This is a genomic window from Gemmobacter caeruleus (assembly GCF_008271655.1).
In the GTDB taxonomy this organism is placed as follows: Bacteria; Pseudomonadota; Alphaproteobacteria; order Rhodobacterales; family Rhodobacteraceae; genus Gemmobacter; species Gemmobacter caeruleus.
This window is the reverse complement of record NZ_VKKX01000005.1, coordinates 1-49709: the sequence shown is the minus strand read 5'-3', so window position 1 is coordinate 49709 and position 49709 is coordinate 1. Positions and strand designations below refer to the sequence as shown.

The 49709-nt window shown below is 60.1% G+C and carries 53 protein-coding genes and 1 pseudogene; 27 read left to right on the top strand and 27 right to left on the bottom strand.

What is annotated here, in order from left to right; genetic code table 11:
* The first annotated feature begins 120 nt into the window (after positions 1-120).
* The 7 genes from FOA17_RS01520 (at position 121) to FOA17_RS01490 (ending at position 5228) form a co-directional block, all read left to right on the top strand.
* Positions 121-570 carry an N-6 DNA methylase gene (locus FOA17_RS01520; RefSeq protein WP_149139743.1) on the top strand — a complete coding sequence of 150 codons (450 nt, stop codon included), beginning with the start codon at positions 121-123 and terminating at the stop codon, positions 568-570.
* A 40-nt stretch (positions 571-610) separates the two neighbouring features.
* Positions 611-1630 (top strand): hypothetical protein, encoded by a 1020-nt coding sequence (locus FOA17_RS01515; protein WP_149139742.1) that lies wholly within the window; start codon positions 611-613, stop codon positions 1628-1630.
* Between the two features lie 147 nt (positions 1631-1777).
* Positions 1778-2257, top strand: a complete 480-nt coding sequence (locus FOA17_RS01510) for a helix-turn-helix domain-containing protein (RefSeq protein WP_230426606.1) — start codon at positions 1778-1780, stop codon at positions 2255-2257.
* An 8-nt stretch (positions 2258-2265) separates the two neighbouring features.
* Positions 2266-2829 carry a PIN domain-containing protein gene (locus tag FOA17_RS01505; RefSeq protein ID WP_174213681.1) on the top strand — a complete coding sequence of 188 codons (564 nt, stop codon included), beginning with the start codon at positions 2266-2268 and terminating at the stop codon, positions 2827-2829.
* 94 nt (positions 2830-2923) lie between these two features.
* Complete coding sequence (locus FOA17_RS01500; RefSeq protein WP_149139741.1) at positions 2924-3655, top strand: hypothetical protein; 732 nt, start codon at positions 2924-2926, stop codon at positions 3653-3655.
* Between the two features lie 82 nt (positions 3656-3737).
* Entirely contained in the window at positions 3738-3998 is a 261-nt protein-coding gene (locus FOA17_RS01495) for a WGR domain-containing protein (RefSeq protein WP_108437599.1), read from the top strand.
* A gap of 825 nt (positions 3999-4823) precedes the next feature.
* Positions 4824-5228, top strand: coding sequence for a single-stranded DNA-binding protein (locus tag FOA17_RS01490; protein WP_149139740.1), 405 nt, complete (start codon positions 4824-4826; stop codon positions 5226-5228).
* Between the two features lie 118 nt (positions 5229-5346).
* On the opposite strand, the gene FOA17_RS01485 is transcribed toward FOA17_RS01490, so the two are convergent.
* The 3 genes from FOA17_RS01485 to FOA17_RS01475 are packed head-to-tail and all read right to left on the bottom strand — an operon-like array spanning position 5347 to position 7006.
* A complete protein-coding gene (locus FOA17_RS01485; RefSeq protein WP_108437598.1) occupies positions 5347-5568 on the bottom strand; it encodes a hypothetical protein in 222 nt (73 codons plus the stop codon).
* Positions 5565-6281 (bottom strand): hypothetical protein, encoded by a 717-nt coding sequence (locus tag FOA17_RS01480; RefSeq protein ID WP_149139739.1) that lies wholly within the window; start codon positions 6279-6281, stop codon positions 5565-5567. Before FOA17_RS01480 ends, FOA17_RS01485 begins: the two co-directional genes overlap by 4 nt.
* Entirely contained in the window at positions 6281-7006 is a 726-nt protein-coding gene (locus FOA17_RS01475) for a nucleotide-binding protein (protein WP_108437596.1), read from the bottom strand. The genes FOA17_RS01480 and FOA17_RS01475 overlap by 1 nt, the downstream gene beginning before the upstream one ends.
* A gap of 708 nt (positions 7007-7714) precedes the next feature.
* Between FOA17_RS01475 and mobC the strand changes: the two genes are divergently transcribed.
* Complete coding sequence (mobC, locus tag FOA17_RS01470; protein WP_149139738.1) at positions 7715-8101, top strand: plasmid mobilization relaxosome protein MobC; 387 nt, start codon at positions 7715-7717, stop codon at positions 8099-8101.
* Positions 8094-9917: a relaxase/mobilization nuclease domain-containing protein gene (locus tag FOA17_RS01465; protein WP_149139737.1), complete on the top strand. Its 1824-nt coding sequence runs from the start codon at positions 8094-8096 to the stop codon at positions 9915-9917. The genes mobC and FOA17_RS01465 overlap by 8 nt, the downstream gene beginning before the upstream one ends.
* A 38-nt stretch (positions 9918-9955) precedes the next feature.
* On the opposite strand, the gene FOA17_RS20385 is transcribed toward FOA17_RS01465, so the two are convergent.
* Entirely contained in the window at positions 9956-10201 is a 246-nt protein-coding gene (locus FOA17_RS20385; RefSeq protein ID WP_149139745.1) for a thermonuclease family protein, read from the bottom strand.
* Positions 10202-10661: 460 nt separating this feature from the next.
* Between FOA17_RS20385 and FOA17_RS01455 the strand changes: the two genes are divergently transcribed.
* The 4 genes from FOA17_RS01455 (at position 10662) to FOA17_RS01440 (ending at position 16252) form a co-directional block, all read left to right on the top strand.
* Entirely contained in the window at positions 10662-12755 is a 2094-nt protein-coding gene (locus FOA17_RS01455) for a UPF0149 family protein (RefSeq protein ID WP_149139736.1), read from the top strand.
* A 260-nt stretch (positions 12756-13015) separates the two neighbouring features.
* A complete protein-coding gene (locus FOA17_RS01450) occupies positions 13016-14179 on the top strand; it encodes a DUF262 domain-containing protein (protein ID WP_149139735.1) in 1164 nt (387 codons plus the stop codon).
* Positions 14172-15287 (top strand): DUF3696 domain-containing protein, encoded by a 1116-nt coding sequence (locus FOA17_RS01445; protein ID WP_149139734.1) that lies wholly within the window; start codon positions 14172-14174, stop codon positions 15285-15287. The genes FOA17_RS01450 and FOA17_RS01445 overlap by 8 nt, the downstream gene beginning before the upstream one ends.
* 5 nt (positions 15288-15292) lie before the next feature.
* Positions 15293-16252, top strand: a complete 960-nt coding sequence (locus FOA17_RS01440; protein WP_149139733.1) for a hypothetical protein — start codon at positions 15293-15295, stop codon at positions 16250-16252.
* Positions 16253-16379: 127 nt separating this feature from the next.
* Here the strand turns inward: FOA17_RS01440 and FOA17_RS01435 are convergent, their stop codons facing one another.
* From FOA17_RS01435 to FOA17_RS01360, 16 genes are all read right to left on the bottom strand, one after another.
* Positions 16380-16976 (bottom strand): WYL domain-containing protein, encoded by a 597-nt coding sequence (locus tag FOA17_RS01435; protein ID WP_203232247.1) that lies wholly within the window; start codon positions 16974-16976, stop codon positions 16380-16382.
* 196 nt (positions 16977-17172) lie between these two features.
* A complete protein-coding gene (locus FOA17_RS01430; RefSeq protein ID WP_149139731.1) occupies positions 17173-19164 on the bottom strand; it encodes a type IV secretory system conjugative DNA transfer family protein in 1992 nt (663 codons plus the stop codon).
* Between the two features lie 2 nt (positions 19165-19166).
* Positions 19167-21350, bottom strand: a complete 2184-nt coding sequence (locus FOA17_RS01425) for a hypothetical protein (RefSeq protein WP_149139730.1) — start codon at positions 21348-21350, stop codon at positions 19167-19169.
* A 68-nt stretch (positions 21351-21418) separates the two neighbouring features.
* A complete protein-coding gene (locus FOA17_RS01420) occupies positions 21419-22405 on the bottom strand; it encodes an ATPase, T2SS/T4P/T4SS family (protein WP_149139729.1) in 987 nt (328 codons plus the stop codon).
* A complete protein-coding gene (locus FOA17_RS01415) occupies positions 22405-23724 on the bottom strand; it encodes a TraB/TrbI/VirB10 family type IV secretion system protein (protein WP_149139728.1) in 1320 nt (439 codons plus the stop codon). Before FOA17_RS01415 ends, FOA17_RS01420 begins: the two co-directional genes overlap by 1 nt.
* Entirely contained in the window at positions 23721-24437 is a 717-nt protein-coding gene (locus FOA17_RS01410) for a TrbG/VirB9 family P-type conjugative transfer protein (RefSeq protein ID WP_149139727.1), read from the bottom strand. Before FOA17_RS01410 ends, FOA17_RS01415 begins: the two co-directional genes overlap by 4 nt.
* Before the next feature lies 1 nt (position 24438).
* Entirely contained in the window at positions 24439-25119 is a 681-nt protein-coding gene (locus FOA17_RS01405) for a VirB8 family type IV secretion system protein (RefSeq protein WP_149139726.1), read from the bottom strand.
* A 66-nt stretch (positions 25120-25185) separates the two neighbouring features.
* A complete protein-coding gene (locus FOA17_RS01400; RefSeq protein WP_149139725.1) occupies positions 25186-26184 on the bottom strand; it encodes a TrbL/VirB6 family protein in 999 nt (332 codons plus the stop codon).
* Entirely contained in the window at positions 26184-26666 is a 483-nt protein-coding gene (locus FOA17_RS01395; RefSeq protein WP_149139724.1) for a hypothetical protein, read from the bottom strand. Before FOA17_RS01395 ends, FOA17_RS01400 begins: the two co-directional genes overlap by 1 nt.
* 2 nt (positions 26667-26668) lie before the next feature.
* Positions 26669-27466: a type IV secretion system protein gene (locus tag FOA17_RS01390; protein WP_149139723.1), complete on the bottom strand. Its 798-nt coding sequence runs from the start codon at positions 27464-27466 to the stop codon at positions 26669-26671.
* Positions 27463-28575, bottom strand: a complete 1113-nt coding sequence (locus tag FOA17_RS01385; protein ID WP_162528141.1) for a lytic transglycosylase domain-containing protein — start codon at positions 28573-28575, stop codon at positions 27463-27465. Before FOA17_RS01385 ends, FOA17_RS01390 begins: the two co-directional genes overlap by 4 nt.
* Before the next feature lie 221 nt (positions 28576-28796).
* Entirely contained in the window at positions 28797-31139 is a 2343-nt protein-coding gene (locus FOA17_RS01380; protein ID WP_149139721.1) for a VirB4 family type IV secretion/conjugal transfer ATPase, read from the bottom strand.
* Positions 31129-31395: a VirB3 family type IV secretion system protein gene (locus FOA17_RS01375; RefSeq protein WP_149139720.1), complete on the bottom strand. Its 267-nt coding sequence runs from the start codon at positions 31393-31395 to the stop codon at positions 31129-31131. Before FOA17_RS01375 ends, FOA17_RS01380 begins: the two co-directional genes overlap by 11 nt.
* A gap of 15 nt (positions 31396-31410) precedes the next feature.
* Entirely contained in the window at positions 31411-31710 is a 300-nt protein-coding gene (locus FOA17_RS01370) for a TrbC/VirB2 family protein (protein ID WP_050521812.1), read from the bottom strand.
* Between the two features lie 21 nt (positions 31711-31731).
* On the bottom strand, positions 31732-32355 hold the full coding sequence (locus tag FOA17_RS01365) for a lytic transglycosylase domain-containing protein (protein WP_238991684.1): 624 nt from the start codon (positions 32353-32355) through the stop codon (positions 31732-31734).
* Positions 32339-32677: a hypothetical protein gene (locus FOA17_RS01360; protein WP_149139719.1), complete on the bottom strand. Its 339-nt coding sequence runs from the start codon at positions 32675-32677 to the stop codon at positions 32339-32341. Before FOA17_RS01360 ends, FOA17_RS01365 begins: the two co-directional genes overlap by 17 nt.
* Positions 32678-32866: 189 nt before the next feature.
* Here FOA17_RS01360 and FOA17_RS01355 point away from each other — a divergent pair, with 189 nt between their 5' ends.
* The 3 genes from FOA17_RS01355 to FOA17_RS01345 all read left to right on the top strand — a co-directional run bounded on the left by FOA17_RS01355 (position 32867) and on the right by FOA17_RS01345 (position 34973).
* The gene (locus tag FOA17_RS01355; protein WP_149139718.1) at positions 32867-33277 is read left to right on the top strand and encodes a hypothetical protein; all 411 of its coding nucleotides are present in this window, start codon (positions 32867-32869) and stop codon (positions 33275-33277) included.
* Positions 33278-33513: 236 nt separating this feature from the next.
* Entirely contained in the window at positions 33514-33915 is a 402-nt protein-coding gene (locus FOA17_RS01350; RefSeq protein WP_338029091.1) for a PH domain-containing protein, read from the top strand.
* A 215-nt stretch (positions 33916-34130) separates the two neighbouring features.
* The gene (locus FOA17_RS01345) at positions 34131-34973 is read left to right on the top strand and encodes a hypothetical protein (protein WP_149139716.1); all 843 of its coding nucleotides are present in this window, start codon (positions 34131-34133) and stop codon (positions 34971-34973) included.
* 105 nt (positions 34974-35078) lie between these two features.
* Here the strand turns inward: FOA17_RS01345 and FOA17_RS01340 are convergent, their stop codons facing one another.
* Positions 35079-36452: an aminotransferase-like domain-containing protein gene (locus tag FOA17_RS01340; RefSeq protein WP_149139715.1), complete on the bottom strand. Its 1374-nt coding sequence runs from the start codon at positions 36450-36452 to the stop codon at positions 35079-35081.
* A gap of 259 nt (positions 36453-36711) precedes the next feature.
* On the opposite strand from FOA17_RS01340, the gene FOA17_RS01335 reads away from it, so the two are divergent.
* The 9 genes from FOA17_RS01335 to FOA17_RS01295 all read left to right on the top strand — a co-directional run bounded on the left by FOA17_RS01335 (position 36712) and on the right by FOA17_RS01295 (position 43633).
* Positions 36712-37194 carry an MSMEG_0572/Sll0783 family nitrogen starvation response protein gene (locus FOA17_RS01335; RefSeq protein WP_149139714.1) on the top strand — a complete coding sequence of 161 codons (483 nt, stop codon included), beginning with the start codon at positions 36712-36714 and terminating at the stop codon, positions 37192-37194.
* 51 nt (positions 37195-37245) lie between these two features.
* Entirely contained in the window at positions 37246-38217 is a 972-nt protein-coding gene (locus FOA17_RS01330) for a Nit6803 family nitrilase (RefSeq protein ID WP_149139713.1), read from the top strand.
* The gene (locus tag FOA17_RS01325; protein WP_149139712.1) at positions 38210-39313 is read left to right on the top strand and encodes an MSMEG_0568 family radical SAM protein; all 1104 of its coding nucleotides are present in this window, start codon (positions 38210-38212) and stop codon (positions 39311-39313) included. The genes FOA17_RS01330 and FOA17_RS01325 overlap by 8 nt, the downstream gene beginning before the upstream one ends.
* Complete coding sequence (locus FOA17_RS01320; protein WP_149139711.1) at positions 39310-39864, top strand: MSMEG_0567/Sll0786 family nitrogen starvation N-acetyltransferase; 555 nt, start codon at positions 39310-39312, stop codon at positions 39862-39864. Before FOA17_RS01325 ends, FOA17_RS01320 begins: the two co-directional genes overlap by 4 nt.
* Entirely contained in the window at positions 39861-40847 is a 987-nt protein-coding gene (locus FOA17_RS01315; RefSeq protein WP_149139710.1) for a sll0787 family AIR synthase-like protein, read from the top strand. Before FOA17_RS01320 ends, FOA17_RS01315 begins: the two co-directional genes overlap by 4 nt.
* Complete coding sequence (locus FOA17_RS01310) at positions 40840-41121, top strand: MSMEG_0570 family nitrogen starvation response protein (protein WP_149139709.1); 282 nt, start codon at positions 40840-40842, stop codon at positions 41119-41121. Before FOA17_RS01315 ends, FOA17_RS01310 begins: the two co-directional genes overlap by 8 nt.
* Positions 41118-42401, top strand: a complete 1284-nt coding sequence (locus FOA17_RS01305) for an MSMEG_0569 family flavin-dependent oxidoreductase (protein WP_338029090.1) — start codon at positions 41118-41120, stop codon at positions 42399-42401. The genes FOA17_RS01310 and FOA17_RS01305 overlap by 4 nt, the downstream gene beginning before the upstream one ends.
* Positions 42398-43201: a Pnap_2097 family protein gene (locus tag FOA17_RS01300; RefSeq protein ID WP_149139707.1), complete on the top strand. Its 804-nt coding sequence runs from the start codon at positions 42398-42400 to the stop codon at positions 43199-43201. The genes FOA17_RS01305 and FOA17_RS01300 overlap by 4 nt, the downstream gene beginning before the upstream one ends.
* Positions 43202-43270: 69 nt before the next feature.
* Positions 43271-43633, top strand: coding sequence for a DUF983 domain-containing protein (locus FOA17_RS01295; protein ID WP_149139706.1), 363 nt, complete (start codon positions 43271-43273; stop codon positions 43631-43633).
* Positions 43634-43686: 53 nt separating this feature from the next.
* On the opposite strand, the pseudogene FOA17_RS20000 reads toward FOA17_RS01295, so the two are convergent.
* Positions 43687-44625, bottom strand: a pseudogene (locus FOA17_RS20000) (tripartite tricarboxylate transporter substrate binding protein).
* A 245-nt stretch (positions 44626-44870) separates the two neighbouring features.
* Here FOA17_RS20000 and FOA17_RS01280 point away from each other — a divergent pair.
* Positions 44871-45830: an IS481 family transposase gene (locus FOA17_RS01280; protein ID WP_149139703.1), complete on the top strand. Its 960-nt coding sequence runs from the start codon at positions 44871-44873 to the stop codon at positions 45828-45830.
* A gap of 16 nt (positions 45831-45846) precedes the next feature.
* On the opposite strand, the gene FOA17_RS01275 is transcribed toward FOA17_RS01280, so the two are convergent.
* The 4 genes from FOA17_RS01275 to FOA17_RS01260 form a co-directional block, all read right to left on the bottom strand.
* Positions 45847-46140: a putative quinol monooxygenase gene (locus FOA17_RS01275; RefSeq protein WP_149139702.1), complete on the bottom strand. Its 294-nt coding sequence runs from the start codon at positions 46138-46140 to the stop codon at positions 45847-45849.
* Positions 46141-46251: 111 nt separating this feature from the next.
* Positions 46252-46992, bottom strand: coding sequence for an SDR family oxidoreductase (locus FOA17_RS01270; protein ID WP_149139701.1), 741 nt, complete (start codon positions 46990-46992; stop codon positions 46252-46254).
* 206 nt (positions 46993-47198) lie between these two features.
* Entirely contained in the window at positions 47199-47495 is a 297-nt protein-coding gene (locus tag FOA17_RS01265) for a putative quinol monooxygenase (protein WP_149139700.1), read from the bottom strand.
* Between the two features lie 71 nt (positions 47496-47566).
* Complete coding sequence (locus FOA17_RS01260) at positions 47567-48361, bottom strand: type 1 glutamine amidotransferase domain-containing protein (RefSeq protein ID WP_149139699.1); 795 nt, start codon at positions 48359-48361, stop codon at positions 47567-47569.
* Positions 48362-48474: 113 nt separating this feature from the next.
* On the opposite strand from FOA17_RS01260, the gene FOA17_RS01255 reads away from it, so the two are divergent.
* Positions 48475-48888: a LysR family transcriptional regulator gene (locus FOA17_RS01255; protein ID WP_203232243.1), complete on the top strand. Its 414-nt coding sequence runs from the start codon at positions 48475-48477 to the stop codon at positions 48886-48888.
* On the opposite strand, the gene FOA17_RS01250 is transcribed toward FOA17_RS01255, so the two are convergent.
* Positions 48878-49465 carry a recombinase family protein gene (locus FOA17_RS01250; protein WP_149139698.1) on the bottom strand — a complete coding sequence of 196 codons (588 nt, stop codon included), beginning with the start codon at positions 49463-49465 and terminating at the stop codon, positions 48878-48880. The two genes, FOA17_RS01255 and FOA17_RS01250, sit on opposite strands and share 11 nt — an antisense overlap.
* Between the last annotated feature and the right edge of the window lie 244 nt (positions 49466-49709).

Sequence of the window (49709 nt, the reverse complement as noted above, 5' to 3'; positions counted from 1 at the left end):
CCGCGCCAAGCCCGCACCCTCCAGGTGATCCATGAAACGCGCCCCTCGCAGCCGTCAACGCCATGATTTATATGCGAAATATCACGATTACGACAGCGAAATCAGCGACTTACTTGGAGAATGTGGGATACGATCCTTCGACTGCCAACGGGCATCTTTTATGCTCAGGGCGTGAAGGCCAATGTGATCTTTTTCGACAACCGGCCCGCTAGCCCCGACCCGCAGACCGGGCAAGTCTGGTTCTACGATTACCGCACGAACGTTCATCACACCCTGAAACAAAAGCCACTATCCGAGTCGCATCTGGAAGATTTCGTAGCCTGCTACAATCCTGCTGCCAGACATGATCGCAAGGCGACATGGTCGGAAGAGACGCCCGATGGCCGCTGGCGCGCCTTTTCGCGGGACGAACTGCTACAGCGCGACAAGGCTAGCCTTGATCTCTTCTGGCTCAAGGACGCGACGATGACCGACCTCGACAATCTGCCGGAACCCGATGTTCTGATGTCTGAAATCATGGAAAATCTTGAGGCGGCGATGGAACAATTCGCGGCGGCAAGTAGGGCCTGAAAAATACGCCCGCCTACCCGTACCTGCTTTAGGACCAAACATGATCCTCTATAAGACGATTGCTTTGCAGTTTGGGCGCTTCCTCGAGACTGGGCGGCCCGGCAATGAATTTGATCTCGTTGGCCGCAACGTTCCTACCGAAGAAACCCGGGTCAATCGCCGGGCAATCCTTAGCGAGCTCGGCGGGGCTCGCATTTATCTGCTCGATCATCGCGCCGCAAACTATCTCGACAGCTTGCGCATGGATGTACAGGGCATGCCTTGGGAGACTCGACAAGAGTCAGAGATCGAAGCCTATGTCCGCGAGGTAGATTTTCCGCGCGAACTTGTCTGGGTTGAATATGACGCCCGACAACTCTGGGTGGACCGCGTTGCCAGGGGTCTGACCACGATGGCGCGTCTTGACCTGCGGCACTTCTCCCAACGAGGCTTCTTGTTCGACAACCGGTCGGACGGCGCAATGACCGTACGGCTCTTTAACGGTATGATGGACCGCAGTTTCATAGAGCCGCTGGCAACTCTTGTTCTCAGAAAGTCGAGTGGTCGCCCGGAGTTCACCGACGCAGTTTGGCAACCCCAGATGAACGTCTTGGTGGCGCATGCCCGAGGCGACACGGATGAGCATGTCAAAGACGTGCAGGCTTTGCTCGAAGAACACAAAGGGCACGTCAGCTATGAGTTGGTGATCGGCTTCATGATGTTCGCAGCCTTAGCCGCGCGCGAGGATGATCTTCTGTCCGAAGAAACACCAAGTCTTTCGCCGGAGCAGACGAAGACCGCCCGAAAGTTCGGCAAGACTTGGATGACGGAGACGCTCCGGTCCCATCTTACCATCCGCATCGGACCATCCGGCGAACGGCACCTCGTTGAGCGCGAAGCACGGCGTCAATTCGAAGCGGCCCGGGCTTCCGGCCGCGCGACACCGACCGAACACTGGGTGAGCGAGCATGAGCGGCGCTACTCCAGTGGCAAGGTCGTCCGAGTTCGTGGACACAAGCGGGGCATTGTTGCAGACAAGACTTTGCCAATTAGAGTGGTTGGCCCGAAGTTAGAGCTCTGATCAGGAATGATTTGCCCTGTGATCTCGGCCGGGTTGGGAGTGCCCGAGCATAATTGAGTGCTGGACACTGGCCGTTTCGAATAATTCGAATATTGCGCTTGCTTCGATTGCATGGCACACCCATCTCTAGATGGACGCCGAACGGCGATGCAGGAGGGCAAAATGGCGGCATTGCACAAGGAGCGGTTCTCGAACCGGTTACCCACGAAGGTCGAGATCAACAACGCAGATCAACTTCGTCACATCATCGCTTCGCAGGTGACCGAGGGCCAACCAGTCGACCTCTCGCTCGCCGTCGATGGCGGCGAGACGCGCAACATCACGCTTATGCCGGCGCTCACCGATACCTTGCTGGATATTCTGCGCCTGATTTCAACTGGCCGCGGGTTTCGCATGATCCCGGTCGAAGCTGAGCTCACGACGCAAGAAGCGGCAGATATGCTGAATGTCTCCCGGCCCTTCCTGATCAAGTTGCTCGAAAAGGGCGACATCCCGTTCACAATGGTTGGTCGCCATCGTCGTGTCCGGGCAGAGGATCTTTTCGCCTACATGACCGAACGCGACCAGGCCCGATCCAATGCCCTGTCCGAACTTGCGGGGCTGGACGCGGAGGGCGACCTGATTTGAGCGGCCCGATGAACCGATACGCGGCTATCATCGATGCTTGCGTCCTTGGGGGTGGCCTCAAGCGGAACATTATTTTGAGTTTGGCCGAGGCTGGCTTGTTTCGACCCTACTGGTCCGCGCGCATTCTGGACGAGACCGAGAAGGCGATCTTGGCGATCTCAAAAGGCACGGCTGATCCTGGGCGTCAGCGCCGCGCCATCGAAAGGGCATTTCCAGAAGCGATCGTTTCACCGAGCGAAAGTGCGAACCTGTTTGGTTCGCTGCCCGATCCCGATGATGAACATGTACTGGCTGCGGCCATAGCTGCTCGCTGCGATACTCTAGTAACTGACAACCTCAAAGATTTCCCGCAGGACGTACTTGATCGTTGGGGCATCGAAGTCATGTCGCCCGACGACTTCATTACCAACGCAATGGATTTGGATCACGCCGTTGCAATTGGCGCGCTGCGCGACATGCGCGCACGGTTGAAAGATCCGAAGTATACGGTTTCCGCACTGGTCCTGAAACTGGAAGGGCAGGGATTGTTGCAAACAGCCGACTTTCTGCGCGAGTATGAAAACCTGATTTGAGCTGGACTTTAATGGCTTGCCGCCGCAACGGTCCAGCAAATCGCAAACTGCCGAAGATGTCGCTTCCCTTGTCGTCCACTTCAATGGCTGCCCCATGACCAACTCTATCAATTTTCGACCGCATCCTGGAGTCGACTTGGTGCAAACAAGTGCGCCGATGCTGCGCGCGTTTCAGACCATCGCGGCGTATCAGGTTGAGCATAGTGAAATCAGACTGACCAAATTAGGTGCGTGGAACCGGCACTGCATTGATTGGGTCGTGCGGCGTATGAATTTCCCGAACTGGACTGCCGAAAAGCTGTATTCTGTCAACAAGGTGCTCGATGAATACGATGTCCCGCCTTTGGAGTATTTGCGCGTCCTCCTCACATCCTTGCGCCTTGGGCGCAAAATGGGTGGTGGCTGGCGGCTAACAAAGCCGGGCATGACACTTGTGGCAGACCCAGAGGCGGCCTTTGTCACCATCGCGCCAGCGTTTTTGTTTCGGTTTGACCATTCCGAAGGCATGCGCACGGGTGAGGCGCCTGGCGGAGACTTGGAATTGTGGTTGCAAGCAATCAACCGGATGCCGCAGGATGGCTTTACGCTGCCTGAACTGGCGAACTTCCTCTATGGCCCCAGTGCAGGCGGTGGATGGCGTGGTCCGGCGGGCGGGTTGTTCAGCGCAGTCGCGATGCCACTTGAATGGGTGGGGCTGCTAGTCCGGACGGGTGGTGGCGGCATCGAGGAAATGCTCTGGCGCAGGTCACCGCTTTGGGCTGCAGGGCTGGATTTTCAACATCGGACGATAGCTACGAATGTGGTGACGTTTCCCTCGAGGGGATGACACCCTTTAGGTTTGCCTTGGAACACCGTGTGGGCGCGCGTTCTGCACTTGATATGGTGGTGATGGTCGGTATGATCACTACATGTTTGATTCAGGTGTCCAGCTAGAAATCTTCCCGACGACGCTGGATCTGCGTCGTATCGACTTGGCCCTTAACATGCGGCGTTACTACCGATTGAGCGTTCAGCGCGACTTGTTCGGTCGTGCCTGTCTCATTCGTGAATGGGGAAGAATTGGCGCACGTGGCCAATCCCTGATCGAGAGCCATGAGGACGAGGGCAGGGCGATCACTTCGCTGATGCGGCTTGCCGCTCATAAGCAGCGGCGGGGCTATCAGCGGTAGCAGGCCGCGCTTGGTCGATTTGTCTGAAGGTCAGGGCAATGAGCAATAGAACTGGTTTCTATAACTCAGTGCATGGCCCTAGCATGAGCGATAGATATCATCGTCCTTGATTTGACCAATAGCCACGCCGAGCAAATCAACGTGCCGCGACCCGTCATCTCGCGCCGGCAGTCGGCCATTCATGTTGTCGCTAGGCCCTTCGATCTGCTCCTGTGGTTCGATGTCCTGATGAACGCGCATCACCTTCTTTCCAGCCGGGCAGGGGTATCGACCATCCCCTACACTCTTTGCAACCCTACGGTCACAGTCGGGACATCGGCACATGGCGTCAGGGCGAACCGGAACCACCATCACCAATATGCCCTCCAGATCGCAGCAAGCGACACGGCCTCACCGGTTTCGCGGGCCGGTGCTTTGGTCTGCCCATCCTGGCGGCCTGCCTGTCGCGCAGGACCCACCTCTACCCATCGGATTGGCGGTGCATTCGGCTTGGTCGGTGTTGATCTGGTTTCTCTCTTTCCGGGCTCTTGGCCTTCCGGGTCTGACATCGCCGGGGGAAGGGTGTCATCGTTCTGCCCTGCCGCTTCCTGTGATCCCAGCTCAGGCACCTCCCTTCGACTGACAATCCCCTAAGCCTGTTCAGCCTCTGGCTCGCAACCCCGCTCAGGCCCGGGCCGTGTTGGTCGCGTGCCGCTCCCAGCCCGCACCACCCCCGCCTTCGGGGGTTTCCGGTGGCGAAAGGGCCACCGTGCAAGCCTCAGCCGACAGGCTTCTTTCGGGTCTTGTCGAAGGGATGGTCCCTTCAGCCAGATACAGGAGCTTCAAATGCAGAACATCGTCATCCTCGCCGGCAACATCGGTCAGTCCCCGGAAGTCCGCACCACGCAAGGCGGGACCAAGATCACCAACTTCACCCTCGCCACCTCGCGCCCGCGCCTGTCCGAAGGCCGGGTCCAGCGCGACGAGAACGGCTACCGCATGATGGACACCGAATGGCACCGCATCACCTGCTTCAACGGTCTCGGCAAGACGGTCGCCGATAACTGCGAAAAGGGCATGAAGGTGATGGTCCACGGCCGCATCCACTACACCAAGTGGACCGATGCCGCCGGGGTCGACCGCTACGGCTGCGAGATCATCGCGGAGAAGGTCGACTTCCTGAGCCGCCCGAAGGCTGGTGAAGGCGAAGACCCTGAACTGGTCGACCGCGAGGATCAGTTCGCGGGCTGAGACCCCGGAGATCCGACCCGGTGGCGCAAGCCGCCGGGTCTCTTCGTTTCGCCAGCGGGCGGGCGCAGAAGCCAGCCCGCATAAAGACGGCGGATAAGCTGCGCCGCGCCAACCCAATTCACGTTTGGGTCAACTCAGACAAGACCAATGCCTTCTTTGCGCGCCGCTTGTTAGGCGTGTACCAGACGGTCTTGCGTTCGCCTGTTTGGCTGAACTCATAGGTCACCCCGAGGATCCTCGCGCGATGATCCGGATCGACCATCCATTCGACGGGTGTGCCGATGTCAAATTCAGACGGCGGGATGGTCCGCTTGAGGGCAGGGGCTTCTGTGCTGGTCATTGTTCGTCTCCCTCGTTTGTTGTCTGAATTTTTGCCTTGGCCAGTGCCACGTCGAAAGCCTCCTGGAACCGGGCGCGGTAGGCGGGGCCCATGGCGCGCGCCAATCCAAGAATGCCAAGCGGGTCATGGATTTTCGCGAGGTCAGCTGCGAACTGCGGGCGCAAGGTCAAGGTCACGCTGGTCGGATGCTTGCCCCGTGCGCCGCGGCACTCTTCGACCTCCGGCATCCCATCCCGTTCCCAATCGTCGAAGACCTGATCGCGCAGACTCTGGGCAACGCGACGGATCAAAAACTGGACGGTGCAACGCGCAGCCGTGGCCCACTCTTCTGCCAGCCTTGCCTGACGGGTGGTCAGCGACAATGAGACATGGACAACATGCCCGCGCGCAACTGACCCAGTTGCAAGACCAGCCGCCTTACCATCCGAAGCCCTCTGGGTATTGAAAACCTTCTTCTCGTCCCGGGACTCTTCTTTGGACCCAAAGGGTCTGATGCTGACCTCGCCTGCGTCGCCACCTGGCGTCGCCGCCGCCGCCGCCGCAATCGCGGGTGACGAAGGGTCTGTCTCGGTCAATGCATCAACCGATGTCGGCGGCACCGGGATTGCCCGACCAGCAACATCACTCGCACCCAGATTCCCACCAAAACCCAGCTTGGCCGAAAACCCTATGTCCTGCCGGATGATCCGCATCATGTCCTTGCGCTGCGCCATCATGCGATCTCCGCCGGATTGAGGATCAGCTGGTCGATTTCCTCCAGAAGGTCCGCTGCCTCCTTCACGGCACTCTGGACATGTGCAGCAAGCGCCCGGTTTGGCGTCTTGTCCGCGATCACCCCGAGAAGCCCTTCTCTGTCCATCCGAACATAAGCGGCGCGGCTACCAAGATAGATCTCAAGGGCAGGCAAGGACTGGAACAGCTCTTCAGCCACCGCCCGCTCGGTCTCTGACACCCGCACAGGCACACGGTTGAGCAACACAGAAAACCCTGCAAGCTCGCCCGGCTTTTCCACCCGGCCGCGCAGCTTGAGGTACCAGTTGGCCGTTTCCAGCGTCTCGCTGAGATCACCGCGCGACAACATCATCGGGCAGATGATCCGGTGAGCTGCGACCGCCAGAACGTCTTGCGCTTCAGATCCGCCGCCGAAGGTGTCGATCAGGATGAGGTGCTCTTGATCGGGCTGTTCATAGATCTGCCCGATTGCTTCTGCCACCCGGAGGGCGTCGAGCGTGTGGATCACCTCAACCAAAGGGGACCAGTTGCCGGCCTCCTTTCCCGCCTGCATCCACGTGAGGCAGGATTTTGAGGCATCGGTGTCGAAGATCGTCACCGTCTCGCCCCGTGCAGCCGCAGCAGAAGCCAAGGCGCGACAGAGGGTGCTCTTGCCCGATCCCCCCTTGCGGTTCATCACCAGCACAACACGTATCCCGTAACCCATACCACCTTCCTCACTTCTCCGAGTGCGTTTCTCACAATGCGGAACGCGTAAATCTTTTATTCTAACTCACATCTCTTTAATCTGAACACCGACTGCGGATATCAGAAACCAGCTCACGCAAATCGTATTGCGCAAGGCCTATCTCTTTAATCTTTTGTCTGATTACTGGATGCGTATGTCTTTTATCTGATCGCGCAATGCGTGTATCACAAGGCGTAACCCCGAACACACATCCCTGATGCCACAAGACGCATCCCACACTTCCTCTCTCCGAACCCTGAACACTGAACGACAGAGTCCGCACGGTAAACAAAACAAGGCTTTAGGCCCAAATTCTCAGGAAAAACGCACCTCTGGCCACGTGGCTGGGGATGCACGGTCCCTGTCTCACCTTGTGTGTTGCGCGATCAGCGAAACGCATTCGGTGGCGGGGGAGTTACCCAAGGTCAGCACAATCTGCAAGAGTATAAATCGCGCTTAGATTGTACTTGAAGGGGAGGTGAAGGAAGGGGTAGGAAGAGTGGCAGGAAATGCGATGTGTCTACAAATAATCGGTGGCAGAAGTTGGCGGTAAAATCAGATCCTCGCGAAACTAGACTTAAGTCGGGATTCAAGGTTTTGGCGGGTATTGGCAATGAAGTTGCTGATTCTGCAGTGCAGCAAAGGGCTGGGCGCGGCCGGCCCCGGTCGGAGGACAAGGGCCAGGTCGTGAGCTGCCGCTTGCCTGATGGAGAGCTCCAGGCCTTCGATGCGCTTTGCACCCAGCTTGGCGCGAAATCCCGCTCGGACGGGGTGCGGTCGGTAGTGCGGATGGCCTCCGGTTTCCTCGAGTTCAGTCGGGAGGACAGTGCCAAGCTGGAAGAAATCCGCTACGAGTTGGGCAAGATCGGAACCAACGTGAACCAGATTGCTCTGGCTGCAAACCGGGGCAGGGCACCGATGGTCAAGGCGCAATGGGCTTCGGTGGATGAGTTGCGGCGGTCGCTGCCAATGGTGGCGAAGGTGTTGAGCCAGATCATCGCGGAGCGTCGTCGGCAGGGCGTGGCGCTGTTCCGGAAATTTGTCGAAGCTCAGGAGGGTGCGCGCCATGGTTAAGCTTGGGTCGCGCCCCATCGGGGTTGCCGAGGCTGTTCTCGGGGAGATCAACTTCCTGCGGCCGCAACAGGGCAGGGTGAAGGCGGGCGGCTCATCTTCGCCCAAGCGTGGGTTCAGTTTCTCGACCCAGGCCAGCCAATTGTGGCGGTTTTCGCTGGGATCGAACGCGGCGGTGCTGAAGAAGATCGGAAAGGGCGGGACGGCGAACGCAAGGGAGTTGGCGGCGCAGATGGACTACTTGTTCTCAAAGTCGGCCTCGATCTTCGGCAACGGTGTCGTGCTAGATGCCGACGCCAAAGGGCTGACCAAGGACGAGCGCAACGACATCGTCGGCGACTGGGTCGAGGACTGGCGGGGATCACCGAAGAACGGTCACACCACCCATCTCCTGATGAGCTTCCCGTCCCATGTGCGGCCAGAGAAGGCCAAGCTGATTGCTGAGGCCTGGGCTTTCGAGATGTTCCAGTCGGGCGAGCATCAGGATGACGTTTGGTTTTATGTCGCAGCCCTGCATACCGACAAGGCCCACCCGCATGTCCACATGGTCGTCAACAACCGGGGCACGGTGAATGACAGCTGGTTCTTCATGGCCAAGGAGCATGTCTTCAATCTGGATGTCATGAAGGCGCGCATGGTGGCAATTGCGGCCGAGGAGGGGGTGTTTCTGGATGCCACTTCGCGCGCCGAGCGTGGGTTGCTGACCTATGGGCCGTCGCGGGCAGAGATTGAGCGGGCGCGGGCTGAGGGTCGTGCGCCCGAGGAACGGCCGCGTGAGGGCAAGGCGCTGGAGGATGCGTTGGCGACGATGGCACGCACGGCGGATGCCATGCGCAGTCTGAGCCATGTCGCAGCGCTGACGGGTCTGCCGGAGATTGGTGAGAAGATTGCCAAGGCAGAAGAAGCCCTGCGGCGGGGCGGGGTGTTGCAGCCGTTTCCGGGCGATGTCGCGACGGCGGAGCGCGCCGATCTGGATCGGCATTTCAGCGGATGGATGGCAGAGGCGGAGGGCAAGATCCGGAAGATGCCTTTCGCCGAGCGCAAGGACATGCGGGACGAGCTTTATGGCTATGCCATCGATATCGCCAAGGGCTTGGGCGACGCCCGCGGCGCGCAGCTGCTGCAGATGCTGCCGCAGACCAAGCTTTACGCGACGGGTCTTGAGGGTGACCGGCTGACGCAGGGCAGGGAGACCGCTGAACTGCAGCGTGGGGCCGCAGACCGGCTGAAAACAGAGATCGTCGGCAAAGCTGTGGCGCTTGGCCTCAGCGGTGACCGAATGGCTGAACGGTTGGCGACCGGTGCTGCCAATGCCTGGGAAGAGCGCGACTGGGTGCGCAGTGACTTGGCAACCCTGTCGGGGCGGCGGCGTGCTGATCTTCGGAATCCGGATCAAAGCCGGAAGGTCGTCGTTGATCTGGAAGGTTTCTACGACGCGGCCGCCAAACTGATTGAGCAGGCCCGGGCGCTTGAGGTCGTGCCCGAGAATGATCGTTTGCTGCGGGCCCTCGGGTCGATGGGCCGCATCATGCAGGCGGATGGAAAGGTTGAGTTCCGGGGAGATGCCCATGCTGAGCGGTTCGCCGATGAGCTGCGGCAGCGGTATGGCAAAGGGGTTGTGGCGGAGCTCGCCAGCGGGCGGACGTATGCGCTAGCTGGTGATTTCGAGGATGCAGACCAGCGGAAGTGGATCGCGCGGGCGGTTGTTTCCGCGGCAAAGTCGCATGTGGCGTTCGGGCTGACGCTGAAGGAGGCTCGGCAGGCTGAGCGGCTGCTCGCGTCAACTCCTGCTCGGGGCGAGCATGATTGGGAGCGGTGATTGCGCTCAACGCCCTTGTCAGGGTCGCGCTAAGGATTTTAGCACGTGCCGTAGTAGCCGCCGGAATATCGGCAGTATTCGGTGGCAGCGCCGGAACGGATCATCTCTGCCGCGATGTCACGGCCGTTGGGCTGAACACATTGGGCAACCAGGCGTCCATATCGATCAACGTCCAGAACTGCGCAACGCAGTTGCTTGCCGGATATCAAGCTGTGCAAGGTCGAGGTGGCGGTTGAGCCGCCCTGGTGGTTCCATTCCGGCGCATCGAGGCACCAGACGCGAATTCGTCGCGACTCGCCACTTAGCGTGAAGGTGTCTCAGTCTAGAATCTTGCTGACACGTGCCTCAAGGATGGGTGCTTCCTCGGCTCGAGCCATCCCGCTCTCAAGGAAAAGAAAACCGATCCCGATTGCCGCCAATAGGGGAATGCCAGTGAGATCGGCACGACGAAGTCTGAAACGGCTCAAATATCTATACATGCAACCATTATCGCTCGGCTCGTCATCTCACTGCAAGTTGCTTCCGCGATCAAAACGAGGACGAAACAGGTGTGAGTGCCGACGTCGGGCTGACGGATGCTTGCATCAGGCACTATCCAGCGCCACCAAGGGTTCGGCACGAGGGCATGCTGTTTAGCTGAACTGCTCAAGTTTTTGGGGCGGCAATCATGCCGTGACTTCCTGACAAGTAAGAATGGCATTGGTAGGTTGGCCCCACAAGTCACGCAGTCCAGGATGGTGAACAATGGCGAAGAGCAGGATCGATGAGGCATTGGCCGCTCTGAAAGCCGCAGGCAATGACGGTTTCGGGGCGCGCCCGGAGGTTCTTGAACGTCTCGGCTTGGATCTACTGCATCGACCGGCTCTGGGCGGTCAGATCGTTGCACGAATTTGCGCCATCGCAGAGCCAAGCCCACGCGACGAGGGTTTGCTCGACCTTCTAGGAGCAGGACTTGATGCTGCCCGCATCGCCCGTGAAAACGGCAAAGTACGTGGCCAAGCGCTTATCGATGCAGTCGAAGCGGCGCTTGAACTAGCACGCGGACAGGGCCGGATGACATCCGCGCATAGTTTGCTCTTTGCGAAGCTTTGGACCCGAAATGGCTTGCCCGCGCCGGCTGCTCTCGCACTTCAGGCCGAAGAGGTCGTTCCTGCTGCTGGTCGGCGCGCGTCCAATTCTGCTGAAGGTGATGTTCTGCTGGAAGGACTCTTTGCCGAACTTATCCAGCAGGCGGAGGGCGAACCACTTGCTCTGCATCACGCGCTGACCGAGAGCTTCCCAGCCATGCCGTCTGAAATGCGTGATCATGTCGTTGCCTATTCGGTCAGCCGAAGTGATGCCATTCATGCAGATCTGGCCTGTTACTGGTTGCTTGACCCGGCACTGCACATTCGCCTCACAGCAGCACAAGGCCTCGCCAATCGCCTTGCAAGTGCTGAACTGCCTGGGCGAATTCTCGCGTCACTGGTCGTCCTGCGCAGCTGGATGCCCGACGATGCGGCGCGTGCAAGGGTGGACACCATTCTCAAAGCGGCGATGCGTAAGAGCGTCGCACCTTCGACAGATCAGGTGCCGTGGACGATGCACAGCATCCGCGCGTCCTTGCCCGATGGCGGAGGGGCTCAGAGCATCGGCATTGCGCTACAATCCGGTACGCAGCGCAAAATGGCGATGCTGCTCCTGAAACAGGGGCAGGGTGTGAAGGACGCATACACCATAACCTGTCGAACAGCGCGGGACCAGAAATCCATCGTTGAGCGCATGATCGGAGAGGTCGGCGCTTTGACGGTGACCGGAGATTTTGTGCGGCGTGCCGTTTCAATTGCGCTGGCAGATGGTCTGACCCATGGACAGCCGCCCGTTCCGGGGCTGATCGAGGTTGTCCGTCTATGTGGTTTTGCCGGTTTGCGGCCGGAGGTGCAATCGACACCGGACCTCATTGCTGATCTTGACTCAACGCGAGCCGTGCAAGCGCTTCCGCCGCGACAGCACGGGGATCTGATTACCGCCAGCGAGGAATGGTGGGATCGGCACGAGACAATCGAAAGCTGGTTCGAAGACAGCGATGCAGCCCATTCCGTTCTCGACAAGGCGCGCAGCGCGAAATCTGCAGAGACGGCACTTTGGAAATGGCTGGAGACGCGACGCGATTGGTGGGCACGCATTCTGGCACGCTCTGCGGATGTTCTGGAGACGGCCCACCACCCGGACGCGGCAGGCTTTGCCGCCTGTGCCATGGCCCTACTGGACGGTCGTGATCTGAAGAAGATCCCGGTCATGCATGATGTGCATGAACAGACCATTGAAGCCTGGGTCCGTGATGATCCGGACTTTGATCCAGGCCTGACGTTTGAAGAACTGGCGCAGGAAGCACCCACCCCCGAAAAGAAGGGCGAAGTCGCAGCCCTGCTGCGGGGCACCGACCTTTCGGTGGACTGGCTTGACGGCTACATGACCGCCGTCGTGATCGCGCCGCAGATGATCATGCCAAACCAATGGTTGCCTGCAGTTCTGGAGCCGGTCTTGTCACGGATCAACCCGTCGCAATTCCAGCGGTTCATGGACCTTCTCATGATGCGCGCTCAGACGGTCTCGGATGTTGCCTCTGTCCCTGATCAACTCGTCGCCGCGATATCCGGCCGCTCGAAGAAGGGGCAGGCGGAATGGTGGAGCGGGTTTTCGGATGCAGTGCGCAAGTTTCGGACGGCTTGGTCAAAGAAGGGCATGACCAAGGAGGACCGGCGCCTTCTGGAGCTTTTGACTGCCGAACTGACTGGCGCTGACGTTGAGGAGTTTGCTGCTCTGGTCGCACTACGGCAGGAGCGAAATATTGGCTGATGAGAAAACTTCCAACGCCGAAAAGGGCCGAAAGCTGACCAACGGTCGTGCAGCTCAGATATCACAGGAGACGAGCTGATCGGTCGCTCGTACAGACACAGGGAGTGCACATGCGTTGAGCGGGGAGTGGCTTGACAACGACGCGGCATCGCGTCGGACTTGGCTCAACGAGCTCATGTCGATAGAACGTATGAAGGTGGTGGTCATTGAAGGTCCGTTCCACTATGTCAGTGCGACAATGATAGCTTTGAGGGTTGCGAATGCTGAGCAATAAAGCAGTCGAAGAGCAGCTCGATATGCTGGGGCAAAAAACTGGTGTAGAACAGGAAGTACCCGCTGAGGAAAGCGAGCGTATAGCCGAGCCATTCGATCCCGACGATATCGATGTCGTTACGCGGTCGATGACAGTTGATTTGCTCCTATCGCGCACCGCCTCGGGCATGATCGATCTCCAGCCCGATTTTCAACGGCGTTGGGGGGTTTGGGACACTAAGCGTCAGAGCCGTCTCATTGAGTCGCTTTTGCTAAGGATCCCCTTGCCGGTGCTTTATGCTGCGGAAGACGATGACGAGCGTTGGGAAATTGTTGACGGCATACAGAGGCTGTCGACGATCGCTAGGTTCATCAAACCTGAGATAGTTGGTGGACAGCCGCTCATCCTTTCTAGCCTTGAGTTTCTTCACGCCTATGATGGGAAGGATTTCCATGGTCTGAGTTCGCGGCTTCAAATGCGGTTGCGCGAGGCTGAACTCATTATCCACTTGATCCGAAAGGGGACGCCACCGGAAGTCAAGTTTAACATTTTCGCTCGCATCAACACTGGCGGCATGTCACTCTCTGCGCAGGAGTTGCGCCATGCGATCACGCCAGGCAAGGCGCGCAGTCTTCTGGAAAACTGGGCGGAATGTAACGAGTTCCTTGAGGCGACGGACAGAAGTGTTCGATCGATCCGGATGGATGATCGAGAACTCGTGCTTCGCTTTATTGCTTTCTACATGCTTGGTGTTGAAACCTATCTTCAGCCTGATATGGATGGCTTCTTGATCACCGCGATGGAGGCTATCAACGCGACAGACGATGTCAAATTGGCAAATGTGCATGAGCGCTTCTTGCGTGCTATGACCACTGCAACGTTGATCTTCGGGCGCGACTCATTTCGTAAGCGTTATTCTAGCGACGCCGCGCGGCTCCCCATTAACAAAGCGGTATTCGAGGCGCTGTCGGTCAATCTTGCGCTCCTCAGTGAGGCCGAGCAAGCAGCGTTGGTCCAGCGTAGTGAACAAGTCCGAGAGGGTTTTATCAGACTCTGCCTCGATCGATCGTTTGAGGCCGCGATATCGCAAGGAACGGGCGACATCCGCAAGGTCAATCGCCGCTTCAAGGCAATTCACGAGATGCTCTCAATGGTGGCTGTAGATGCTTGATTATATCGGTCTAAGGAATTTTAAGGCGTTCGAGCAGGTTGAAATTGAGCTTGGTGCGCTTACCCTCCTTTCGGGCCTCAATGGTAGCGGCAAGAGCACTATTCTACAAGCACTCGGCCTCCTGCGTCAGTCGTTCGATGCCCGCTTTCTACTGGAGGGCTCGCTTGCCCTGAATGGTGATCTTGTCGAGCTCGGCACAGGACGCGACGTACTCTATCAAGGGTTTGAGACCCCAGAGATTACAGTCGAATTGGGCCAGCGTGTTGATGAATCGGACAGAGTTTATCGTTGGTGTGCTCCAGCAAGCTCCGACGCGGACGTGTTGCCCTGCGTTGCTATGCCTGAGAAAGGTGCGTTGCCTCTACTCGATTTGTTCGCCCACGGTTTCCAATTTCTACGCGCGGATCGAATTACTCCAGCGGTGACGTTTCCCAAATCTCAGAATGCTGTGCGCCAGCAGCTTTTCCTAGGCGCGCGCGGAGAGTTCACAGCACATTTCCTGCTGGAGTTCGGCGAGCAAATGGCAACCGCTGAAATTGTTCGCAGTGCCGACGAACCTAAGGCGGTTAGCTTAATCGCGCAGGTCAACGCTTGGATGCAAGAGTTTAGCCCGGGTGTACGGGTAGAACCTGCGTCTGTGCCGATGACAGACTTGGTTCGGCTAGTCTTCTCCTATCGCGGCGAGGGTGCAGCCTATGGCGATGTCTTGCGCCCAACTAACGTAGGATTTGGCCTCACCCATGCGCTCCCGGTTGTAACCGCATGCCTCGCGGCTCAACCAGGCACTTTGCTCATCGTTGAAAATCCCGAAGCGCAGTTGCATCCGCGCGGTCAATCTACAATAGGACGTTTGCTAGCACTAACCGCCGCCAATGGAGTTCAAGTAATAGTTGAGACGCATAGCGACCATGTGCTCAATGGCATTCGGTTGGGTGTTAAGGACGGGTTGCTTGCGCCTGAGCACGCGCGGCTACATTTCTTTTCACGCCAGCGAGGCAAGCCCAGCGGTTACGAAACGCCGCTACTTGGATCCGATGGGCGCCTGTCATACTGGCCAATCGGCTTCTTCGATCAGTGGGAACGCAGCCTCGATAGACTGTTGGATTGAGAAAAATGCCACTGCAGCTGTTTCTCAACGAATTGTCGGCGCCAAACGAACAGCTCGCGCGTGCGGTCTCCGTTGGCTATCTGCAGAAGTTGGTCTCGACGGTTCGTGAGGCTCGCCGTATCGACCCGGCGCTTATCCTTAATAGCGATGTGCCGCTCGCTAATTTTTCGCTTGGAGCAGGCGCTACTATTGCTTCCATTCGCAATGCTGGCGAGTGTGTCGAGGAAAGCCTTTACCTTAAAACTGTCAATAACCGTGCACCGCTAACACTGGCAGCAGCCGAAAGCGCGGAAAGTAATCGTGATCCTGCATTGTGCGAGTATAGATTGCGGTCCGTCGCTCCAGTAAGCCCTGGCGAAACTGCTCTAGGTTTGGGATTTGCACACCTTTTTGACGGCTTGGGTCTGAGCTTAGCGACCCACGATTTCTGGCTCGGGCATTTTGTTGAACTTGATCTATCCACATTTGATGCGGCCGATGAGATCACCACCAGTAATGTTACTGCGCGCAATGCTGATTGTCCCGCTGCAATCGCGAATCATGCAGAGGTGCTTCGTGCGTCAATCATGCCAACATTCGCTGATGGTGCGGAGCTTTGGGAGCGCAGAGCTGAACTTCTACCTAATCTCGTGTTCATCCCGCGCACGCGGGCCCAACTACATGCCATTCTTCCGGGTGATCCGATGCTAGAACAAGTTTGGATCAAGCTGAGTGGAATCGACCAAGCTATTGCTGTTTGGAAAGTCACAAAGGGTTCGTATCCAATGTTCCCGTTTAATGTGCGACCCGAGAGTAGGTCCCGGCGCGGACTGGCCGAATTCGAGAACAATGAAGGCAAGAAGCTGATTTTTAGTGATCATTGTGATCTTGCACCGACCGAGTCTCGCATCCATTTCATCGTCGAAAGTGTCCCACAGCGGCATGCGGTAATTGGCCATGTTGGACGAAAGCTTGGTATCGGATAGGCTTAGTACAGCCATACCTAGACTAGACTTAATAAGTTCTTGCTGAAACGACGACGACCAGGAGCTATCATTCGCAGATTGAGACATGGCCGGCAATGTCCGCGTGCCTTAAGAATTCCATAGCCAGTCAGGCGCGAGCGGCCTCTTTGTCCAGCAGTCCTCGCAGAAGTGCCAACCGATCCCTGCTGAAATCACCTTCCCTGAGCGTCAGCCCTTGAATGGCGCGCACGAAGAACTGACGAAAATCCCTTCGCTCCTCGCACCACGCCAGCAGCTTCACCCCTTGGGGCGGATGCACCAAAGCTAGGGGCAGGACCGTGCGCGTCGTCTCTTTCCCCGAAAGGTCGGTGTAACCGAAGGCCACCGGCTGGCTGGCACGGAGCGCCCCGTGGAGCGCGGAAAGATCTACTGACGCCGCCTCAGGCAAGTCGCCGTGCCAATAGGCGGCGGGACGCACGTCCAGCAACTGGTAGATGCGGCCGAGAAGCGCGGCTTCAGGATCGGTTTCCGCCAGTCGGGCGAGCGTTGCCTCGGCAGCTTTTGCGGCCACCGGATCACCGCGATGGCTTGCCAAGGCGAGTCCTCTGAGGGCTGCATCACGCAGTTCGGGATCCAAAGCAGACGCTGGTTGGGCTGCCACGCTGGTCGCAGCACTTTGCCCAAAGCCGATAGCGGCGGCAAATCCAGCAAGCCGGGTGCCGAGCGCGCGTCGCGTCAGGGTCAAGTGCGTGCGGCGACCGGGTCGCATGGCAAATCCTCGTGGGCATTGGAAAAGGTGCCCTTCTTCGCACGGCAGGGGTCGTTTGGTCCAGTATTTTCATGGAAAACCATCACCTCCGAACCTGGAAAATGCCTGCATCCTCAAGATCAACGTTCAGCTCAAGATCTCGTAATGGGCCGAAGTTGATCTCCCGATGGCCCTAGAGCTCCAAGTCTGCCAGGTTGTGGGAGAACTTGCTCATTCTCGAAACCGCGATTGTCACGGGAGGTCTCAAGGCTGCGAGATCAACCTCGGGCTCTGCGATGGCTTTGGCCTCATCCGCTGTGACGAGCACCTCAGGATCGACTGCTGCCAGTTCGACCTTTGGCGCGATCTCCTCCCGCGCCACAATCTCGGCCGCCAGTTTCGGCTCGGGCTCCACCGGTGCTTCAGCCTTCACCTTCTCTGGCCGCACGAAATCCACCACCATCCGTTCGGCCAGTCGCCGTTCCAACGCCTCCATCCGTTGGGTCAGGACTTGCACATCCGCAGCTTCCTTAGGCGGATAGGGCAGTGCACCTTTCTGGGCGTCGAACAGCTTCTTGAACGTCGGGTCCCGGAAATACACGATCCGGTGGACCAAGAGCGGGTTTTGCCGTTCCGGGATGAGAATTGCCTGATCCGGGTTCAACCGCCGCACCTCGTCGGGGGTCAGAAGTGGCCGCTCCTCCATCCGTCGACTGACTGACCGCCGCTGCATGAAGTCCCGATCCCGAGAAACGCTGTCAGAGACTGAAAGCTTGGTCGTCTTGCCCAACGCATCCGAAATCTCCCCCGCCGTCTTCTTGTCGTTCGCCGCGAGGTAGAGCTTCATGCCGGCGGCGGACTCAAGCGACAGGCGAACATTCTCGCCATAGATGTTGTCGAGACCGGGGATCGACTGGGTGATGATCGACACCCGCGCCCCATGGCCAGCGAGCTGCTTCAGCGCCTGTTCAACGATGGGCATTGGCCCAAGCTGGTCAAACTCATCCAGCATGACCATGACGGGCCAGGGCTCTGATTTCGGGTCGGGGAGGGTGGATCGCATGGTTGCGATCAACTCCCCGAAGAACAGCCGCACTAAGGGAGACAGCGTGCGAATGTCATCGGCGTTGACCACGACATAGATCGACATCGGGCGCTTGCGCAGATCGGCGAAGGAAAAGTCATTGCCGGAGGTCGCGCGGTCGACGGCCGGGTTATTCCAGAGCGTCATGCCCGCGCCACCAAGGACCGAGGCGTGCGAGGACAACGTCCGGTCGGAATAGCCCGCGAACTTGCGGAAGGTCTGGGCCGCGTTGGGGTGTTTGACCTCCTCGGCATGCTCGCCGTAAACCTCCTGGGTGGCACCACGACCAAAGAGGATGCGGCTGATCTCACCGATGGTGGGCCTGCCCCGCTCAATGGCCAAAAGACCGGCAGCGACGAAGAGTTCGCGCCCCTCGGTCAGGAAGTCGCCAGCAGTGCCCTTGTCGGAAACCGTCAAGAAGTAGTCCGAGATTTTGGCGAGTTCCGTGTAACGCTGCTCAAGATTGGCAACGCGGGCGACCCGTTCGAGCGGGTTGTAGCGATGGGTTGGGTGCTCAAAATCGAAGGGTGAGAAGCGATAGACCGCATCGCCCTCGGCCTGCCGATGCCGGGACGTGGCCTCGAAAATCTCGCCCTTCACGTCGAGGACGACGATGCTGCCGTTAAAGAGGAGTGTGTTCGGGATCACGTATCCCACACCCTTACCGGCCCGTGTGGGCGCCACGACAAGGCAATGCGGGAACTTTTGAAACGTGGCGCTGACATAAGGAGCGGTCTTTGACGGTGCCCCAAGTTTGCCAAACACCATTCCGGCGCCCATGGGCTGCAGAAGACCATTGGCCTTCATCTCCGCGCGCCCCTGGAACTTGGCCTGGCCGTATTCGGTGAGCTGTTGGCGGAAGGTCAGGGCGACGGCCGCAATCGTAAAGAGCACGGTCGATCCGCCGACGATCTGCCAGGGCAGGACCCATGGCACGGAAGTCAGTCGGGCAAAACCGGGGAACTCGGCAATCAGGACAAAGATGCCGGTTGCATTCGGATCGCGCCCCAAGATCAGATTGAGGACAAGGCCCCCGGCGATGAGACCAACCAGCAGGCCAGAGGTGAGACCAAGGGGAAGGAGGAGAGCGATGCGTTGCATGATCAAAACTCCCGGTCCTGAGCGCGATCATGAGCATATGCCCGCGCGTGTTCCGGCGGTCGCGCCGCCGCTTGCGCCACCATTCTGCGTTCCGCCGCCTCGGCTTCATGCGCGCTGAGGCCAAGTGAGGGATGCTCTTTGGCAGCCGAAACGACGGCAACGGCCATCGCCGCCCGAGTGGCCGGATCCGGCACGTCCTTGGCCAGTGCCTCCGTCCGGCCTGCAGCGATATCCTTCAGAACTGACGCCCCGTAGCGTTCCTTCATCTCTTCCGCAAAGTCCCGCGCTTGATTTTCATTTCGGAAGGCGACGGATCCTTGGCTGGCATGGACTGCTGCCATTTTTCCCAAAGCCCCTACAAGCAGATCAGGACCGCGCTCCAATGCGCGATTGTGCGCGGAGTGGATGAGTTCAGCAGCCCGTTCATAAAACCGGTCCACCCGTTCTGCCGCAGAACTGCGACCTTGGGCGCTGCCGAGATCAAAACCATGCCGCTTGGCAACATCGGCAATATCGGACTTGACCCAAGACTCTTCCTCGCGGGCATTGGCGGCCCCCGTTTCCAGACGCGTCTCAAGCTTTTTGAAGTTGATCCCAACGATGTTCGCGTGCAGGCTCAAAGTAGCGCTCAGCATCTCGGCACTGCTCTTGTCGAAGTCTTTCTCGGTCCCGGCAATCGCCAACGTGTTCGCGCTGATCGTGGTGCTGTAGAGGGTCGAACGGGGCGGGGTTTCGATTTCCGCCTGCTCCCGATCCACCCCAAAGGCTGCAACCGCCTCTTTAGCGATGACCTGCATTTCGGATCGCAGGTCGTCTTGTCGATCCGAAGGCAATCTGTCGATCTGAGCGGTAGATTGCGCCAACCAGGCCGAGATTGCCCGCGCAGGGTCTGCCGCAAAGTCGCTCCGCTGCCGTTCTTCTTCGACATAGGCCGCGATCACCGGGCTCTGCGCCAGATGCTTGGCCAAGGATTCACTGAGCGGCCCTTCATCGGGAAACTTCGCCAGAACCTCAGCCCCACCATCCCGGGCATAGGAGGTGACGGCCAGAAGCTCATCAGGCAGAAAGCCGCTGGAGCCTTCGCCGTCGACAAAGCGACCGGTGCCAAGCGTGGCCTCAGCATCCGGGATATGCTCGGCCACGACCTTTCGAAAATCCGGGTCGGCGACGAGCCGCTCGGCCAGATCGCGGGTTTTTTCATTGTCCCGGCCAAGGGTCAGGACGAGCTGCGCCTCTTCGCCCGCATAGATCGCGGTCTCGGGGCGAGCGAACTCGGGCTGTTGCCGATGCTCAAGGACAAGCCCTTCCGGCGCGCGGTCGGGTTCTTCCACCAACTCGCGGTTGATCTCCGCCGCTCGCTTCACCGCCAGTTCAAGTCCTTCCTCACCACCTTCATAGAAATCATAGGCATGGCGCAGCGCCTCGCGGGAATTCGGGAAGGTGCGCTCAGAGACGGTGGGCTCACTCGCCCCTCCCGGCAGATTTGCCTCGTAGCCCGTATGAATCCCTCGGTCGGTTGCCACCGCCACGGGCCGCAACTCGACATTTGTATCGGTCGTGACCCAGTCGCCCGTTGCCATGATGGGTGGCTTTTCAGCTGGGGCATCTTGATATGTGGCCACTTCTTGAGCCGCCACTTCCTCCCGAGCTTGCACCGCCGCGCGCAATGTCGGCCCGGGCGGGACCGCGTCACTGTGATCGGCCCAAAGCGCCGCTGCCTTTTCAGGTGCACGACGGGCGAAGGCCTCGAGATCATCCCTCAGCCCCGTGTCGAGCCGCTCGGTCACGGCCGGACCATCTTTGCCCCACTCGACCTTGCCCAACCGCTCCGTCAGCGATGCCTCCATAGCGTTCAGAAACCCGGCCCGAAACTCGGCATCCGGTGCATGCGAATCCGGCAGGCTCTTGAAATACCGTGTCTCGCCGCTCTCATGCGCCCCATGGATTTCTGTCCGGGCCATGGTGCGCGCGGTGTTGCCATCGATATGCGCCACCGAAGGTCGCTCGGCAGGATCAGCGCGGAAGAAGGCTTCTCCCGCCTGGCGCGGATCTTCGAATTCCTGCGCGGCCCCGGACAGGGTGAGACGGACGGAGAAGTATTCTTTCGGGCGATCTGCGGCGGCGCGCTCCGCATCGCTGCGCTGTGTCTCCGGCCGCGCCGATCCTGCATTCATATCGTTTTCCATGGAGTACCTGCTGGCAAAGAGCCTGAAAGAGGGATGAGGAGGGGGCGCTGTCGGGTGCCACGCTGGCCTCAGTCGTCGAGGCCGGGGAAATACATCTCCATGATCCCGCGCTGATCGCCGATGCGGCCCATCTGCAGGATTACGTCGATCGAGGTCTGAAGGTATCGGATGACCTCGCCGAAACTCAGCTTAGTGCCCTGTGCCATGACGAGAAGCGCGAGCCGGTCCATGGCCTTGCGCGCGGAATGGGCGTGCAGCGTGGTGAAGGAGCCCGAATGCCCGGTGTTGATCGCGTCCAGAAAGGTTGCGGCCTCGGCCCCACGCAACTCGCCCAGGATGATCCGGTCGGGTCGCAAGCGTAGCGTTGCCTGCAAAAGCTTGTCGGCAGAGCGGGGTGAACCCTCCTCGCGCTGCGCGATGAGGCTCACGGTATTGGGCTGGCCCGGCAGAAGCTCGAGAGAATCCTCGATCGTGACGATCCGCTCATCGGAGGCGACCATTTCCAGAAGCTTTCGACCAAGCTCAGTCTTGCCGGTCGAGGTGCCGCCAGAGACGATGACATTCAGCCGCTCGGAGACCAGCTTACCGAGGAAGGCTTCGACATCTGCCTCTTCTGATCCAGCGCGGATCGCAGCCACCATCGCGCGGCGCTCCTCTTCCAGGGAGTTTTCTTGACCCCGCAGAAAGCTGAAAGATTTGGGCACACGCCGAACATCTCCTGGCCGGGATCGAAACACCCGGATGCCAATCACCGTGCCGCCCGAGACGGCAGGGCTGCCCACCACCTGACAGCGCAGCATCAGGTCGCGATACCGCACGGCCGCCGAGACCAGCGGCGCAGCTTCCGTGAAGGTGTTCGACGTCGAGTTGGCAATCTGGGAAGCCAGATCACGCACCGCCCTTGTCGGCAGCGCGGCAAGGCCGCTTGGGGTCATGTGAATCTGCCCCGCGCGTTCCAGCCAGATCGACCCATCGGCATTGATCGCCAGTTCCATGACGGCCGGGTCTGACAGGGCGGCGTCGAGCTGTCCGAGATAGGTGTCGAGATAGCTCATCAGTAAAACGCCAGATCCGCATCGACGCGGATCATCACGACCGCGCCTTGGTTGACGCTGATCGTCGGTGGGATGCTGAGATAATCGGCCATCACCGTATTGACCGCCTCACCGAGATCGGTGCCGACGTTTTCGGCGGTGTCCGACGCCACCTCATTGGTCGCATATTTGTCGGCTGCCAGTGTTGGGACGGCCCCGATCAGGGAAATGAGCGCGGCGGTGCCAAAACGCTGGAGGAAGTGGTTCCGCACGGTCCCGGGCAGACCCGAGCGCCCGATGCGGTCCGTGCCATAAGCAGCAAGGGTGACGGACTGCCCATCTGTGGTGACCAGCCGGTCCCAGGCGATGAGCACACGCCGCTGTCCGGCATCGACCTCGGAATCATACCGTCCAAACAGGCGCGAGCCGCGCGGGATCAGCACGCGGGACATATCAAACGACCAGACATCATGGCTCACGATGGCAGAGACATGGCCAGCCAGATCTGTGCTGATCGCGGTCTCGAGGGCCGCCTCGATCAGGGTGCCTTGCATTATGGTATGTGCGGGATCGGCGATGACCTCCGCCTGCCGAACCTCGGCCGCCTTGGCCCCAGCCCTGCGAAACGCATCATCTCCCGTGGCCGCCTGTCCCGGCGCACCCGGGGCAGGGGCCGCAGCGCCCGCCTCACCGACCAAATCCATGCTGGAGCGCAGGGCCACCATGTCGGAATTGATTTGCGCCTCATTGAGCATCTCGGCTTCCTGCCTGCGCCGGGTCAGTTCTTCCTCTCGGGCGCGAGCCGCCTCGGCCTCAGAATCGCCGTCGATCAGCGCCTTGGTCTCAAGTTCGGTCTGAAGCCGAATGTTCTCGCGCTCGAGATCGGACAGCGCTGCAGCCCGGGTCTTCGCTTCGGCATCGAGGGCCGCAACCTGCGCTTTGAGGTCAGCGAGTGCGGCCTCATCGGTGACGGTCACCGGGTTGGCCTTCAGATCGGCGATCTGGGAATTGAGCGCCTCGATCTCGGCCTGCAACCGTTCTGCCTCCGAGGTCTCAGGTGCAGCCGGGACGATCTGCGGCTTTGGCCGAGAGACGCTGAAGCCATCAGTTCCAGCCCCGTCGCCCTGGAAATCGCTGACCGATGCGGTTTCGATGGCGGGTGCTGGGGCAGGAGCATCGGGTGCGGCCAGAACTAGCCAGGCCCCGACGCCGATACCGGCCACGGCCGTGACGGCAGAAAGCGCGTAAGGGTTTATGCCCCGGCGGCGCTTTGGGGCCTCGGAAGGTTTCATGCGCGCCATGCGGGCGTTCAGCTTTTCGGCTTGGGTCTCGTCGGTCATTGGCTTACCCCCGGCTCGGCCGTGACGCAGACGTACTCTTCGCCATAGCGCAGAACCCAACGTTCAGAGCGCGTGCTGACCGTGATGGTGGTGCCGCGCACAGAGGAATTGACCGAGTATTCTTGCCCCTTTGCATCGGCCCGGAAGATCGTCGGCATCGGCGCGCCGGGTGGGATGACAAAGGTGGTTTTGCGGCCATCATCAGAGATTGAGACAGGTGCAAAGCCGGGCAGAGCGCGCCCCTTCTTCATGATCTTGTAGCTCATGGGCAGCGAGGCAGGGATCTCGCTGCCGGCGGTGGCAGCACGCGTGCTGCCCGGCACGGTGAACTTTACCGAATAGTTCGGTTCTCCACGGCCACCTTCCGTCACTTGCAGGAAATAGATGTTGCGCTGCGTCTCAACCGTCAAGTTGGTCGTGGCACCGGCGACGACGGGCTTGATGATGAAGAGGTTCGCCCGTTCCAGCTTGTCGATCTTGAAGCTCTCGAGATCGCCGATGGCGATGGATTGGATCTTTTCGCCCTCGCCAAGTTCGACAAGGGTCACGTTTCTGAGGCGCGTGTTGATCCGGTAGACCTGCCCTTCCTGATAGGTCGCATAGGTCACGCGGGCATCATGGCTGCCGGGCTTGGGCGCAGTCTCGGCCAAGGCGGGCAGGGCAACTATCGAGATCAGAAGCCCGAGCACAGGAAGGGTCAGGGGATGGGTCATGTCATTCCTCCGTGGGGGCCAAAGTTTCTGCTGTGATGCGGTAGTCCGTCACCAAAAACCCGGTGGGGTTCTGCCAAACGAGATCGAGCGCGGTCTGTTTGGAGGGCTCGAAGCGATAGGTGACGGTGGCGGTGAACTTGCCGATCCTGTCAGGCACGCCTTCGCCATCGGAAACCCAGGTCTTGGTGAAACGGACCTGGGCGGTTGTGTCGGTCACTGGGGTGATCGACAGAATGTCGATGACCACTTTCGAGTTCTGGCCGTAAAGCTTGGGTGGATAGTTGGCGTTGCCTTCTGTCCAGAGGCTGACAAGCCCTTGGCGGGCATTGCCTTCGGACCAAGTGTAGGCGCGCAGAATGCGGCTTTCATTGTCGTGCTGGTCATAGGTTTCGCGGTCGGTGACATAGGCAAAGAGCAGGCTTTGCCGGATAGCTTCAGCCTGTTCGATCCCGGCCTTCTCGACCGCGACCACGCGTTCGGCGACGCCGGTGTCCTTGTCGACGATGGCGAGGAAGGCTTCGGTTTGCTTCAGCGGGAGCACTGTGACGACCGAGATCATGCCCATGAGGCCGATGGCCAGCCCGCCGCCGGCCAAGGCATAGGCGATGCGTTCGCGCTTTTTGACGCCGTAGAACATCTCGGCTTCGAGAAAACTTCTCAATTCAGGGGGTGAACCTGTCATTGTCTTGCTCCGGAAATGGGGATTTGCGCGGTTGGCAGTTGTGCGGTGTGGGCCAGTTCGTCAGCGTCAACTGTCGCGGATAAATTGACCCAAACGCGCCCTTGCGGCTTGGCCGCGCTCGGCATCTGACCGCGCCTGATCGCGCAAATGGTGGTGTTCGGTCTTGCCGTGCATGAATCCCGATCGCACCTCGTTCATTCGGCGCGCCGAATAGTCGGAGGCCTTTTCCAAGGGCTTGCCCGCAACCCGCAGAGCCTGCGGTGCGATGCTCGCGAGGCTGATCTGGCCGGTGATGTGGGTCACGGCATTCGGGATCGCCATCAAGGCAAATATCCCGACGAAGACGATGACGAAGAAGCCGAGGATCGAGCCGAGGTCGGTAACTGCATCCGCGTTTCGGAAGACGTCATGGGCAACCGTCACCACGGCGACAATAACGCCGGCAGAGGCGACCGGATACATCAGATAACCGATCATGGCTGAAAGCCAGGCCTCGAATATTCCCTTGGTCTTCTCGAAGATCGTGGCGCCGATGGCGATCGGGGCAACCCCGAGAAGGAAAGCGATCATCAGCTTCGAGAAGCCAACAATGAATACATAGACCGCCATGAGGACGCCCAAGACCACATAAAGAACCGCTGCAACGAAACCGCGCATGATGGACGACATTGCCGAAGACACGGAATCCACGTTCCCTGCCATCATATTCGCCATGTCATCCATCGCCGCCGTGGCAGAGGACCCGACACCACTGCCGCCCAAGCGGAAATACTCCAGCGCAAGCGCGCTTAAGCCGTTGCTGGCGGCTTCATAGATCTGGGTGAAGTTTGACCAAGTCAACCCAAACATCAGGACCATCACAATCCGAAACGAAAGTTGAACCGCATCGCGCATCGAGATCCGGTAGACATTCAAAGCCGCGTTGATCCCGACCATGACGAGGAGCAGGGTCAACAGGCTGGTGTAGAGCGGCCCAATCGCCCCCGCTGTTGCCTCGAAGTACTGCCGACCAGCGGCGGTGATCGCCGAGTCCAGCGTCGCCAGTATGGTCGAGACGCTGTCCATCAGAAGCTGCCCCCGCACATGGTCTCTGCGATCGGGAACAGGGCATTCGATGCTTCAAAGACTTCGAGCGTTTGCTGCCAGGTCAAGCGCTCGACGGCCTTCGCGTTCCGCAAGTCGGCGGCCAGGGCTTCAACAGCTTCCCAGTTCGCGACCTTCCCGCCACAAGAGCAGTCCTGAGTTTGAACCACATTCCTGACTTTGATGAACCCGTAGATATCCCGATAAGCGCGGGCTTCAGGGCCCTTCTGCGATAGCTCATATTCAGCAGGCCACAATGCCCGGCAGTTCCGGAATTCTTCGTTCACTGCTCCCGGGATTGGCTCCACATTTTCAGGGATCTCGACTTTGGGCAAAACGTCGAGATAGGCGTTTTCCTGGGCAAGGTCTGTCGGGGCTTGGGTTTCGGCCCAAGCTGCGGCCGAGAAAACCGCAATCAGCCCAAGAGCGCCACCCACCATCCGCGTTTTGAAATCAATGGCCATGCTCATTCTCCCCCAAGGACTTTGATGAACTTCTGCTCTTCGGCGGCGGTGGCGGCGTCCATGACGCCGGCCTCGCCCATGCCCATCAGCTGGGCAGATTCCATATTCCAGATATTGGCGAGCGCGATCGACAGTTCCGCCGTCACGCGGGTATTGAGGTCGATGGCCTCTTTCAGCCCCTCGGTGTCCGGGATTTCCTGCACGAGCTCATGGACCCGCTCGAGGCTTTCGGATGCCTTGACCGAGGAGGTTTCTGCCGCGGCCGACAAGAAGGCGGCGGTGTTGGCTTGCGTGCCAATCCGGGCCGCCCCTTCGTCTTCGCTGTTCGCGAGCGTGTCGACCGTGGCCACATCGAGCCCGGCCGAAGCGAAGAATTCCGAGACATACTGGGCGGCAGGCTTATCGCCGACCTTGCCCGAGGTCGTCATCAGGGAATACTTGCCATCTTTCGCCGAGATCAGCCCGCCGGTCAGATCGGCGACATCGGGCAGGATGTCGTCAAAGAAGGTATCCGGGTCTGGAATACCTAAGGCTTCCAGGGTCAGCCCGTTGCGCAAGGCGTCAAGCTGGGCCTTCAGAGTGGCGATCTGTTCGATCTGCTTCAGGATCTGGTCATCGAGTTTGAGGTTCGACGCGATCATCTCCTTCACCTGTAGCTTGGCCTCGGTCAGCACTTCGCCGATCTTGGCGATGCTGGTCAGGTCAACCGTCGGGACGCCCTGCGCGAGGGCAGGGGCCGCAGAAAACAAGCCGGCAGAGATCAGAAAAGGGCCAAGACCCCGGACAAGATTGCGGATCATTCGGAACCACCCTTCACTTTGATGAATGTTGCGTCGATGGCATAGGCTTGCAGCCAGAGGGCGTAGCGGGCCTGATCGACCTTGACGCGCGCTGCCTTGACCCGCTCGACCATCAGCCCGATGCGGACGGCTTCGGCACGGGCATAGCTGTTGAGGTCGAGGGCCTCTTTGGTCGATCTGGTCGTTGGGATGCGCTCGATGATGGCGCGCAGCCGCTTCAGTGAGGCCTCGATCTCGAGAGAGGCGGCCATCCCGTAGTGCAAGCCAGCGTCAGCCGTGTTGCTGGCCTCGGCAATCGCCATGTCCCGCGGATCGAAAGTGCCGACTTGATCCACGCCGACTATCTTGCCGGCATAGGCGTTGAAGAACCCGGTGATGCGGACGACGTAATTCTGCGTCTCTTCAAAAGGGGGAATGCCGCCATACTTGGTGACATTGCCCGGACCGGCGTTATAGGCGGCGAGGGCCAGCGGAACGGAACCGAAGGTGTTAAGCTGCGTCAGGAAATAACGCGCACCACCGTCAAGCTGCAGCATCGGGTCGTCATAGTAGGCGGGGAAGATGCCAAGATCCTTGGCGGTGTCGGGCATGACCTGTGTCAGACCAAAGGCGCCAACTGGGCTGCGTGCCCCAATGGAAAACCCAGACTCTTGTTTGACAAGGCTCTGGAACCAAATGCGGAACTCGACCGGGTTCAACCCGGCGCGTGCAAGTCCAGGGTGGCCTGCGTATTTTTGCGCGGTGGCGACGATCATCTCTTCGATGCTGGTCTTGGCATCGCCGAAAAGCCGGGCGGCATAAGGGTTGTTGTCCTCAACCGCATAGTGGACTTCCGCCTCAGCCCCGGGGATCACTTCGAGATCGCCGATCCACGGTGTCTGACCCGTCATCATCGCCAACGTCGCATCCAGCGCATCGAGTTGGTCCTGGTGCAATTCGTCGATGCGCCGCTTCTTGTCGGCCTCAAGCTCGCGACCGCCGGTCAGATAGGACATCTGAGCGATTTCCAGTCCGTGCTGGATGATGGACTTCGGGTCGACAATCGGCACGCCTTGCGCCGTCGCAGGCCAAGGCATGACCGCCGCGCCCAAGGCCAATGCCCCGATCATGCCAAGAGGTTTATTCGCAGGGAATGACATCAAGACCCGAAGTGTTGCCGCGAGAGACGAGGCCCGCATCCGGGCTTGCACCCATGGTGGAAGTGGTCACAGTAGAACCAGCGGTGGCCCAGCAATTGGTCTTGGCAATCGGCACACCGGTGCAGCCCGCAAGTCCCGAACATCCGAGTCCGATAATAAAGGTTATGTAATATATTGATTTCATTGGACAATCATTCCTTCCAGAATTCGGGCCGCGTGGCATAGTCAGCGCCGAAGGCATTCAGGCCGGCCTGACCGCCGCCAAGCGCGGTCAAGAGCGGCCCCAGGGCTTTAAGATCGACGTTCAGCACGGTCGAGCTGCGCGGCGTCCGCGACAGGACCATCCGCTGGCCCGGGATCGGGCTCAGAACAAAGTCCAACTCGCCATCGGTCAGCCGGAACCCGTCATAGTCCGCGCTTGCGGCTTCGCCGTTCGGGAACAGGAGCTGGTTTGGCAGGGCTTCCAGGATTGAACGGGCTTTCGATCCTCGGATCTGGCTTGGGAACTGGGTCATCATCACGACAACGACGTTCTTCTTGCGGGCCGTGACCAACCATTCGGCGAGCTTCTTGGCGAAGTACTCGTCATCGAGCACCTTCCAGGCCTCATCGATCAGAATCAGCGTCGGGCGCTTTTCCTCGATCAGCATCTCGATGCGGCGGAAGAGATAGCCAAGGATCGCAGTGCGCTCTGTGCCGAGATCGAGGATTTCCGTCAGATCTACAGCCGTGACATCATGGCTGGTGAAATCCACCACCGGCTCCTCGGCCTCACCGAAAACCCAGCCATAACGACCCTCGGGCCCCCATTCGCTGATCCGCTGTGCCAGATCGAGGCCGTCGCCTACATCGCCGAAGAGCTCCTGAAACGCGCGGAAATTCCGCAGCCCTTCGCGGGCTTTGCCGTTTTGGGAAATCGCCGATTTGAGCGCTTCGGACTGCAGCGGTGTCATCGGCCCGCTGCGGGATTCCAGAAGTGCCACCAGCCAATCCAGAAACCACGCCTCACCACGTTCGCCGGATTCCGTGGCAAGCGGGTTCAACCCGGTGGGCCTGCCGGCGCGGATTTCTGCGTAACGCCCACCAAGGGCGCGCACAGCCATTTTGAGCCCGGCTTCCTTGTCAAAGATGATCGTTCGGCCCCCTGCCCTTTGGGCCTGGGCCGCGAGGAAGGCGACGGTGGTGGTCTTGCCGCCACCAGACTTGCCCAGGACCAGCGTGTGGCCGTTGGTCGGTTCCGCTGTCGGATCGCCGGGTTCATGAAAGCTGAACCGGTGCAGCGAGCCTTGCAGCGTCTGGAACAGCGTGAGCGGGGTTTGCCATGGCAGGCACGCGGCTTCCGTCCCGGTGTCTGCTGCATGGAGGGCGGCCATATCGGCGAAGTTCAGGGACGAGACCGTCATGTCCCGCGCCCGGTAATCCATATTCCCGGGATGCATGGCGAAGAAGGCTGCCTCGAGGGCGGTGACCTCGCGGACGAGCCGCATGCCGTTTTGATGGGCAATGCCGCGTATGCGGGCGACCTCGGTGTCGAGTGCCGTCTGATCCTCGGCGAAGGCCGTGATAGTCATCTGATGGATGCCAAAGCCAAGCTCGCCGCTTTCGGACTTGTCGGCAGCCTCGAAAAGCTGCGCCTCAATCGTTGCAGCAATGTCTTCGGATGCCCGCATTTGGGCTACCCGGCGTTTCACCCGCTCGGTAATGCTGCCGCGCTCGATCGGCGTGTAGCTGTGGGTGATGATGGTGTCGCGGGACGCGCCCAATGCATCCAGCATGCCGGGCCAGGTCGAATTGGCATAGGATTTGACATAGAGAACGGCGCCAACGCCGGGCGTGTCAGCCCCCGCCTCCACTGTGAACTGGCCTTTGCCGAAGCGGATGGCGGCATCGCTGGCATCCTCGGCGATGATGCCGAAGGGGCTGCGCGGTTTGCTGCGCAACTCACCAGTCAAAAGCGAGGCGTAGAAACCGATCAGGCTGCCATCGCTGATCTTGAGGCGGTGGGATTTGACGCCAAGACCGGTCTCAAGGATCGAGACCACTTCGCGCAATTCTTCCAAGCGACGGTCGGTATCCTCGCCCCAGACTTTTGCGGCTGCTTTGCCAAAGAGCGGCACGGCCAACGGCGCAACCTGCCGTCGCACGACCGTCAGGATCAGCACGGATTCCTGCAGATTTCGACGCTGCAACTCGCCATCCCAGGCCCGGTCAATATCGGCAGCGAAGCTCTGACCGTGAATGGGTTTCAGCTGGGCTTGGGCCGGGCGCATCATACGGTGCAGATAGAAGGTGAACCGCTCATCGAGGTTGTCGAGAAGATGGGCGAACCCGGCCCGTAGCGCGGTAATCGCCGCGCCGCCCGAGGTGACCCCGTCGATGCCAATCACTTCGAGGGAAAGCATCAAGCCGTTGTCGCGGGTGCGCACCACCTCGTCATCAAGCTCGATGACATAAGGCAGATGCGCATAGATCTTCGGGTCGGCCGGGATCAGCGCACGCGCCCTGCCCCGCACCCCCTCTCTCTCAAGAAACATGACGCCGCCCTTTCCGAAGGATGGCCATCGGCGTCACCAGCATCATGACCGCGAAGACGTGATGCCCGTTCGGGTTAACCTTCGTCGCAAAGCGCGCGAGCCCGTACCAGATTGGGGCCGTCAGAAACCACCAAACCGGCTTGAAGAGGATAAAGGGCAGCACGGTCATCGCCCCCACTGCCATGGCATAGGGCATCGGCAGGCCAAGAAACTTGGCTTGCCGCGAGAGCCCGAGGATGACCGCGCTTTTCTCCATCTTTGTGATCTCGCCTTAGCTGAAGGACGAGCGCAGGTTTGCGACGATGGCGGGGCCGGCGAAGACAAGGAAGGCGCCGACTACGACCAATGCAACCCAAGCCCAGGAGATCCGGTTGAAGGCGGCAAGGAACCCTGTCACCACAAAGGCGATGCCGAAGAAGGCCGTCGCGAGGGTGCCGCGGAACGAGGCCAGAACGCCGGTCGCGACCGTTTCGGCTTTGGTGAAGACCACCTGCGCCAATGCAGGCTCAGATTGCGCCAGAAAAAGGGTGCAAAGGGTCAGGCCCAAAAGAGCCACGTGTTCGTTACGCATGAGGGGTTTGTCCTTCTAGGTTCAGAGCTCGGTGAGGATGCGGTCATAAACCGCCATCACCTTGACGATGTGGGATTGGGTCTCGGCGTAGGGTGGCACGCCATCGTACTGGCGCACGGCTTCAGGCCCGGCGTTGTAGGCGGCAAGAGCAAGCTCGAGGCTGCCGAAGGTTGCCATCTGTTCCAGAAGATAGCGCGCGCCGCCGTCGAGGTTCTCGATTGGGTCCGCAGGATCGACGCCGAGATAGGTCGCAGTTCCGGGCATCAGCTGCGCAAGACCAAGGGCCCCCGCATGGCTAACAGCCCCTTGGGTGTAATTGCTTTCGACCTTGATCATCGCCTGGAAGAAGGCTGCCCACTCCGCGGGCGAAAGCTCCAGCCGCGCCAGGGCCGGATGGTCCTGATACCGGGTGGCAATCAACCGGATCGACGGCAGGACGTCCCTTGGGGCTGAAACGCCCTTGGTGCTGTAAGACACGTCGGCGGCGGGCTCAGCCCCCTCCCCTTCCGGGGTCTCTTCGTCAACCTGTTCAGGGCGGACTGGGACAATCAGCTGTCCCTGCTCGTCATAGCGCAGCACGGATGTATCAAGCGCGGCGAGCTGAATCTCTCCGCCCTGCCCTTCCGGCTCATTCCAGCGGATCACTTCCGCCTGGGAGGCTCCGCATGCCAGTGCAGACAGCGCCAGCGACAGCAGGCACGTCGAGACGGTCGAGGTTGAGCTTGCCAAAGGCGAGACCGAACATGCCGATCGGCGAGTTGACGATGCGTTCGCGCGCCAGAGCCGTGACCAGCAGGAAGCGCTCGCCCGCAGGACTGACGACGTAGAACAGCCATTCCCCCGAAAACCGCTCGTCGGGGTTTGGCGCACTGACACACTCGATTTCAACAGTCGCTCCTTGGGTTGCGGCCAGTTTGCGGAAATCGCGTTCCAGCAAGACAGGCAATGCGCGCCGTTTGGTATTCATTGGGTCCCCTCGGATCATCTGTTGGGAACGTTGTATCGCAGATTTCTTGGTGAGGCGATGCCTAACAGAAAGTATGGCGTATTCAATATAAAAATGACAAACACGATAGAAGAAGGGCGTATGCCCGAACCTGCGGTTGAACCGGACGGCGTGTCATGAAGGCAGCTGCACCGGTCGGTCCTCGAGAAAATGGAGCCACGTAATGAGACGCAGACGTTGAGAAAAGACCAAGAAATATTGGCATTTTTGCGGGTTCACGGATCGGTTCAATCGGCCGGATTAGCACTTCAGATGCGCAGACGAGAGCTGAATCTGGCCTCGATTGTCGTGGCCACGTTTGTGAACTCCGCAGCTCTCGCACAACCAGAGGTGATTCGCTGCCTGTCGCCCGAAGTGCCGGTTACCGACCTTCCCCAGGCGGTTCTCGCCGAGTACCGAACTGAGATTGCGGCCGAGTTCGAGGCCTATTTTGCGGCCGTCAGCACCCACATCGCCTGTCTCGATACCGAGCGCAATCGCGCCCTGTCGGAAGCCCATAGGGCAACCGAGGCTCATTCGATTTTCCTCAACTCCCCACCAGCTCAGAAGGACCTCCCGTGAAACCTCTCCTCCCTGCCCTCCTCCTGGGTGTCGGTCTCTCAACCGCAACCATCACTCCCGCAGCGGCCTACCCTGTCGACTGCGCGATCCTTCTTTGCCTCGCAGGGGGCTGGCCTGCTTCTGCCGAATGCGCTCACGCGAGGGCGGTCTTCATTCGCCGCATCACGCCATGGCCAATCGAGCCACCGCTGCAGATATGGAACTGTCCGATGCGGGCAAGTTTCCGGGGCCAGCAAATGTCGCTTGAGCGTCTATTCGATATTGCATTCCGGAGTGATTTGCCTTCGACAGCCTTGTCGCTCCCCCAAGGCTCTGCCGGACTGATCCCTGTCGACGCTCAGGCAGATGTCGACATCTCCGATCCGGCGTTTGACTTCGTCCGCTCGATCCGTGTGTTCGAGATCACCTATCAGCAGCGACGCAGCTCTGATGGCGACTGTAACAGTTGGGGCAGTGTCTACATGGGCAGCTACGGCGATCAAGGCGAATACAGCCGCCGCCGGAGCAGCGTCTCGGCGGTTCCTACTGCCTCAGATCTCGCTGTACCGGCAGACTGTCACAACTATTGGCATCGGTCCGTCTTCGTCGAATGGCGCGACTATGAAGGCAGCTACGGACACGAAGAGGTTCACTACTGAGAACCTGACCCACGGCCATGACCCACGTTGAACGAAAGACCGACACCTAAATACAGAAACGACGCCAGACCATAGGCCCGACGCCGCACTGATTTCCTCGTGGTACTGGGAATTTAGCGCGAGCTTTGGACCCGTTCAACCCGCAAATACTTTTGCCGGAACGAAATTTTGTACGCTCAACGGTCTGGTGTCGCCCAAAGACGGAACGACACATCATGGAACTCACGACCGGCGCCATTCTGCGGCGCATCACCGAAACGCCGCTCTCCACTGCGGCGCATAAGCTCGCAACGATCATCCTCGACGGTGTCGCTTGGAAGGACGGTTACAACGGGCTGGAGCGCGGAACGGCCGCCTTCACGCTGGCGCATCTTGCCGAGAAGATGGGGGTTTCGCGGCAACATCTGACGGCGCTTCTGGTCGAGCTTGCTGCGTCAGGATTGGCGCTGGTCCGGTGGAAGCCGAACGGTAAGTTCGCGCCGTGGCTATTCCGCTTCAGGGGGCAAGAGGAAGCCGGAGCGCCGACAGATGGCGTGTCAACCTCAGACGACACATCACTATCTAGAGACTCTAAGAACAAAACTATCTTTGCAGGGACGATCGAGATTGATGCAGGAGCCAATGTCTACCACACGCCATGGGCGGACCTGATCAAAGCCGTGAAAACCTCGCTCGCCTGCTGGAACGTCGACACGCAGATCATTTGGGAGCGATTCATGGCTTTCAACCGGGCGCGCGGAAATGCGGCAGTGCCAGCAGGGTTTCTTCTGGGCTTCATGCGGCAGTGGCGGACGTCATCACGTGCAGCACCTGTTCCGACTAAGGGCGAGAGGACTCAGAGCGAACATGATCCAGTGGAACGGGAACTGCACCGTCTGGTTCAAGCTGCGCCAAGCAGGAACAGGGAGTTTCACGCGTCCGAGCTCCGTCGGCGCATCGGTCAGGCGGCCTATGACGCTCGCGTCCTTGACGTCGTCCGGCAGTTCGGTTGCGAAAAGTTCACTGCCACTCTCGCTGTTCACGGTCGCGCAGTGAGGGCCAGGGAGATTTCGAGGTAAGTACAATGTGGCGAAGGGTCGGCTGCGATGAATTGCCTTTTGGCCCCGGCAACTGCCCGATCAGGGTTTTGCGTGCTGGTCGAATTTTCAACGCTCGCTGAACACCTAACCAAGCCAAGTTTCGCCGTTCAGGCTGTTGGCAAGGAAGGCCAGGCCATTGTTAAGCCCTACCCGGCTGATTGACCCGCCAAGACAAATGCGGACGTGCTCATCCGGTGGGCCTAGAACAGTGAACGCATCAGATGGCATCAGACCCATGCCATGCCCGTTCATCCGCCCCATCAGTTCCGCGCGACCGACACCTGACGGCAGTTTCAGCCAAATGTTGAACGCATGCTTTTGGGCGTCGAACTCAAAGCCACGCAGCAGGGTTGCGGCAATGTCTTGCCGGGCCGCGCTTTCTGCGCGGATAAACCGGCAGATGCGATCGGCGGTGCCGTCTTCGATCCATCTGGTCACAAGCGCCATCGACAAGGGTGATGCCATCACGTTGGTGACGCGCAGGGTCTGGGCCAGCTGATAGGAAGACCGACTGTCAGGTGCAATTGTGAACGCCAGCCGCAGGCCGGCGCCGATACATTTTGCAAGACCCCCGATGTGCCATGTCTGAACCGGGGCGAGCGTGGCAAACGGCGGGGGCGCATTGGGCAGAATGAAGCCGTAAGCATCATCCTCGATCAACGGCAGATTGTGGCGCACAAGAACATCTGCAATTTCCATCCGTCGTGCTGCCGGGATCGTAAGTGTGGTCGGATTGTGCAAGGTCGGGTTCAGATACAGCGCCTTTGGCCTGTGTCTCTGGATCGCGTCTGCCAGCGCATCCGGCAAAATGCCGGATGCGTCCACCGGCAGGCCGATCAGGTTCATCCCGGCCCGCGCCACAACGGACCGCAACCCGGGATACGTCACGGCCTCGCACAGAATTGTATCGCCCGGAGAGGCCAGTATGCTCAGCACGGCCACCATTGTGGCATGAGCCCCCGGGGTGACGGCAATCCGGTCCAGATTGGGCACCATTCCGCGCATCGATAACCACGACAACGCGGCCGCGCGATCTATTTCAGATCCGACGGTTGATTGATACCGCAGGAGAGCGACAAGATTGGCCCCCACATGGTCAAGACCAGCACGCATGGCCGCCAACAGGGCCGGATCGTCTGGCTCCGGTGGCAGATTCATCGACAGATCCTGTTCACGCGCACGCCGCGGGTCAGCAGCCGGGCCAGTGACCTCTGGCCGAGCACGGACAAAGGTTCCCCTGCCGACATGACTTTCTACCAACCCGCGGGACTGCGCCTCGGTATAAGCACGGCTGATGGTGGTGAAATCCAGGCCAAGAACCTCGGCCAGCCGCCGTTGTGGAGGCAGACGGTCACCCGCTACAAGCAAGCCGCTGTCGGTGTCGCGCTGAATTGAATCCGCAATCTCCAAATAGCGGGGTTTGCCGTTGGATTCGAAAACAGGCATCCAGTTTTTCATCATCCGCTCCGTGTCTCTGTGCATTGACTGTATTTGTATGCATCCAACGGCGCGCGCCGATTGGCAAGTCGATTCTGACTTCCGCAGCCGACAATGATTGTAGACTGCCTATGTTTCACTTCTTTTGATAATTTTTCGCCCACTAGAGCGGCATTTTTTGCAAATTGTTGTTTTATTGTATGTATAAATGATTCATATATTGATCGCATCAATTTGCGATGCATCCTGATCTCATCCCAACCGAGAACAGGAGCGGCAGATGCCAACAGTCACCACAGAGGCCCACAAGCCGGGCGATTTCTTCGTAGATTATGAAAACAAGGTGTTCGAGGATGTGAAGGCCGAGCCGGGAGACAAGGCGTTGGTCACCTTTCACACCATGGCATTCGAGGGCTCGATCGGGCTGGTCAACATTCTGAACGCCATCCGCCTAAACAAAAAGGGTTACGATACCTCAATCCTGCTCTATGGCCCCGGCGTTCTGCTGGGTGTGCAGCGCGGTTTCCCCAAGATCGGCGATGAGGCATTTCCGGGCCACCAGAATTTCAACAAGAATCTGGAGCGGTTCATGGCAGAGGGCGGTAAGGTCTATGCCTGCCGGTTCGCGCTGCAGGCACTGTATGGCGCGGGCGAGCCGTCGCTGATCCCCGGCATCACGCCGATCATGCCGCAGGACGTCCTGGACTGTGTGTTGCTGCACAAGAAAGCCAATGCCGTGATCATCGACACCTGGACGGTGTGAGCCCGTGCGGCCCACCCCGCTGGGCGGGTCCTTTGCCCGAAGGAGAAGAACATGCGCCCCAAACCCGTCATCCGCGCTGCTGCGGTGCAGATCGCACCGGACCTGACCTCGCGTGCGGGCACCATGGAAAAGGTGCTGAACGCGATTGCCGATGCTGCAGGCAAGGGGGCGGAGTTTATCGTCTTTCCCGAAACCTTTGTGCCCTATTACCCCTATTTCAGCTTTGTGCTGCCCCCGGCGCAACAGGGGCCGGAGCATCTGCGACTGTATGAGGAGGCGGTGGTGGTGCCCTCGGCCGAAACTCGCGCCGTGGCCGAAGCGGCGCGCAAGCGTGGCGTAGTGGTCGTGCTGGGGGTGAATGAGCGGGACCATGGCTCGCTTTACAACACGCAGCTGATCTTTGACGCCGATGGCACGCTGGCGCTGAAGCGGCGCAAGATCACGCCAACCTATCACGAGCGCATGGTCTGGGGCCAAGGCGATGGCGCCGGGTTGAAGGTGGTCGAGACCGCCGTGGGGCGGGTGGGCGCGCTGGCCTGCTGGGAACATTACAACCCCCTCGCACGCTATGCGCTGATGGCGCAGCACGAGGAAATTCACGCGGCGCATTTTCCGGGCAGCCTTGTAGGGCCGATCTTTGGCGAGCAGATCGAGGTGACGATGCGGCATCACGCGCTGGAGGCCGGGTGCTTTGTGGTGAACGCGACCGGCTGGCTGAGCGAGGAACAGATCGCCAGCATCCACCCGGACCCAAAGCTGCAAAAGGGGCTGCGCGATGGTTGCATGACCTGCATCATCACGCCCGAGGGGCGGCATGCGGTGCCGCCTCTGACCAGCGGTGAGGGTATTCTGATCGCCGATCTGGATATGAAACTGATCACCAAACGCAAGCGGATGATGGACAGCGTGGGGCACTACGCGCGGCCTGAGTTGTTGCGGCTGCTGCACGACACCCGCCCTGCCCTTCCCCGTGGCGAATTGGCCAATGAACCGATGGACATCGAGGAGCCGACAGATGCTTGACGCGGATCTGATCAACGAGTTGCAAACCAAAGGCGCGCGGCTGGTGGACCCTTCGGCCGGGCATGAAAGCCGCCGGGGTGGCGCGGGGCCGTCAGACCACAAGGCGGTGACGCTGGCGGGGCAGACGGTGATGGTGCCGGTCCATACCGCGCCCGCGTTCCAGAGCCCCTATGTGATTGACGCGCCGGACGGAACCAAAGGTGAGGCACGCGTCTTGCGTGACGGGGCCGAGGTCGGGCGCATCCGTTTTCCCGGGCGGCCCCGGTTCTATGATCTGACCACGGCGGATGGCATCCCCTATTCCAAGATTGCAGTGCTGCATGGCCGCGACGTGCTGGCGACCACGGTGCTGCAAACCTGCATCCGTTACGAGTCCCGCAAGAAAACCTGTCAGTTCTGTTCCATCGGGCAAAGTCTGGCGGCGGGGCGCACGATTGCCCACAAAACGCCCACGCAGCTGGCCGAGGTGGCGAAAGCGGCGGTGGAGTTGGATGGCGTGCGCCATATGGTGCTGACCACCGGCACGCCAAAGGGGTCTGACCGCGGGGCGCAGGTGCTGGCCGACTCTGCCCGCGCGATCAAGGCGGCGGTGGATTTGCCGATACAGGCGCAATGCGAACCACCCGAGGATGACATCTGGCATCAGCGCATGTTTGATGCAGGGGTCGATACGCTGGGGATGCATTTGGAGGCGGTGACGCCAGAGGTGCGGGCGCGGATCATGCCGGGCAAGGCGAGCGTCCCGTTGGAGAAATACTTCAGCAGCTTTGAGGCGGCGGTAAAAGTGTTCGGGCGCGGGCAAGTCTCGACCTACATCCTCGCCGGTCTGGGCGACACGGCAGAGGTCATTCTGGCGATGTCAGAAAAGCTGGTGGCGATGGGAGTTTACCCGTTTGTCGTGCCCTTTGTGCCGATTTCGGGCACGCCGCTGGAAAGCCACCCGGCACCGACCTCAGCCTTTATGGCCTCGATACTGCAACCCCTGTCGCAGATGACGGTGACAGGCGGGATGCAGGCCAGCGATATCAAGGCGGGTTGCGGCAAGTGCGGCGCGTGCTCAGCCCTGTCCACCTATGAAAAGTTGAGGGTGGCATGACACATCTGACGCCTCAGTCCGGTTTTCTGCAAAGCTATCGCATCTGCGCTGCGGCGGAGCCGTGGATGCAGGCAGGGGCGCGTGACTTGCGCGAACGGGTGTTCGTGCAGGAGCAGGGTGTTTTTGCGGGCCATGACCGCGACGCGATTGACGATATTGCCCTGCCGCTTGTTGCCATCGCCGAGAATGCGACCGGTGGGCCGATTGTGGTCGGTACGGTGCGGATACACGAGCCGACACCCGGTGTCTGGTGGGGGTCGCGGCTGGCGGTGGCACCGGAATGGCGAAGGGTGGGAAAGCTGGGGTCCGAACTGATCCGGCTGGCGGTCGGCACGGCGCGGGCGCGTGGGGCGGTGGAATTTCACGCTCATGTGCAGCGGCAGAATGTCGTGCTGTTCCGCCGCTTGCATTGGGTGGTCGAGGCGGAGATGGATCTGCATGGCCTTCCGCATGCGCATATGCTGGCCAGCCTGACCCACTATGTGCCGATTGACGATCCCGCTGCCGGATGGCGGATCAGCGCCCCTGGCCCGGTGGAGGGCAGCGCATGACCGTTGCTGCGATTGCTGCTGAACTGGCGGCGCATCCCTCGATTCTGGGCAAACTGGATATTGCCGGGGCGACCCGCGCTCTGGGGCTGAGCGGGAACAGCACCGGCCAGCCCGGCGATGATGCCGCAGCCCTACCCCGGCCCGAAGGCGGCTGGGATCTTTTTGCCGCCGAGGCGTTTATTCCGGCGTTTGTCACCGATGATCCATGGTTTGCGGGCTGGTGCGGGGTGATGGTGAATCTGTCGGATATTGCCGCCATGGGCGGGCAGGCGACCGCGATCACCGATATGATCTGGGCCCCCGATGCGGCCAGCGCGGCCCCGGTGCTGGAAGGGTTGTTTGCAGCGTCAAAGGCTTATGGCGTGCCGATTGTCGGCGGGCACACCAACTTGCGCGCGCCATCGCTGAATCTGTCAGTGGCGGTGACCGGGCGGGCGCGGGCGCTGATCTCCAGCTTTGCCGCGCGGCCGGATGACATGCTGATTGCGGCGGTGGACCTGCGCGGCGCGTGGCGGCCCCGGTTTGACAACTGGTTTGCTGCCGCCGATGCGCCGGCAAGCCGGTTGCGCGGTGATCTCGCCTTGCTGCCGGAACTCGCCGAGTCGGGGTTGGTACGGGCGGGCAAGGATATAAGTCAGGGCGGGATTGCCGGCACCAGTCTGATGCTGGGCGAATGCTCGGGCTGCGGGTTCGAAATTGATCTGGACCGGCTGCCGATGCCGCCCGGTGTGGATATGGCGCGCTGGATGCGGGCCTTTCCCAGCTTTGGCTTTTTGCTGTCGGTGCATCTGTCAGATGCGAAAGAGGTCTGCGCCCGCTTTGCCGACCGTGGGCTGGCAGCGGCGGTGATCGGCCGCGCGACAGCGGGATCGGCAATTGATCTGGTGCAGGGAGACGCGCGGGCGACGTTCTGGGACTGGCAGCAGCGCCCTTATCTGGCGCTGGGACCGAGCCAGCCGGTGCGGGAGGTGCATCATGCCTGAGGTGATTTTTCACATCCGCTGGCCGGACGGGGTGGAGGAGCGCTGCTATTCGCCCTCGACCATCATTCACCAGCATCTGAGCGCGGGGCAAAGCTACCCGCTTGATGATTTTCTGGCCCGAGTTCGCGCCGGGCTGATCGAAGCCTCGGACAGGGTGGCGGCCAAATATGGCTTTGCCTGTTCCAGCGCGATGGATCAGCTGGCTCGGATCGAGGCCAATGCCCGCCGGTATTCTGCGGATGACGCCCCCGTCATCTGCCTGTCACTTCAATGAAAGTCCTGCCCATGTCTGTCCATGACACAGCCGTTCCGCATATCCCTGTCGTCATCATCGGTGGCGGCCAGGCCGGACTTTCCGTCAGCTGGTATCTGACCCGGGACGGGATCGATCACATCATCTTTGAGCGACACAGGCGGTTTCACTCGTGGCGGGAGAACCGCTGGGACAGTTTCTGTCTTGTAACGCCGAACTGGCAATGCCGCCTGCCGGGGTTCCCGTATCAGGGCGATGACCCTGATGGCTTTATGCTGCGCGATGAAATCGTCGACTATCTGGATGGGTTCAGCGCCAGCTTTGATCCGCCGCTGCGCGAAGGGGTGTCGGTGACACGGGTGACGCCTTTGGCAAATGCCGGCTACCGGGTCGAGACGACGGCGGGGGTCTGGACCTGTGGGCAGGTGGTGGTGGCGACGGGGGGCTATGACCAGCCCATCGTGCCCCCCTATGCCAGCGCGATCGCGCCAGAGGTGGTGCAGATGCATTCGGTCGATTACCGCCGCCCGTCTCAATTGCCGGAGGGCGGCACGCTGATCGTGGGCACCGGGCAATCGGGCGTGCAGATCATGGAGGATTTTCACCGTACCGGGCGCGACGTGCATCTGGCGGTGGGTCCCGCACCGCGCAGCCCGCGCAAATACAGGGGCCGCGATGCGACCGACTGGCTGAATAATATGGGGCATTACGCGATCACCATCGACAAACACCCCGACCCGGTCAAGGCTCTGACCCAGACCAACCATTACATGTCGGGCCGGGATGGCGGCAAAGAGATTGACCTGCGGCGTTTTGCGCTGGAGGGCGTGCACCTATACGGGTCAATGGCGGGGGCAGAGGGGACGCGGTTGCAGTTCCTGCCGGATCTGGAAAAGAACCTTGATGATGCCGACCGCAGCTATTGCGGCATCCGTGATCAGATCGACGCCTGGATTTCAGCGAAGGCGATTGATGCCCCGGCGGAGCCCCCGTTTGAAAAGGTGTGGCGACCAGAGGCAGAGGTGACAGAAATTGATTGCGCGGCACTCGGAATCACCTCGGTCATCTGGGCCATTGGCTTCCGGCCGGACTATGGCTGGCTGGAGGCGGACTGCTTCGATGCACAGGGCCGCCCCGTCTATCGCCGCGGGGTTACACAAGCGCCGGGTGTTTATTTCATCGGCCTGGGGTGGCTGAACACCTGGGGGTCGGGGCGGTTTCTGGGGATTGATGACGATGCGCGCTATCTTGCGGAGCAGATCGCGGCGCAGGCCAGCGTCAGAACACAGGCTGCGGAATGAAGCATGAGCGGATTGAGCGCTGTGACACGATTGGGCAGCGCCGGTTGGGGATGGCGGAATGCGGCTGGCGCGGGCTGTCCGAGGGCTGGTTGCTGCGACATCTGGGCGATGTGCATTGGCGGCAGATCGCAGATGCGATGGGGCAGCAGGCAGCGGTGTTTCACGACGCGACAGGCGCGCCGGTCTATGCGGCGTTCTGTGCGATTTCAGAACGGATTGCGCAGCCCGAGCTGGCAAGGCCCGGCGCACTGCTGACAATCGCCTCGCGCTTGCGGCGGCTGTCGGCAACCCGGCTGATCTCGTTTCACAGCCTGGATATCGGCGGTGAGGACTTTGCCGAGGTCACTCTGATCACGGCTTTTGTGCGCCATGGTGTGGGTGGAAATGCCCATATCCGGCGGGCACAGCCAGTGGGTAAGCTAGACCTGCCGATGATGGAGGCGGGTGCTGATGATGGCTTTGCCGAAGAAGCGGCACAGCTTTATCGCGGAGCAGGGTCTGCTGGTGACACCCTGCAAACGGATGTCACCCCATGCCCCACCACAGAATTCAACGCGGCCGGGTTGCTGTATTGCGCGAATTATCCGGCGCTGGCTGACAGGGCGGAATGGGCGCTGTACCCCGAGGCGGCGACCCGAATGCTCACGCGACGCAAGATCGTTTTTCTGGGCAATGTTGACGCCGGAGAGCGCGTGACAGCCGCGGTCCACACAGATCGCGCTAAGCCTGACAGGCACAGCATCACCCTGGCTTCAAACGGGCGGGTCATTGCACAGGTGGTAACGGAAAAGCTGAGTTGATTTGCCGCATGTCTGCATATTGATCGGATTCATTTATGTGATATCATGCAGTCAATTCAGGAGGCTGCCATGAGTAACGATCTGCGCCAGAGAAAACCCGCCATGAGGAACGGCTTGCGTCATCGCTGCCCCAAATGCGGCGATGGTAGGCTGTTTACCAGCTATCTGAAAGTGGCCCCCGCCTGCGAGGCCTGCGGACAGAGCTTTGCCGCGCAAAAGGCAGATGACGGCCCGGCCTATTTTACCATCCTGCTGATGTGCCACATTGCAGGCTTTATGCTGCATTTCATGATTGTTTACACCGCCCTTGGTCCGATGGCGACGGCGCTGTCGATCAGTGTCGTTGTTCTGGTGGGCAGTCTGCTGCTGCTGCCCCGGATCAAAGGGCTTATGATCGGCTGGCAATGGGCGGACCGCCTGCACGGATTCTGAAAGGAAAACGCCCACGCAGAATTGCGTGGGCACCTTGTCTTTATGTGGGAAACCTATTGCGAAATGCCCACCGCCTCTAGCCCGACCCGCGCAACTTCCACAACATTTTCGACGAAGGCTGCGTATTCAGCCGGTCCGACGGTCAGACCCTTGATCCCTGCTGCGGTCTGAAAAGCCTGGAACTCGGGCTTCTGCATCGCCTCGAACATGCCATCGGCAATCTTTTGCTGGATATCTGCAGGCATATCCTTGGGGCCAAAGATCCCGCGCACATTCGCCCAGTTGGTGTTTGCATTATAACCGAGTTCGGCAAATGTTGGAACGTCGGGCAGCGAGGCTGACCGTTCCGCCGAAAGAATACCCAGAACACGAAGACGACCAGCCGCAACGAATTCTAGCACGGCATTGGGATTGCCGGCGCCGATCTCGACATGTCCGCCCAGAACATTTGTCACGGTTTCAGACGAGGCATCAAAACTGACCCAGTTCTGCTTGATGCCGGCCGATTCAAACACGAGATGTGACGCAATGTTCGCGGCCGACCCGATCGGACCAAAGCCACCGATTGAAATCTGCGTGTCCTTGCCCGCGTAGGCATCAACCACATCTGCAAATGTCTTGTAGGGCGAGTCTTCTGCCACCTAGAGCAGGTAGGAATCTTCCTGAAGCATAGCGATCCAGGAGAAATCGTCCGGCGCGAAGGTGCCCGCCAGATTGGTTTGCATCGCGGTGAAATGGGTCATGACGGATACGCCGATGGTATGGCCATCTGGCGCAGCGGCGCGGATGGCCGCCATCTGCGTGGCTCCACCGCCACCAGGTTTGTTCACGACGACGACAGGCTGACTGAACACGTCTTGTGCAGCAGCGGCGAGGCTGCGCGCAAAGACATCAGAAGCGCCACCCGGCGCGTTCAGAACCACGAGTTCGATCGGCTTTGTCGGCCAGTTGGCATCTTGAGCATGCACGAGGCCCGCCCAGGCGAAAGTCATGCAGCTGATACCGATAGCAGATGCCAGCCTGCGGCCAGATGAAAACAGTCTCATGTGTATTTACTCCCCATGTTGGAATGTTGATGAAGTCAGTGCGGCATATTGTTTCCCGCTTGATGCAAACAATATCCTGTCATTGTAGATTCCCCCCCTACGGATCGCTTGGGCATTTACTGACAATTTGTTAGGTGTTTGATCCCACGGTTTAATGGTGCGATCCTTTCGAAGGAATGGAAGGAAGCACTATGGGACAGGTTCGTCACGGGAGCGCCACGACCACGCACGCCGTCAGAGCAGCAATACAGCGATCGCAAGCTTCGCTCGCGCAGTTGAGCCGGGAACTGGGCATCAACCCCAAGACGGTCGCGAAGTGGCGCAAGCGGGCGACGGTCGAGGATATGAAGACCGGGCCTACGGAACCGCGGTCGACGGTTTTGACCGAGGCCGAGGAAGCGATGGTTGTCGCGTTCCGGCGCCACACGCTCCTGCCACTGGACGACTGCCTTTATGCCCTGCAGTCGTCGATCCCGCATTTGACGCGGTCAGCGCTGCATCGGTGCCTGCAGCGACATGGCATCTCGCGCCTGCCGGATGTTGAAGGCGACAAGCCCAAGCGCCAAAAGTTCAAGCGGTATCCCATCGGCTTCTTCCACATCGATATTGCCGAGGTGCAGACCGCCGAGGGCAAGCTCTACTTGTTCGTCGGAATCGACCGGACCGCCAAGTTCGCCGTCGCTCAACTCGTTGCAACTGCTGACAGAAAGACGGCCTGGGAGTTCCTGCAGCATATGCTCGAAGCCGTGCCCTACCAGGTCCACACGATTCTTACTGATAACGGCATCCAGTTCGCCGAGCAGCCCCGGAACCGGAACACCATCTACTCTCGGCCAATGCGCTTCGACATGATCTGCGAGGCGAACGGGATCGAGCACCGGCTGACCAAGCCCAACCACCCGTGGACCAATGGTCAGGTCGAGCGAATGAACAGAACGATCAAGGACGCGACCGTGAAACGCTTCCACTATGAAACCCACGATCAGCTGCGAACGCACCTCGCGGACTTCCTGGCAGCCTACAACTTTGCACGCAGGCTGAAGACGCTCGGCGGTCTCACGCCCTACGAATACATCTGCAAAATCTGGACATCAGAGCCGGATCGATTCATCCTCGACCCGATCCACCAGATGCCGGGACTGAACACCTAGGGTGCCGACCGCTCCGCTATTTCGCGGCCAGCAGGGTGAACTTGTGAATCTGCGGCCGTTCAGAAAACAGTTCTTCTGCCTTATCCATCAGTGCGGCGGCAACTTTGCCGTCAAGATGCGTCTGCCGATCCTCCTCTGTGTCGAACGTATCGAAGATCGCGTAAGCACCGGGACCTTCCTCGATCACATACCAGGTCAGAGTGCCGGGCTCAGCTTGAACGAGTGGCAATGCCGAGGTCAGGAAATCTGCGACATCGCGCTCTTTTCCGGGCTTGGCCTTCAGTGGTACATACAGGGCAAGTTTGGGCATAAATAACTCCTCAAGTTAAACGGACAGATATCATTCGGCAAAGTAACAGACGAGCGGGCCAGAACGTTCCCCAGGAGGCGGAACACGCGCGGCCCCGCCTCCTCGTTGAAATCAGAACTGCTGTGCGGTCGGCCGGATGACGATCGCGTTGACGTCGACGTCATCAGGTTGCTCGACAGCGAACGCGATAGCACGCGCCACCGATGCCGCCGGGATGGCCTGCTTGTAGAAGTCGAGCACAGTCTCGGCAGCCGTGCCAGACGTCGTGAACTTCAAATCGCTTTCGACAGCTCCAGGCTCGATTGACGTGACACGGACCTTTTCACCCACCTCGTGGCGCAAGCCCTCGCTGATCGCGCTGACGGCGAACTTGGTGCCGGAGTAGACCGTGCCGCCCGGTGCGAAGACCTTGATGCCCGCAACCGAGCTCAAGTTGATGATGTGACCGCTGCCCTGCTCGAGAAAGCCGGGAAGGGCCGCCGCGATGCCGTAGAGCGTACCCTTCAGATTGACGTCGATCATCTGGTCCCACTCGTCGGTGTTGACCTCGGACATCGGACGGATCGGCATTAGCCCGGCGTTGTTGATCAGCACGTCGAGGCGGCCGAAGTCGGCAACAATTGCGGCAACGACGGACTGGACCGCCGACTTGTCGGTGACGTCGAGCGCGTAGCTACGTGCCGTGCCGCCGTTTGCGGCGATGTCCGCGACGACCTCGTCGAGCCTGTCCTTGCGCCGCGCGGCGATGGCCACCTTCGCGCCGCGTTCCGCGAGAAGACGCGCGGTTTCTGCGCCGATGCCGGTGCTGCCGCCGGTGATGAGAACGACCTTGCCTTCGATACCCTTGGTCATAACTGTATTCCTTCAAGTCAGTTGTTGATTTTTCGCTGGATCGCGGCTCCGCCTCAGCGTTAGCCGCGTGGATGAATTAGGTCCGTAAGGCACCACGCGAAGCGCAGGTGCCAACAGGCCGATCATCCGCAACTCGTCTGTGTCGAACGCCTGTACAAGCCGTGCCTAACCCACCCACTCTACAGGCTTGCCCATTGGCACCATCCTCAGGTCGCCGAGACGGGGTTGAGGACAAACGCGGCGCGCTCGGCCAGATCGCCGATCTGAGAGAGGTAGTTCTGGAAGTGGGGCGTCGCACGGTGGGCGGCGACCGCATCTGCGTCCGCGTACAGCTCGTCGAGCACGAAACGGTTCGGATCGCTCTGGTCCTGCCAGAGATCGTAGCGCAAATTGCCCGGTTCGGCACGGCTCGGCTTTAGCATGGCGTCGAGCAGAGCGCGCAGACGGTCGACGGTATCCGCACGGGCGGTGAGGACGGCGACGATCTTCACGTTGTCTGTCATGGCACCGTTCCTTGTCTTGGTTATATCCGTGAGAGGGCGCACCCTTAGCGCCCCACCGGTCATCCTGGTACTCATGCAGCGGCGCGATCGAGGGCTTCGATCAACGCGTCGGCCATGGCCCGGTCCGATGCCGGATTCTGACCCGTAATCAGCTCCCGGTCGACGACGACATTCGAAGCGAAGTTCTCGTCGGTGACCGACACGTCGCCACCGGCCGACCGCAGCGCCTTTTCCATGTCAAAGTAGAGCTCGCCCTTCAGCACTTGCTCCTCGGCGATCTTCTCCTCGTTCGCCGAAAAGACGGTCATGCGGTAGCCCGCGTAGATCCAGTCTTGGGCCAGGTCGGCCGCCCCGGCGTCATCGCCTTCCTCCAGCGCCCTGCGGAAGGCCGGAGCATCGTCGAGCGCGGCGACAACGACCACCGGCCCGTGGCAGAGGAGCGCGGTCGGCTTGGCCGCCGCATGGAAGTGACGGAGGATCGTGCCCGCATCGCGGTCCTCCATCAGGTCGACGATGGGCGCGTGACCTCCCGGCACGAACACGCCAACGAAGCCGTCCAGACCCTCGTCGACGACCGATTTCAGCGTGCGGACGTCGTTCATGGCCGGGTGGCTCGCAAAAAAGTCCTTGGCGCGCTGGAATGCCGTCTCATCGCCGCCAAAATGATCAACCGACACGGAGCCGGCGTCGATGTGGGGCTTGGCACCATTGGGCGTGGCGAGAACAATATCATAGCCGGCGTCGAGCAGAGCCAGCGCGGGGACCGCCGTCTCGTTGAGACACTGACCGACCGTCGCGGTACCGCCGCTACGCAGACCGATCTGCGTCGCGTTCGATCCAACAACGAGAACCTTACCCTTGCTCATCTGAACCTCCATGTTCGCGGCGTCCGCCGCCGATGGATGGTAGATGGGCCTTGTTGACATATTCTAGAAGTTTATATTTCTAATTTCAGATATACGGATGACAGGATGACTGCGTGCGCTACGACCTGAACCTGTTGCCGATCTTCGTCGCCTTGATGGAGGAGCGCAGCGTCACGCGGGCCGCCGAGCGCCTGGGGATGACACAGCCCGCCTTGTCCAATGCCCTGTCGCGTCTAAGACTGATGCTTCAGGATCAGCTGTTCGTCCGCGAGCGCTATGGCATCCAGCCGACCCCGATCGCGCTCGAACTCTCACCGCTGATCGCCGAGGCACTCGCCCAGCTCGACGACGCGGTCCTCGGTCAGCAGGCCTTCGACCCCGCACAGGCCGAACGGCTCTTCACGATCGCGCCGAACGGTTATGTCGAGTTCGTCCTCGTCCCCGCTCTCGTGGCGCGCCTGGAGAAGGTCGCGCCCGGTATAAGGGGTCTGCTGCCGGACGGGGCGAAATCCTACGCTAAGGGCTGATACTGGGTCCTGCACGCTGCAAGGTTCTGTAGACTGTCGGCCTTGAAACGGAGAAGAGCTCGGCAAGGTCGCTGATGGAGTAGTCGCCCGACGCATGCATGCGCGTCAGCTCTTTTTGCTGTTTTTCAGAGAGTTTAGGCTGCTTTCCTCTGAGTTTCCCCTTGGCGCGGGCGATGGCCATACCTTCCCGTGTCCGCATTCTGATCAGGTCGGCCTCAAACTCGGCGAAGGTGGCCAGAATGTTGAAGAACATTTTGCCCATCGGATCAGTCGGATCGTAAACCGATGCACCGATGGCAAGCTTCACACCCTTTTTTTCAAGTTGCTCTGCGATGGCGCGTGCATCGGGGACGGATCGGGCGAGCCGATCTAGCTTTGGTACGACCAGAACGTCGCCTTCCCGCACGGCAGCCAGGGCTTGGTCGAGACCAGGACGGGCGCGATTGGTGCCTGTCAGCCCGTGATCGGTATAGATGCGGCCCTCCGATACTCCCAAGCCGCCTAAAGCCTGCCGCTGCGCGGCCAGGTCCTGTTTGTTGGTCGAGCAGCGGGCGTAGCCAATTTTGGTCATGGTCATGTTTGAATGTACGGATAAAGGGCCTCATGTGCGAATCAAATCGTACCACCTATACGCTATGTTCTGCGGTGTGGTTTTTCTGATCCTACCAAACTTTGCAACACATGTCCGGTGAAGGATCCTCATACGGACAACGCTCTTTTGAAAGGCCACCATGCCACGACGCAGCATTCTGACCGACCGACAGCGCGCGGCATTGCTCGATCTGCCGACTGCTGAGGCGGACATGCTGCATCACTTCACG

What these genes read in the sequence shown, in the direction of transcription:
- FOA17_RS01520 (WP_149139743.1), top strand. Translation starts at nt 121, where the DNA reads ATGTGGGATACGATCCTTCGACTGCCAACGGGCATCTTTTATGCTCAG.
- FOA17_RS01515 (WP_149139742.1), top strand. Translation starts at nt 611, where the DNA reads ATGATCCTCTATAAGACGATTGCTTTGCAGTTTGGGCGCTTCCTCGAG.
- FOA17_RS01510 (WP_230426606.1), top strand. Translation starts at nt 1,778, where the DNA reads ATGCAGGAGGGCAAAATGGCGGCATTGCACAAGGAGCGGTTCTCGAAC.
- FOA17_RS01505 (WP_174213681.1), top strand. Translation starts at nt 2,266, where the DNA reads ATGAACCGATACGCGGCTATCATCGATGCTTGCGTCCTTGGGGGTGGC.
- FOA17_RS01500 (WP_149139741.1), top strand. Translation starts at nt 2,924, where the DNA reads ATGACCAACTCTATCAATTTTCGACCGCATCCTGGAGTCGACTTGGTG.
- FOA17_RS01495 (WP_108437599.1), top strand. Translation starts at nt 3,738, where the DNA reads ATGTTTGATTCAGGTGTCCAGCTAGAAATCTTCCCGACGACGCTGGAT.
- FOA17_RS01490 (WP_149139740.1), top strand. Translation starts at nt 4,824, where the DNA reads ATGCAGAACATCGTCATCCTCGCCGGCAACATCGGTCAGTCCCCGGAA.
- FOA17_RS01485 (WP_108437598.1), bottom strand. Translation starts at nt 5,568, where the DNA reads ATGACCAGCACAGAAGCCCCTGCCCTCAAGCGGACCATCCCGCCGTCT.
- FOA17_RS01480 (WP_149139739.1), bottom strand. Translation starts at nt 6,281, where the DNA reads ATGGCGCAGCGCAAGGACATGATGCGGATCATCCGGCAGGACATAGGG.
- FOA17_RS01475 (WP_108437596.1), bottom strand. Translation starts at nt 7,006, where the DNA reads ATGGGTTACGGGATACGTGTTGTGCTGGTGATGAACCGCAAGGGGGGA.
- FOA17_RS01465 (WP_149139737.1), top strand. Translation starts at nt 8,094, where the DNA reads ATGGTTAAGCTTGGGTCGCGCCCCATCGGGGTTGCCGAGGCTGTTCTC.
- FOA17_RS01455 (WP_149139736.1), top strand. Translation starts at nt 10,662, where the DNA reads ATGGCGAAGAGCAGGATCGATGAGGCATTGGCCGCTCTGAAAGCCGCA.
- FOA17_RS01450 (WP_149139735.1), top strand. Translation starts at nt 13,016, where the DNA reads ATGCTGAGCAATAAAGCAGTCGAAGAGCAGCTCGATATGCTGGGGCAA.
- FOA17_RS01445 (WP_149139734.1), top strand. Translation starts at nt 14,172, where the DNA reads ATGCTTGATTATATCGGTCTAAGGAATTTTAAGGCGTTCGAGCAGGTT.
- FOA17_RS01440 (WP_149139733.1), top strand. Translation starts at nt 15,293, where the DNA reads ATGCCACTGCAGCTGTTTCTCAACGAATTGTCGGCGCCAAACGAACAG.
- FOA17_RS01430 (WP_149139731.1), bottom strand. Translation starts at nt 19,164, where the DNA reads ATGCAACGCATCGCTCTCCTCCTTCCCCTTGGTCTCACCTCTGGCCTG.
- FOA17_RS01425 (WP_149139730.1), bottom strand. Translation starts at nt 21,350, where the DNA reads ATGGAAAACGATATGAATGCAGGATCGGCGCGGCCGGAGACACAGCGC.
- FOA17_RS01420 (WP_149139729.1), bottom strand. Translation starts at nt 22,405, where the DNA reads ATGAGCTATCTCGACACCTATCTCGGACAGCTCGACGCCGCCCTGTCA.
- FOA17_RS01415 (WP_149139728.1), bottom strand. Translation starts at nt 23,724, where the DNA reads ATGACCGACGAGACCCAAGCCGAAAAGCTGAACGCCCGCATGGCGCGC.
- FOA17_RS01410 (WP_149139727.1), bottom strand. Translation starts at nt 24,437, where the DNA reads ATGACCCATCCCCTGACCCTTCCTGTGCTCGGGCTTCTGATCTCGATA.
- FOA17_RS01405 (WP_149139726.1), bottom strand. Translation starts at nt 25,119, where the DNA reads ATGACAGGTTCACCCCCTGAATTGAGAAGTTTTCTCGAAGCCGAGATG.
- FOA17_RS01400 (WP_149139725.1), bottom strand. Translation starts at nt 26,184, where the DNA reads ATGGACAGCGTCTCGACCATACTGGCGACGCTGGACTCGGCGATCACC.
- FOA17_RS01395 (WP_149139724.1), bottom strand. Translation starts at nt 26,666, where the DNA reads ATGGCCATTGATTTCAAAACGCGGATGGTGGGTGGCGCTCTTGGGCTG.
- FOA17_RS01390 (WP_149139723.1), bottom strand. Translation starts at nt 27,466, where the DNA reads ATGATCCGCAATCTTGTCCGGGGTCTTGGCCCTTTTCTGATCTCTGCC.
- FOA17_RS01385 (WP_162528141.1), bottom strand. Translation starts at nt 28,575, where the DNA reads ATGATCGGGGCATTGGCCTTGGGCGCGGCGGTCATGCCTTGGCCTGCG.
- FOA17_RS01380 (WP_149139721.1), bottom strand. Translation starts at nt 31,139, where the DNA reads ATGTTTCTTGAGAGAGAGGGGGTGCGGGGCAGGGCGCGTGCGCTGATC.
- FOA17_RS01375 (WP_149139720.1), bottom strand. Translation starts at nt 31,395, where the DNA reads ATGGAGAAAAGCGCGGTCATCCTCGGGCTCTCGCGGCAAGCCAAGTTT.
- FOA17_RS01370 (WP_050521812.1), bottom strand. Translation starts at nt 31,710, where the DNA reads ATGCGTAACGAACACGTGGCTCTTTTGGGCCTGACCCTTTGCACCCTT.
- FOA17_RS01360 (WP_149139719.1), bottom strand. Translation starts at nt 32,677, where the DNA reads ATGAATACCAAACGGCGCGCATTGCCTGTCTTGCTGGAACGCGATTTC.
- FOA17_RS01355 (WP_149139718.1), top strand. Translation starts at nt 32,867, where the DNA reads ATGGAGCCACGTAATGAGACGCAGACGTTGAGAAAAGACCAAGAAATA.
- FOA17_RS01350 (WP_338029091.1), top strand. Translation starts at nt 33,514, where the DNA reads ATGTCGCTTGAGCGTCTATTCGATATTGCATTCCGGAGTGATTTGCCT.
- FOA17_RS01345 (WP_149139716.1), top strand. Translation starts at nt 34,131, where the DNA reads ATGGAACTCACGACCGGCGCCATTCTGCGGCGCATCACCGAAACGCCG.
- FOA17_RS01340 (WP_149139715.1), bottom strand. Translation starts at nt 36,452, where the DNA reads ATGAAAAACTGGATGCCTGTTTTCGAATCCAACGGCAAACCCCGCTAT.
- FOA17_RS01335 (WP_149139714.1), top strand. Translation starts at nt 36,712, where the DNA reads ATGCCAACAGTCACCACAGAGGCCCACAAGCCGGGCGATTTCTTCGTA.
- FOA17_RS01330 (WP_149139713.1), top strand. Translation starts at nt 37,246, where the DNA reads ATGCGCCCCAAACCCGTCATCCGCGCTGCTGCGGTGCAGATCGCACCG.
- FOA17_RS01325 (WP_149139712.1), top strand. Translation starts at nt 38,210, where the DNA reads ATGCTTGACGCGGATCTGATCAACGAGTTGCAAACCAAAGGCGCGCGG.
- FOA17_RS01320 (WP_149139711.1), top strand. Translation starts at nt 39,310, where the DNA reads ATGACACATCTGACGCCTCAGTCCGGTTTTCTGCAAAGCTATCGCATC.
- FOA17_RS01315 (WP_149139710.1), top strand. Translation starts at nt 39,861, where the DNA reads ATGACCGTTGCTGCGATTGCTGCTGAACTGGCGGCGCATCCCTCGATT.
- FOA17_RS01310 (WP_149139709.1), top strand. Translation starts at nt 40,840, where the DNA reads ATGCCTGAGGTGATTTTTCACATCCGCTGGCCGGACGGGGTGGAGGAG.
- FOA17_RS01305 (WP_338029090.1), top strand. Translation starts at nt 41,118, where the DNA reads ATGAAAGTCCTGCCCATGTCTGTCCATGACACAGCCGTTCCGCATATC.
- FOA17_RS01300 (WP_149139707.1), top strand. Translation starts at nt 42,398, where the DNA reads ATGAAGCATGAGCGGATTGAGCGCTGTGACACGATTGGGCAGCGCCGG.
- FOA17_RS01295 (WP_149139706.1), top strand. Translation starts at nt 43,271, where the DNA reads ATGAGTAACGATCTGCGCCAGAGAAAACCCGCCATGAGGAACGGCTTG.
- FOA17_RS01280 (WP_149139703.1), top strand. Translation starts at nt 44,871, where the DNA reads ATGGGACAGGTTCGTCACGGGAGCGCCACGACCACGCACGCCGTCAGA.
- FOA17_RS01275 (WP_149139702.1), bottom strand. Translation starts at nt 46,140, where the DNA reads ATGCCCAAACTTGCCCTGTATGTACCACTGAAGGCCAAGCCCGGAAAA.
- FOA17_RS01270 (WP_149139701.1), bottom strand. Translation starts at nt 46,992, where the DNA reads ATGACCAAGGGTATCGAAGGCAAGGTCGTTCTCATCACCGGCGGCAGC.
- FOA17_RS01265 (WP_149139700.1), bottom strand. Translation starts at nt 47,495, where the DNA reads ATGACAGACAACGTGAAGATCGTCGCCGTCCTCACCGCCCGTGCGGAT.
- FOA17_RS01260 (WP_149139699.1), bottom strand. Translation starts at nt 48,361, where the DNA reads ATGAGCAAGGGTAAGGTTCTCGTTGTTGGATCGAACGCGACGCAGATC.
- FOA17_RS01250 (WP_149139698.1), bottom strand. Translation starts at nt 49,465, where the DNA reads ATGACCATGACCAAAATTGGCTACGCCCGCTGCTCGACCAACAAACAG.